The organism is Pseudomonas oryzihabitans (assembly GCF_014522265.1).
Taxonomy (GTDB): domain Bacteria; phylum Pseudomonadota; class Gammaproteobacteria; order Pseudomonadales; family Pseudomonadaceae; genus Chryseomonas; species Chryseomonas aestiva.
Map to the genome: position 1 here is coordinate 3430668 of NZ_CP017024.1, position 54852 is coordinate 3485519.

Below are 54852 nucleotides of genomic sequence, written 5' to 3' on the forward strand. Positions count from 1 at the left end.
CAACGCGGCCTTGCCTTCGGCGGCGCTCCACACCTGATAACCCAGGGCTTCCAAGGCTTCCTGATTGACCAGCCGGACCGCGACGTCGTCCTCCACCAGGAGAATGGTCTCGCCGGCACCCTGGGTGAATTCCGCCGGGTCGCTCCGTTTCGGTTCGTGGCGTTGCTCGGCCGTCGGCAGATAGACGCAGACCTGAGTCCCGCTGCTGTCGCTGGCGAGAGTGAGACGGCCATTGCTCTGCCGGGCGAAGCCATAGACCATCGACAGCCCCAGGCCGGTGCCCTGGCCCTGCGGCTTGGTGGTGAAGAAGGGTTCGAGCACCTTGTCCAGCAGCCGCTCCGGGATACCGGTACCGCTGTCCCGCACTTCGATGCAGACATAGTCGCCCGGGGCCAGGGCCTCGTCGTCCGTCCCCGGCTCGGTGACCGTCAGCAGCGAAGTCGCCAGGGTCACGACACCGCCATCCGGCATGGCATCGCGGGCGTTGATCACCAGGTTGAGCAGCGCATTCTCCAGCTGGTTGGCATCGGCCAGGATCCAGGGCAGGTCCTCGCCCAGCGCCAGCTCCACCGAGATCTGTTCGCTCACGGTGCGCTGCAACAACTCCTGCAGCGCCAGGATCAGCTCGTTGGCGGACATCGGCCGGGATTCCAGCGACTGCCGGCGGGAAAAGGCCAGCAACCGCTGGGTAAGGGCGGCCGCCCGGTGCGCCGAATGCTGCGCGGCCTCCATGTACCGCTCCAGGCCGGCGAGCTGTCCCTTGTTCTTGATTTTCATCAAATCCAGGGCGCCCAGCACCCCGGTGAGCATGTTGTTGAAGTCATGGGCGATGCCGCCGGTGAGCTGGCCGACCGCTTCCATCTTCAGCGACTGGCGCAACTGCTCTTCGGCGCGATTGCGCTCGGCGGTTTCCCGCTGCAATTCGCTGAGGGTAAGCGCCAGGGTGCGGGTGCGCTCCGCGACCTGGAGTTCCAGTTCTTCATTGAAGCGACGCAGCGCCAGTTCGGCGCGCTTCTCGTCGCTGACATCGGCGATCACCGTGGTCGCCCCGATGATCTGCCGGCCGGCGTCGTGCAGCGGCACCGCGCTCACCCGCAGCCAGGATTCCTCGCCGGTTGCACTGGTGTGATAGAAATCCTGGCCCTTGACCCGCTCGCCAGCCAGCGCCCGAGCACCCGGAAAGCGCTCGGGTGGCAACAGTCGGCCACTGTCGTCGAGCGCGGTCCAGCGCGACACCTCCCCAGGCTGCCGGGAAGGAATGTGCTGACCCGGCACATACTGCTCATAGAAGGGATTGCTGACCAGGGTCCGACCCTCGGCATCCATGAAGCACACCCCGACCGGCAGATTCTCCAGCAGCGTCTGCAGGCGCTCGCGTTCCTGGGCGAGTTCGGCGAGGCGGTCGCGCATCTCGAACTGACGCAGGCGCGACCGCCAGGCCGCCGCGACGCTGCTCAGCAGCGAGGCGCCACTCAGCGGCCGTTCGAGGATGACCAGGTTGGTGGTCGCCGCCGGCAGCTGTCGGCGCAGGAGATCGTTGCCACGCCCCGAGCGTTTGGCATCGGAAGCCAGCAGTACCAGCGGGATATCCGACCAGGTGGGCTGCCGCTCCAGAGCCTCTGCCAGGGCGCTCAGGTCCTGGCGCAGGGCTTCCTCGGTAAAGACGATGATGCCGGTGTCGTCGCCCAGGGCCGCCGCGACCTCGTCGAGGCTGGCAACGTAGCGGGTGAGATAGCCCTGGGTGAAAAGCCGCTGCAGGTTGGCCGCGTCACCGCGAAGCGGGGCACAGATGATCAGTTCGCAGGCGGGCGTCTTGGACTCGGTCAATCGCGCTCTTCCATCAGGGGCTGCCTGGCACCGAAATACTCCGGGGTGCCGGTCAGCACGCCACGGAAGTCCACCAGCGGCTGACCCACCCGGATGCCCTGGGTATCGATGCGCAACTCCCGTATCGCATCCTCATGCCCGCCGCCGCGATGCTTGAGGATGGAAATGGCCTTGCGCAGACGGCCGTGCGCTTCGAAGAAGCGCACCAGCACGACGGTATCGGCGATATAGGAGATGTCCAGATTGGAGGTCATGGAGCCGACCAGGCCATGCTGGGGATTGATAAGGAAGGTCACCACCCCGGACTGGCTCAGGTAGGAGAGCAGTTCGTGCAACTGCAGAATCAGCTGCTGCTCCTGCGGCATGGCGGCCAGGTAGCCATTGAGGCTGTCCAGCACCAGCATCCGGCAGTTGTTTTCCTCGACGTCCTGCCGCACGCGCCAGGCGAATTCGCCGGGCGACAACTCGGCGGGATGAATCTGGTGAACCACCAGCAGACCTTCGTCGATATAGCGCAGCAGCGGCATCCCCATGCTTTCCGCACGCTTGAGCAGGGTGCCGATACGTTCGTCGAATTCGTATACGGCGCATCTTTCCCCGCGCGCGCAGGCCGCCATCACGAACTGCAGGGCGAGCGTCGTCTTGCCGGCCCCCGCCGGACCGGTGATCAGGGTGCTGGTACCGCGCAAGGGCCCGCCGTGCAGCAGCGCGTCCAGGTCCTGGATGTTGCTGGGGACGACGGCGCCAAGGAATTCTTCGTAGTGCCCCGCAGCGATGATCCGCGGATAGATCTCCAGCCCGCCCCGGCGGATGGTGAAGTCGTGATAGCCGGCGACGAAATCTCGGCCACGCAGCTTCTGGATCTGCAGGCGGCGGCGGGCAGCGCCGAAGTCCAGGGTCAGGCGCTCCAGGGTCAGCACCCCGTGGCAGAGGCTGTGCAGGTGGTTGTCCCGCCCGCCTGGACTGGTGGTCAGGTCGTCCACCAGCAGCACGGTGATGCCGCGCCCGGCGAAGAACTGTTTGAGCGCCAGCACCTGGCGCCGATAGCGCAGGGGATCCTGGGCCAGCAGACGCATCTCCGACAGGCTGTCGAACACCAGCCGACTCGGCTTGAGTTCATCCACCCGCGCCTGAATCAGCTCGATGGTATCGCCCAGTTCGGATTCCCAGGGGTGCAGGATGGTCTGCTCCTGAGCACCGCCCAGTACCGCATCGGCGGCGGATAGCTCGAACAGCTCCACGCCCTCCAGGCTCCAGCCATGGGACTCGGCCACGCTCTGCAACTCTTCGCTGGTTTCCGATAGCGTGATGTAGAGCACCGACTCGCCCCGGCGTACCCCTTCAAAGAGAAACTGCAGCCCCAGGGTGGTCTTGCCCGACCCCGGTGTACCCTCCAGCAGATAGAGTCGATCGCGGGGTAGGCCGCCGCGCAACACCTGGTCCAGACCGGTATTGCCTGTCGCGATAATTGACGGGCTAGGGGAATTCATGGGTGACCGGACCTCAAGGTGGCGGAAGCGAAGGGGACAGCATGGCCGCGGCCCAGCCTGAGCTCCGGGCAAGCCCGAGAATCCGGCGGCAAGGTGCGGGCAGTGATGATGTCACGCCGGGAGTCGACGGCGGAGACCAGAGCCGCACTGAATTATAGGAAGTCTAATACCCTGGCCCGCCGCCGGCCACTCCGACACAGTGCAGCCTCGCCAAGCCGTTGCGATCAGGCGATCCCGTTCGGCCCATCCAGCACCCGGCGAATCTTGCGCGCCAGATCGTTGGGGATATAGGGCTTGGAGATCACCTCGAACTCCGAGCCGCCGATATCGGTGCGCTCCAGCGAGTTTTCGGCGTAGCCGGTGGTGAGCAGGATCTTCATCCCCGGGTGCAGGCGTTTCACCTCCCGCGCCAGCATCACGCCATTCATGCCGCCCGGCATGATCAGGTCGGTGAACAGGAGGTCGAACGGCTGCTCGCTTTCGCGCAGCACCCTGAGCGCCTCGCTGGCATTGAAGGTGATCTGCGCGGTGTAGCCATAGTCTTCCATTACCAGCTTGGCCAGTTCGGCGACATCCGGGCGGTCTTCCACCACCAGGATGCGCTCCGTACCACTGCGGCGGTCCGAACGCTGCTCCGCCTGCTGATGGGTGACGAGGCTGTCATCCACCGGGAAATACAGGCGCAGCGTGGTACCGACGTCTTCTTCCGAATAAATGCGTACCGTACCGCCGGATTGCTTGGCGAAGCCATAGACCATCGACAGACCCAGCCCCGAGCCCTTGCCTTCTTCCTTGGTGGTGAAGAAGGGGTCCATCACCCGATCGCGGATGCTGGCGGGCATGCCATGACCGTTGTCGGTGATCGCCAGGCTGACATAGCGACCGGGCATCAGGCCGTCGTAGGACATGTTCGCCAGTTCGCGCACCTCGACGTTGCGCGTCTCGATGCCCACGCTGGGTTGCGGGCGATCGGCCAGGGCATCCCGGGCATTGATCAGGATATTGAGCAGCGCCACTTCGGCCTGGGTCGGATCAATGCGGCAATTCCACAGTTCGGGTTCCAGCCGGGTGCGGATTTCCACGTCGCCCAGGGTCCGCTCCGCCAACTCGTGGGAGGTGCGGATCAGGTTGTTCAGATTGAGCACCCGGCCTTCGAGCTTCTGCTTGCGCGAAAAGGCCAGCAGCTGCTGGGTGAGGGTACTGGCGCGTTCCGCCGCCGACTTGGCATGGGTGGCGCTGCGGACGATGCGCTCCTGGTCGAAGCTGGGCTTTTCCGCTGTGCGCTGGATGATGTCGATATAGCCCATCATCACCTGCAGCAGGTTGTTGAAGTCGTGGGCGATACCGCCGGTGAGCTGGCCGAGCGCCTCCATCTTCTGCGCCTGGCGCAGGGCATCCTCGGCGTCGCGCCGGCGGCTGACATCCAGCTGGGACGCGAAGTAATAGGTCAGCTCGCCCGCATCGTTGTACACCGGCGAGACGAACAGCGCGTTCCAGAAGGTCGAGCCGTCCTTGCGATAGTTGATGATCTCCACCGAGATCTCGCGTTCCTGCTCCACCGCCTCGCGGATCTGGGCGACCACCGAGCGATCGGTCTCCGGCCCCTGCAGGAAACGGCAGTTGCGTCCCAGCAGTTCGTCCACCCCGTAACCGGTCATATCGGTAAAGGCATTGTTGGCGAACAGGATCGGGTTGTCCGGCTGATTGGGGTCGGTGATCAGCATCGGCATCCGCGTAGTTTCCACGGCGGCGAAGAAGATGTTCTTGCCCTCGTGCGAAACATCGCTCGTCGCGGAATTGTCGACCCGCGCCTTGCGGGGTGGGTGCTTCTGGCTCACGGAGGCGGAATCCTTGGCAGGCAAAATTGGGCGTCTTGGCCCTCAGACAGCCAAGCGGCGAGAAAACTTCATCCGCACCCCTCACGAGGCGGTCTGGCATCGCCCTTTTAGGAGCTGAAAGCCAAGCGTGGCGCGGCTTTGGCGGCCATTTGCCAGTGTACCGCTCACCTGCCTCAGGTGACCGTTAGGTAGGTTTCGGGAGAACCTCTTCAGCCTTCGCTGTCTGACCTGCCATGAAGCCGAGAAGCCTTGAAATACAAAGACAAATTCTTGTTCTGGAAGATGATGCGGGCCAGCGCGAGCTGCTGACCGAAATTCTCACCGAACAGGGCTTGGATGTCGTGGCGGTCGCTTCCAGTGACGAGGCCTTGGCTCACATGGACACCCGCGGCAGCGATACCAAGATGGTCATCGCCGATGTCAACGTACCGGGCATGCTGGATGGCCTGGCCTTCGCCCAGCTTGCCGCTGTGAGCTGGCCGACGATCCCCTTCATCATCATCTCCGGCTACATCGACCAGGATCTCGCCATCCTGCCGCGCCGGGCGGCCTTCCTGCCCAAGCCCTGGAGCGTGGCCGACCTCAGCCAACTGGTCGAGAGCCTGCTGCCGCGTCGCTAGGGGCCTGCTTCATGGGTGGCGCAACCTGCCCGAGCCGGCCTGCCGCCCTGATCTGGTCACGCCTCCTTTCGTCCCCGAATAGACGCGCTCGTCGGCAGTACCCCGTTTCGACTGGCCAAATGATATGACGTCCGTCGGCATGCCCGGTTTGCAGGGAACCAAAAGCCTTGAACGCTATCAATGTGCCATCTATTCCCGACTGGCAAGGAGCGCTTCATGGACGCAGTCATCACCCAGATTTCTCAGATCACCGATTGGGAATTTCTCATTGCGCTGGAGCGCAGCCTGGAAAGCCGCGGTCGCCTCGACCTGGCCGCGCGCGAAGCCCTCGAACGCCAGGGCAGGCTGCTCTCGCGCCGCTACCTGATGCAGAAGGGCAAGCTCGGCAACGGCCCCTTCACCCCGGTGGAAAACGAGATCCTCGACGTCCTGGCCACGGCCACGGCCGCCCTGCGCCGCAGTCGGCGCCTGCCCCATAACATCGTCAAGACCCTGCGTGCCGGTGGCCTGATCGAGGCGGTCGAGCGCAACGTCTGCCACGCCGGCGCCCTGCAGTGCCGCACCGACTTCGAAGCCGACGGCATCCCTCGCGGGACCCTGGAGCGCATCGTCGATCGCAATCCCCAGGCCTTCGGACTGGAAGCCCGCCGCGCCGCCGCGCGCTACATCGCCGAGCAGGAACCGGCCTTCCGCGCTGCCGGCTGAGCCTCGCCATGGCCGCCTGCGGGCGGCCATGGCAATTCAAGAGCAGGCTGATCGCCGTCCTGACCCCGTGCTACCGTTTCCAAGCTCCCAGCCGAAACGAGCCCTGTCATGGCCCTCGCCGATAACCTGCTGGCCTTCACCCTGGCCGCGTCCCTGCTCACCGTCACACCAGGCCTCGATACCGCGCTGATCCTGCGCACCGCCGCCGTCGAAGGACGCGCCCAGGCCTGGCGTGCGGCCCTGGGGATCAACGCGGGCTGCCTGCTCTGGGGCGCCGCCGTAGCCTTCGGCCTGGGCGCGCTGCTGGCGGTCTCGGAACTGGCCTATACGCTGCTGAAGTATTGTGGGGCCGCCTACCTCTGCTGGCTCGGCCTCAACCTGCTGCTGCGCCCTCGTACGGCCCTCATTCCAACGGCAGGCGAGGGTGGCACAGCCTCCAACTGGTTCGTGAAAGGCATGTTGGGCAATATCCTCAATCCCAAGGTCGGTATCTTCTACGTGTCCTTCCTGCCCCAATTCATTCCCCAGGGCCAACCCCTGATCGCTTGGACCTTCGGCCTGGTCGCCATCCATGTGGCGCTGGGGCTGCTCTGGTCCCTGATCCTGATCGGCGCTACCCGCACCCTGGGCGAGGCCCTGCGCAAGGCCGCGGTGATCCGCTGGCTGGATCGGATGACGTGCGTGGTCTTCCTGCTGTTCGCCGCAAAGCTGGCGCTGAGTCGCAGGTAAAGAGGGGGAGGGGCGCTTCCGAGAGGACGCCAAAGCCAAACGCCAGAAACAACAAAGCCCGCATTTAGCGGGCCTTGGGGTGCAAGCGCGCAGGTGGATGCCCCTTTTAGCCAAGGCAGCGCCCACCTCCAGGCATCGGCGTACCAGCCAACGACTCGATGATCCTGCATTCCGCTATGGTCCCGCCGTGGCAGCACGCCAACAGCCGCTGCAATTCGCTCTCCAGGGCTTGCAGATCGGCAAGCCGCTGCCGCACCTGCCGCAGGTGTTCTGCCACGAGGCTATCCACGGCAGCGCAAGGCGCCTGCTGCCGATCCGCCAGGCCGAGTAGCTCCCGGACTTCATCCAGGCTGAAGCCCAGCATGCGGGCACGTCTGACGAAGAGCAGCCGATCCCGTTCGGTCGGGCCGTACAGCCGGTAGCCGGACGCAGAGCGCGTCGAGGACGGCAGCAAGCCTTCCTTTTCGTAGTAGCGGATGGTGACGGTCTTGGTATCCGTGGCCTTGGCCAGCTGACCGATGGTGTACGTAGGAGCGTTCATGGCCTTGACCTTATAGCGACTATAACCTTCAGCCTAGGGCAAATCCTGAGTGTTGCCGAGAGGGTGCCGTGGATAGTTGCTGCGAAGACAAGGCCGGCGAGCTGGCTCAGCTGCGAGGTCGCCAGAGTCGCGTGCTCTACAGTGTGCTGGCGATCAATGCGGTGATGTTTCTGGTGGAGTTCGCCGCCGGTTGGCTGGCCGGCTCGACGGCGCTGCTCGGGGATTCCCTGGACATGTTCGGCGATGCCTCGGTCTATGCGCTGACGCTGTTCGTGCTGCATCGAAGTGATAGAGCCCGCGCTGGTGCTGCCCTGGTGAAAGGCGGATTCATGCTGCTGTTCGGCGTGCTGGTGATCGCGGACGCGGTGCGCAAGATGATCCTGCAGGAGGTGCCCCAGGCCGACTGGATGGGCACGATCGGACTCGTCGCACTGCTCGCCAATACCTACTGCTTCTACCTGCTGTACAGCCATCGCGGGGACGATCTGAACATGAGGTCCACCTGGATCTGTTCACGGAACGATCTGGTCGCCAATACCAGCGTGGTGCTGGCTGCCATCCTGGTGGCTGTCACTGGCAGCCTCTGGCCAGACGTCCTGGTCGGTCTGGCCATCGCCGCGCTGTTCCTGCACTCGGCCTGGCAGGTCAGTCGTGAAGCCTACCGCGCGTGGCGTATTGCTTCGGAAGGACAGGGAGTGCCAGTGCAGGAGCTGCAAGCCGCTCCGATGCAAGCGCCGCCGGTGCCTTCCTGCTGCGGCGGTAAGACGCCAGCGGTCATCGTTGAGCCTGGCCAGCGCGCTCCGGCTGCTTCGTGCTGCGCCTCTGACAGCAAGGGGGCTCTTGAATCCGTGGAAAAGCCAGGCCGCCCGTAGGCGGTCTGTCGCTGTGCAGACAGGGTCGGGCGAGGCGATCTCGTCGCCCCTTGGGGCGCGGACAATCCACCGCCGAGACACCGCTTCTCGGTTTGGCATGCCGGAGACCAAGACGAGCGCCTGTGGGAACGGTCGTACAGGAGAGAAAAGGGGGGCGCCGCGAAGGCAGACTGCCAAACGCCGGAAACGACAAAGCCCGCACTGGGCGGGCTTTGGGGTGATCCTTGCGGATCAGATTGGTCGGAGCGACTGGATTCGAACCAGCGACCTTCTCGTCCCGAACGAGACGCGCTACCAAGCTGCGCTACGCTCCGTAATGGATGGCGCGCATTCTACCTAAAACTCATGCAAGCACAAGGGGTTAGGTAAAAAAATCGCGCCGGGCAGGAATCAGAGCTCCTTGATGGTGCGAACCTGGTCCTTGTTGATGCGGGTCGGCTTGCCGTCGAGCTGCTTGAACGTATAGAAACCCGAGTCGTCATCGTACTTCGGCGTGTCGGTGGCCTGGATCTCGCGGCCATCGTTGAGGGTGATGACGCTGGGGGTGGAGCAGCCGGCGAGCAGGGCGCTGGCGACGACCAGCAGGGCGGCGGGGAGCAGGTGCTTGTTCATGTGACGGTCTCCTTTCTTGGCAACCAAGCGGGCTTAGGACCGCGGGTGCGGAGCCGAGTTCGTCCCGGAACCGCTGGGTCACGCCCTCTGGCCTGGTGGATCGCCGGGTTCAGATCGCGCTTTCCAGCGCCGCGGGATCGTTGAAGTTGGCCAGGCGGTCATCGTCTTCGGCGAAGTCCACGGCGGTCAGGCCCAGTGGCAGCAGGGCGCCTCGCGGACTGCGTTCGCCGTCCGCCCAGGCCTGGCGCAAGGCCGGCAACAGGCGCCGGGGCAGGGCGCTGAACAGCGGTTGCCAGTAGCCACCCTGACGCGCCATCACCGGGCCCGCGCTCGCCTGGGCCGCAGCGAGCAGCTGCAGGGCGAGGGCGGCATCTATTCGCGGTGCATCGCAGGGCAGCAGCAGCACCCAGTCATGCCGCGCCACGGCGAGTCCGGCGAGGATGCCGGCCAGGGGACCGGGAAAGTCCGGTTGCTCATCGGCCACCAGCTGGTCGGCCCACAGGGCATAACGCGGCGCATTGCGGTTGCAGGAGATCACCAGATCATCGGTCAGTGCCCGCACCGCAGCCTGCACCTGGGCCACCAGCGGCTGGCCCTGCCATTCCACCAGGCCCTTGTCGCGCCCACCCATGCGCTGACCGCGACCGCCGGCCAGAATGAGGATGGAGGAGGGGAGCAGTGGCATGCAGGAGGCCTCGGGCTTGCGGACGCGGGAAACGGGTGGCCATCCTAGCCCGGTTTCACCGCTGGCGGCTGACCAGAGCGGGCTTTATCCGGGCGGGACGGCTGGGCTAGACTCGAGCGCGTCCCGTGCAAAGGGGCGTGCTAGACACCTTTGATCCCTGCCGCGCGGTGGCGGGGAGTCCCTGCCCAGAAGGAGTTTGCAAACGATGAAGACGATGCTGCTTTCCGCTTTGGCCCTGGCTGCCTTGCCCGCCTTTGGCACCGGCGGTGGTGAACCCCCTGCGATCAAGGTCACCTTTGGCCAGCCGACCGTCCGGCAGAAGCTGTTCTACGAGAAGCTCTACGAGAAGAAGCCCTATCCCGACGCCACCCTCTATTACTACAGCAATGGCGTCTACAAGATCATCTCGCCCGGCGAAGAGCACTATGGCGTCTACGTGGTGCACGGCAAGCTGACCGACGACAAGTACCAGGTGGATTTCATCTCCCTGCCTTCCGCGGACTGGGGCGGCAAGACGGCCCGGCATTTCCTCACGTTCGATCGCAAGGCCGGCACCTTCACCCAGCAGGCGACCTGGGAGGAGGACCCGAACATCGCTCCGCAATACGGTCGCTTCAGTCAGGATGCCAACGACATCGCCGACCCGCGTCCCATCAAGTGGGAGACTCACGCCGAAGGCGAGCAACGCCAGCGCTAGGTCACGCCAGCGGCGCCCTCTCGGTTGAAGGGGCGTCGGCTTTTCCTCTAGGCTGTGACGATGCAGCCTTCGCGGACCTTCACCTCGACCAAGGTCGACAGCGACCCTCACTGTCGGAGCGGCCACCTTCCGGTCGCTGCCAGTCCCATGCTCACTCCATTCGGGAAACCCGCTGCCCGTCCAGCGGTCTTCCGCTGCACCCTTTCCTTCGCACTCTTCGGAAGTCCAACCAGATGAGCCACAAAGCCGAGGCGGTTTTCGTACCGCTGAACATCGCTGTCCTGACGGTCAGTGACACCCGCACCTTCGAGACCGATACCTCGGGTCAGCTGTTCGTCGACCGCCTGGAGGCCGCCGGTCACTTCCTCGCCGACCGCGTGCTGCTCAAGGATGACCTCTACAAGATCCGCGCCCAGGTCGCCCACTGGATCGCCGAAGACCAGGTGCAGGTGGTGCTGATCACCGGGGGCACCGGCTTCACCGGTCGCGATAGCACCCCGGAGGCCGTCGCCTGCCTGCTGGACAAGCAGGTGGATGGTTTCGGCGAACTGTTCCGCCAGATCTCCGTGGCCGACATCGGCACCTCCACCGTGCAGTCCCGGGCGCTGGCCGGCCTCGCCAATGGCACCCTGGTCTGCTGCCTGCCGGGTTCGACCAACGCCTGCCGTACCGCCTGGGACGGCATCCTCGCCGAGCAGCTGGACAATCGTCATCGCCCCTGCAACTTTGTGCCGCATCTCAAGCAGGCCGAGCCCTGCGGGCCGCGCGGATGAGCCTGCTGGCGCTGGAAGAGGCCCTGGCCCGGCTGCTCGCCCTGGCGGCCGAAGACGGTCCCTTGCCCCATGAGCAGGTGGCCTTGGAAAACGCCGACGGGCGCATCCTGGCCGCGCCCCTGGTAGCCGACCTGGATCTCCCGCCGTGGGACAACAGTGCCATGGACGGCTATGCCCTGCGCCTGGACGACTGGCAGGGCGAGCCGCTGCGGGTCTCCCAGCGCATCTTCGCCGGCCAGGCACCGGCGCCCCTGGAGCCGGGCACCTGTGCGCGCATCTTCACCGGCGCGCCCGTTCCGGCGGGTGCCGACTGCGTGGAGATGCAGGAGAACACCGAGGTGCTGGATGACGGTCGGGTGCGCTTCGTCGAGCAGCTGCGACCGGGGCGCAACATCCGTCGCCGCGGCAACGAAGTCCGGGTGGGTGACGAGGTGCTGTCGGCCGGCACTGCCCTGGGTCCGGCGGAGCTGGGGGTCGCCGCGTCCCTCGGGCGTGCCCGGCTGAACGTCTTTCGCCGCCTCAAGGTCGCGGTGCTGTCCACCGGCGATGAACTCGTGGCGCCCGGACAGCCGCTCGGTCCGGGGCAGATCTACAACAGCAATCGCGCCCTGCTCATCAGCTGGCTGCGGCGGCTGGGTTGCGAGGTGTCGGACCAGGGCATCCTGCCGGATGATCTCGCCGAGACGCGCAGGCGGCTGGGCGCGCTGCAGGCCGATCTGATCCTCTCTACGGGCGGTGTCTCCGTGGGTGAGGCCGACTATCTGGGCCAGGCCCTGCGCGAAGAAGGCGAGCTGACCCTGTGGAAGCTGGCGCTCAAGCCAGGCAAGCCGTTCACCTGCGGACGCTTTCGTGGCATTCCGCTGATCGGCCTGCCGGGCAATCCGGCGTCCACCCTGGTGACCTTCGGCCTGCTGGCACGGCCCTATCTGCTGCGCCGGGCCGGCAAGATCGACGTGGCACCGCTGAGCGTCGAGGTGCCGGCGGGGTTCGACTGGCCGCGTGCCGGTGCGCGCCGCGAATACCAGCGGGCGCGGCTGGAAGATGGCCGGGCGGTACCCCATCGCAACCAGGGCTCCAATGTGCTGCAGACGGCGGCCTGGGCCCATGGCCTGGTGGAGATCCGTGAGGATCGTACCTTCGCCGTCGATGATCCGGTGCGCTTCATCCCGTTGGCCGAATTGCTCAAGGCCTAGCCAACCGGCAGTCAGGACTGAACGTGGCCGTTGGGCCACAGTCCTAGTCTCCAGATTCGCTCGCCGGGCGCTGCCCGGTACCTGGCGCGGCATCTCGCCGCGCAGAGCCAACCTTGGACGACAGACATGACGACGACAGGCACCCTGGCTGACGCAGCCCTGGTCATTCTCAATGGCAAGGAAACCGGTAACGAGGACGTGCGGGAGGCCATTCTTGAACGGCGTGCCGCCGGTCATCGCATCGATGTACGGGTGACCTGGGAAGAAGACGATGCCGCGCGCTTCGTCGAGCAGGCGACCCGCGAAGGCTACGGCACCCTGGTGGCCGCTGGTGGCGACGGCACCCTGCGCGCCGTGGCCGAAGCCATGGCGCAGAATCACAGCCAGGCCCGCCTCGGCCTGCTGCCCTTGGGCACCGCCAACGACTTCGCCCGGGCGGCGGGTGTGCCGGTGGAGCCTGCGGCGGCCCTGGCGCTGCTGGATGGGCCGACCAGTGCCATCGACCTGATCGAGGCGGAAGGCCAGCTGTTCCTCAATATGGCCACCGGCGGCTTCGGCTCCCAGGTGACCGCCAACACCCCTGGCGAACTCAAGCGCCTGCTGGGTGGTGCGGCCTACTTCCTCACCGGCCTGACCCGTTTCGCCGAGGTGCATTCGGCCCATGGTCGCTTCCGCGGTCCCGGTTTCGAGTGGGAAGGCGAATTCCTCGCCCTGGGCATCGGCAACGGTCGTCAGGCCGGCGGTGGCCACGTGCTCTGTCCCACTGCCGTGGTCAACGATGGCCTGCTCGACGTGGGCATCCTGCCAGCGTCCCAGGATGTGCTCGGTACCCTGGGCGAATTCCTTAGCAAGGGCTTCAGCACCGAAGAGATGTTCATCCGCGCGCGCCTGCCCTGGGTGGAGCTGGAAGCCGCCGAAGGTCTGGACATGAACCTCGACGGTGAACCGGTCAAGCGAGACCGGGTGAGATTCGAGGTACGTCCGGGTATCCTGCAGGTCTGTCTACCGGTGGATTCGCCCCTGCTGGGCGCGACCGCCGGCTCCCTGGCCGAACCGGCGGCGACGTCCTAAGAAGGTGTTCACGATCTCGCGAGCTAGAGTCAAACAAGGCGAAAAGGCCTGAGGAAGCGGAGTTTACGAGTTGTAAATGAGCATTCCGATGGGGCTGGCCCTCCAGGGCCTTTTCAACGCAGTTTGGCCGACGCGCAGCAGATCGTGAGCAGCTTCTGATCAGGTGGCTGCGGAGGTTACGTTGGAAATACTGATCAATGCGGGAATCGTGCTGGCCACCGTGGCGGGCATGGAAGCCTTCGCCTGGTGGTCGCACAAGTACATCATGCACGGCTGGGGATGGGGCTGGCATGAGTCTCACCACCGCGCCCGGACGGGCTGGTTCGAGAAGAACGATCTCTATGCGGTCGTCTTCGCCGGCCTGGCCATCCTGCTGATCGCCCTGGGCAATGCCGGCTACTGGCGCCTGCAGTGGATAGGAGCCGGCATGACCCTCTACGGCCTGCTGTACTTCATCGCCCACGATGGCCTGGTGCATCAGCGCTGGCCCTTCCGCTACATCCCGCGCACCGGCTATCTGAAACGGCTCTATCAGGCGCATCGCATGCACCATGCGGTGGACGGCAAGGACGGCTGCGTGTCCTTCGGTTTCCTGTTGGCACCGACCACCCAGCAGCTCAAGCAGCAGTTGCGCGAGATACACGGCGGCGCCCTGGATTCCTCACGCGAACGCAAGGCCCGGGATCAGGCACCGGAAGAAGTGGACTAGGCGGGAGCGGAAGCGCCTCCAAGGAGGCGCTAGACGGGATCAGGCGATAGCGGGAGTGTCGTCGTAGGCAGCGAACAGTGAATGAGCGTACTGGCTGCGCTCGCTCTCGTTGCGCAGCAGATCGATGAACTCCTTGGCCGGCGGGTTCAGGGTGCCCGCTTCGGCGGCGGTGACCACCTGGGCCTGTTCACCAGCCGCCAGTTCGGCGAAACCGGCACCCAGCCGCTCGGTGCAGTAGCTGTTCACCACGGCCAGGCCGTCACGCAGCAGATCGCGCAGATTGGCACCCTGCTGGACCTGGGCCTGCTCGTCGAAGGGATCGACGATGTTGGAACGGTCGCCGTGGGCGTAGGGAGTCAGCATGTGGCGATCGATGAATTCGGGCAGGCGGGTATCGGCCTGTTCGCTATCGGCCTGCAGGTGCGCGCAAAGGGCGACCAGGGTACGCCACTGGATGGCGTTGAAGAATTCGGGCTTGTAACCGGACTGCGCGTTAGCGGAAAGGCCAAGGGCAAGTAGTGACGAGGAGGCAGCGAAGCGATCGTGTGAAACAGCCGTTTCCGTTTTGTGCATGTGCAAATCCCATACTCGTAGGCTGACTACCGGATGCAGCGCTCTGGCTCAGACATCCATCCATCCGCGGCCCGCGAGGGGTCGCTTTAATCCGACCCGTTTATCGCATAAAAGTTTGCTGTTGGGCATCCCCGAGATGCACGCAAATGTGACCGGGGCGCGATCACTGGCGTCAGCGCCGCGGTCGGGTCCAGAGCTCGGTCGGGCGTGGCTCGTCGCGCTGGTGACGGGAGAGCATGGCGCGCGCGGCGCCGCGGCAGACCAGGCGCAGCTTGTCGGCAGTGCTGGTGCTGACGCGCTTGTCCCAGGCATGGCTGCCCAGTTGCAGCACCTGGACGCCGATCTCGCGGTAGACGCCACGGGCGGTGGCGATGGCCCAGGCCGAGCGCAGGGGCAGGGCGGCGATGCCCTGGCGTGCCGAGTCATAGTAGGGCTCGGCCAGGCGCACCAGCCGCTCGGCCAGTTGGGCGACCGCTTCGCGATGGCGCGGCTCCGCCAGTTCACCCGCCGGCACGCCGACTTCGTCGAGCCACAGGCGTGGCAGGTAGATGCGCCCGATACGGGCGTCCTCGACGATGTCGCGGGCGATGTTGGTGAGCTGGAAGGCCATGCCCAGGTCGCAGGCGCGATCCAGGGTTTCCTCGTCTTCGGCGCCCATGATGCGCGCCATCATCACCCCGACCACCCCGGCGACGTGGTAGCAGTACTCCAGGGTGTCTTCGAGTTCCACATAGATGCGTTCCTCGACATCCATGCGAAAGCCGGCGAGGTGATCCAGCGGCAGCGCCAGGGGAATGCCATGGCGCCTGACCACCCGCTGGAAGGCGGCGAAGGCCGGATCCTGCAGCGGCTCATCGCCGTAGGCGGCGCGGGTCAGGCGTTCCAGTTCGGCCAGGCGTTCGCGCCCGGCGCGGCGATCGCCGTCGACCTGGCCATGGCCCAGTTCCTGGCCATCGATGACGTCGTCGCAATGGCGGCACCAGGCATAGAGCAGCACGGCGCTCTCGCGGGTCTCGGGAGCGAACAGCTTGGCGGCTGCGGCAAAGCTCTTGGAACCGACGGCGATGCTCTGCTCGGCGTGGTCGACGACATCATGGGTGGCTGGCATGGCTAACCGTGCTCCTCGAGGATGACGCTGGCCGTGGCCTTGGCCGAGCCGACCACGCCCGGGACGCCGGCCCCGGGATGGGTGCCCGCGCCGACCAGGTAGAGGTTGGGGATGACACTATCGCGATTGTGCGGCCGGAACCAGGCGCTCTGGGTGAGGATGGGCTCCAGGGAGAAGGCCGAGCCAAGGTGGGCATTGAGCTCCTGGCGGAAATCGGCCGGGGTGAAGATGCGCGAGGTGACCAGATGCTCGCGCAGGCCGGGCATGTAGCGCTCTTCCAGGTAGGCGAGGATCTTGTCGCGCAGGCGCGGACCTTCCACGCTCCAGTCGACGTCGGCATTGCCCAGGTGCGGCACCGGCGCCAGCACGTAGTGAGAACTGTGCCCGGGCGGTGCCAGCGACGGATCGGTGACGCAGGGCGAGTGCAGGTAGAGCGAGAAGTCGTCCGGTACGCCCGGGCCCTTGAACAGTTCGTCGATCAGGCCGCGATAGCGCTGGCCGAAGCAGACCATGTGGTGTTCGAGCCCCACCGGCGGCTGGCTCAGGCCGAAGTGGATGACGAACAGCGACATGCTGTGTCGCTTGCGCTTGAGGCGGTTGCTCTCGACCACGCCATGGGTGTGGTGACCGAGCAGCTTGCGATAGGTATGCACCACGTCGGCGTTGGAGGCCACCAGGTCCGCCTCGAGCTGACTGCCATCGGCCAGGCAGACGCCGGTGGCCCTATTGCCTTCGGTGAGGATGCGCTCCACCGGCGTGTTCAGGCGCACTTCGCCGCCGAGGTCGGTAAAGAGCTTCAGCAGGCCCAGGACCAGCTGATGGGTGCCACCCTTGGCGAACCAGACGCCCCACTTGCGCTCCAGCGCATGGATCAGCGCATAGATCGAGGAGGTGGCGAAGGGATTGCCGCCCACCAGCAGGGTGTGGAAGGACAGCGTCTGGCGCAGCTTCTCGCTCTTCACGAAGCGCGACACCTGGGTGTAGACGCTGCGCCAGGCCGTAAGCTTGGCCAGCTTGGGACCCGCGGCGAGCATGTCGCCGACCTTGAGGAAGGGCTTGGCGCCGAGACGGATGTAGCCTTCTTCGAACACCGCCTGGGAATAGGCCAGGAAGCGCTGGTAGCCGGCCACGTCGTCCGGCTCCAGGGCGCGGATCTGCTCGTCCAGCCGGGCCTGGTCGTTGACGTAGTCGAAGCGGGTGCCGTCTTCCCAGCACAGCTGGTAGAAGGGGCTGACCGGCAAGAGCTCCACATAGTCGCTCATCTGCCGGCCGCTCAGGGCGAACAGCTCTTCCATCGCCGAGGGATCGGTGAGGACGGTGGGGCCGGCGTCGAAGGTGAAGCCCGCCTCCTCATAGACGTAGGCACGGCCGCCGGGCTTGTCGCGGCCCTCGATGAGGGTGGTGGCGATGCCGGCCGACTGCAGGCGGATCGCCAGGGCGATACCGCCGAAGCCGGCGCCGATGACGATGGCCCGCTTGGGCCCGTTACCTTGGGTCATGGTGCTTCCTTGGACTGAGGGGGACGAGCCAGCGCGGCATCCAGGGCTGGTTTCAGCGGCACCGGCGGTTTGCCGGAGAGGATGCGCAGCCGATCGAAGGCGGTGAGGCGGCCGGCGTAGAAACGCTGGATCAGCGGTTCGCCGAGGCCGTAGAACCTTTGCATGACGCGCACCCGGTGCTCGGGACGGCCAGCGAGAAACAGCATGCGATTGAGCAGGCGGAAAAAGCCCTGTTGCTGCCAGCGCCCCTGGGCGTACTGCCGCAGGGAGTCGCGCAGCCTGGCGCTGGAGGTCAAGGGTTGCGCGGCCAGATGCTCCGCCAGGCGCACCGCCTCCGGCAGCGAGTAACCGGTGGTGGGGTGGAACAGCCCCGCGGCCAGGCCGATGGGCGCGCCGGCGCTGACGTTGTCCCAATAGCGGTCGAGATCGCCGCCCAGGGTGATGGGCAGCACGCCCTGTTCTTCGCGCAGTACCTCGGCGATTTCCCAGCCCTGCTGCCGGGCATAGTCGGTCAGGTGCTGGCGCAGGCGTTCCGCGGGGAGGCTTTGGCCGTCCGCATAGTAGGTGTCTTCGATCAGCAGCCGGTCGGGTGTCAGTGGCAGGCTGTAGACGAAGCGATAGCCGTCCAGCTGATCGACGGTGGCGTCCATCACGATGGGTTCGGCCAGGCCATGGGGGCGAACCAGGCGCACCTCCTGGCCGAGGAATTTCTGATAGCCGAGCCAGAGCGCCGGATCGGGTCGCGGGCCGCGGGCGTCGATCACGGCGCCGGCGGCCAGGGTGTAGCCGTCGGCGAACACCACGCCATCGTCCTGCAGGCGCAGCACCTCGCGGCCCAGCAGCAGGCGCTCGGCCGGCAGCCGAGCGCTCAATACCTCATGGAAGCGTTCGGCGCTGATGCTGGCATAGCCGCTGCCGAGGTGCCGCTGGCGCGTGGGGAAGCGCACCTCGTAGCCCGGCCAGCGATGGGCGACCAGGGGCTCGATCCAGGCATGCTGCGGCGCGGTGAGGTCCGGCTCGTGGAAGGACCAGGTGTGGTTGCCGCCCAGCCGCGGACCGGCTTCCACCAGGCGCCAGTCCAGCTCCGGACGGGTTTCCGCCAGGCGCAGGGCGAGCAGGCCGCCGGCCAGGCCGCCGCCGACGATCAGCAGGTCAGGACGCACGTTCGAGTCCTCGCCGGGCCAGGCCATCCACCAGGCGGGCGGCAGCCGCGACACCGCCGGCCGCATGGGTAATGGGCACGAAGCGTTCGGCCGCCCGGCGATAGGCCGGGTCGGCCAGCACGGCGCCCAGGGCCTGGGTCAGGCGGGCCTTGCTGGCCAGGCGCGGTGCCAGGCAGATGCCGGCGCCGACCCGTTCCAGGCGGCGGGCGATGCCGGGTTGGTCGAACACCATGGGCAGGGCGAGCATGGGTTTGCCAGCCGCCAGGGCGTCCAGCACGGTATTGAAGCCACCATGGGTGATGACTGCATCGGCGCGGGCGATGGCCGCCTCCTGGGGCGCGAAGTCGGTGACCCAGGTGGCGCCGTCGTCCAGCAGAAGGCGTTCGGCACTGGCCTCCAGACGTCCGCAGTGGGCGATCAGCACCTGGACGCCGAGTTGGCGACAGGCCTGGGCGATGCGGCGGAACAGCGGTAGCCGGCCACCCTGCAGGGTGCCGAAGGAGGCGAAGACGAAGGGCTGGCGCGGATCGATCTCCAGTTCCAGCCGTTGCTCACGCACCGCCGGCGAACGCAGCGGCCCGACCTCGTGAAAGTGCGGCGGCGGGGCATGACGCGGAAAGTCAAAGCCCGGCAGGCACTGGCTCAGCTGCAGATACGGCGAGAAGCAGTCGTCGAGGGTCCGTCGCTCGCCGAGGCCGAAGGCCTGGGCCTGGCGCTGGATGACCTTGCCCTGGCCGCGCATCATCAGGTCGAACACCTGGGTGGCGCCCTGGACAATCTGCCGCTCCCGCTCGGTGCCAGGATAGGCGAAGGGCAGGGTGGGCAGCGGCAGGTGGGGCTCGCGATTCATCGGCACGGCGCAGGCCAGTGATGCATAGGGCAGGCCCAGGTGGTCGCCGAGCAGTCCGCCGGCCGGTTCCATCTGGTCGGCGATCAGGCAGTCGACCCTGAGGTCACGCAAGGCGGCCGGGCCTTCGCGGCAGAACAGTTCGGTATTGCGCGCCATGTCGGCGATCACGCCAAATACCGACCAGGGCTTGTTGCTGGCGGTCCGCGCCAGCAGGGGCGCCAGGCTGCCACGTGGATGGCTGGTCGCGCCCAGGGCCTGGAACTGGATGCCTGCTGGCAGCGCCCGATCGCCCACTTCCACCTGGTGCAGCAGGGTGACCCGGTGGCCGAGCGCGACCAGCGCCTCGCCCAGCACCAGATGGGTGGACAGGTGGCTCGGCAGCGGCGGCGAGATCAGGGCGACATGCATGGCGGCGTCCGGTCGGGTGTCGGCCACTATGGGCACCGCCGCGGCGCGGCGTCCAGCAGCTCGGCCTGGCGCAAGCCGGCCAGATCCGCCGAGCCGGTACAGAAGCAGGCGATGCGCAGCTGTTCGATCACCACCCGGAAATGCGCGATCACCGCCTCGGTGGATTCAGTGGCGCCAGGCAGGGCCGCAGCGGCCTGGCCGGCCAGGTCCGCACCAAGGCGGATGGCCTTGGCCACGTCGATACCGTCGCGGATGCCGCCCGAGGCGATCACCGTCGCCCGGGGGCAGGCGGCGCGCACCTGGCGCAGGCTCTCGGCGGTGGGGATGCCCCAGTCGGTGAAGGCGCGGGCGATGGCGCGCTGCTGCTCGTCACGGGCGCGTTCGGCTTCCACCGCCGCCCAACTGGTGCCACCGGTTCCGGCGACATCCAGCACCGCCACGCCAGCCTCCAGCAGTTGCGTGGCGACCCGGCCCGACAGGCCGGCGCCGACTTCCTTGACGACCACTGGCACGGACAGTTGTGTAACCAGATTTTCCAGGGCTGCCAGAATGCCGCGCCAGCGGCGATCGCCACCGGCCTGCACGGCTTCCTGCAAGGGATTGAGATGCACGATCAGGGCGTCTGCCTCGATCATCTCCACCGCGCGCCGGGCCTCGTCGAGGCCGTAGCCGGCCACCAGCTGCGCGGCGCCGAAATTGGCCAGCAGCGGCACGTCCGGCGCCAGGCGGCGCAATTCGCCGGTCAGGCCCTGATCGCCACCCTGCTGCAGAGCGATGCGCTGGGAGCCGACTGCCAGGGCGATGCCCAGGGTCTGGGCCGCCTCGGCGAGGTGGCGATTGATCAGCGCGGCCCGCTCTGGCCCGCCGGTCATGGAGCTGATCAGCAGCGGCGCGGCCAGGGGACGACCGAACAGGCGGGTGCCCAGGTCGACCTCGTCGAGATTGAGCTCGGGCAGGGCGCAATGCGTGAAGCGATAGGCGTCGAAGCCCGTGGTGACGGCGCTACGGGCCTTGTGGGGATCCAGCACGATGTCCAGATGATCGTTCTTGCGGCTTGCCAGTTCCCAATCCACCATGTCTTCTAGAGTCCGCCCTGAATGACCTTTCGTCGGTCGTTGTGGTCTGGTAGGGGACGACGGGTTCGCTTTGCGAAGACCTAATCCACCGAGGTGCGACCGTTCGTCGGTTCCACATATGGAGTATCTCGACTCATGGCGACCGTATTAGTGCCGAACGCGACAGACAATTTTGCCGCTTCGCTGCAATGGCAGCGTACCCGTATCGACGAGCGTCTGGCAGAGCTATTGCCGGCCGGGACCGATCCGGTCGCCGCCGCCATCCGCAGTGGGGTCATGGCCCCGGGCAAGCGACTGCGTCCGCTGCTGATGGTGCTGGCCGCCGAGGATCTGGGTCAGTCCGACGAAGCCGTCCTCGATCTGGGTTGCGCCGTGGAAATGGTCCATGCCGCCTCGTTGTTCCTCGATGACATGCCCTGCATGGACGATGCTCGTCTGCGTCGCGGTCGGCCAACGCTGCACGTCGAATTCGGCGAAGACGTCGCCATGCTGGCCGCGGTGGCCCTGCTCAGCCATGCCCTGCGCCTGGTCGCTGGCCTCTCCGGCGTACCGGCGGAAACCCGTACCCAGATGGTCTGCCAACTGGCCGATGCGGTCGGCACCGCCGGTCTGGTCTGCGGCCAGTACCATGACCTGCACGGCGGTCGCCAGACGCGTCCGGCCGATGCCATCGCCCTGACCAACCAGCTCAAGACCGGTGCGCTGTTTTCCGCGGCCATGGGCATGGCCAGTGTCACCCTGGTTACCACCGCCACGCAGCGCGAAGCCTTCCAGGTGTTCGCCTGCCAGCTCGGCCTGGCCTTTCAGTTGCTCGACGATCTCGACGACGGCAAGGGCCTGGGCAAGGACGCCGGCAAGGATGGCGATAAGTCCACGCTGGTCAGCCTGCTCGGCCGCGACCATGCTCAACGCCAGTTACAAAGTCACCTCAGGCAGGCCCGCGAGGCTCTGGCCCAGGCCGATTGCGCCGAGGGCGCCCTCGCCGCCCTGCTGGATATCGTCTTTCGTCCGCGTTAGGGCGAATTACTGGGCGTCCGACCCTCTAATCTCTCGATAACCCTGTTTCCGTGTGAGGAGTCCTGAGATGTCGAAGTGGAAAATTGCTTACAGTAACGTTGACGGCAATACCTCGGTGGTGACCACCGACGCTGACCAAAAGCCGGATATGGAGCGGGTCGCCCAGATCGTCCGTGACGATGCCCTGGAAGAGTACGACGACAGTGAGGTGCCACGGGACTACGACGAACCCACGGTGGCCCTGCTGGAGCGCCATGGCATCACCATCACCGGGATCACCGAAGAAGGCTGATCTCCTGGGTATCTGGCTCTAGGACTTGTTTGATGGGTAGCCGAGCGACGGTCAGACAAGACAAAAATCAACGAGGAAGCGGAGTTTACGAGTGGTAAATGAGCATTCCGAGTTGATTTTTAACGCAGTATGACTGAGCGCAGGCCCCTTTCAGACAAGGCCTAGCGCAGGGGCCAGATGCCGCCATCTCCCACCACGAAGATCCGCCGCGCCGGATCGGGTGCCAGCAGGTGCCCGCCGGTGAAATCGCCAAAGGCCGGCAGGATCAGCACCTCGTCGTTTTCCAGGCAGAAGCAGGGCAGGCGAAGCGCCTGGCGCCCACGGCCCTGCAGCCGAAAGGCCGGATGGATATGCCCGGCCAACACTGGCAGTCGCGGGTGCGGATCGGGTTCGTGCTGCAACGACAGGCCATCCAGCTCCAGCGGTTCGCCCACCACGTCGATGCCCAGGGCGGCGGGCGGATCTCCCGCGCGGCGATCGTGGTTGCCGCGAATCAACAGCAGCCGCAGATGGGCCTGGTGTTCCCGCCAGCGCTCCAGGGTGTCCAGGGTCAGGGGCGCGCGGGACTCCGGGGCGTGCAGGAAGTCACCGAGAAAGATGATCTCCTGGCAGTCGTAACGCGCCAGCAGGCTGTCCAGCCGGGCGATGTTGCCCGCAGTGGTGCCGTGGGGTACCGGTTGGCCCAGGGCCCGGAAGGCCGCCGCCTTGCCGAAATGGATGTCCGCCACCAGTAACGCCCGGCGTGCCGGCCAGTAGATGGCCTTTTCCGCGAGTAGCCAGAGTTCGACATCGGCGAGGATGAGGGGGTGATAGGCAGGCATGGGGTCTCCGGAAAGCGCTTCCTGCTCTGATGGCGGCCAGGTGTCAGGGTTCAGGCCTGTTGCAGGGTAGGCCTGTTGGCTAGCGCCCGCTCCCTGGGTGAGAAGGGCGACCCTGACCCGAATTCTTCAGTGGAAAAGGCCAGGCCGTTTTCTACGCTACGGGATACGCACCCGCGTAGGTTGGGTTGAGCGCAGCGAAGCCCAACAGCCCAATCCGGCATCGCCAACTCTGGGCTTCGAGCCAAACACAACCTATGGCCACCATTGAGTCAGGCCAGGTGCGCCGTCGCCGGCAGCCCGGTAAACTGGCGGATCACTAGAGTCCGGAGCGACCCATGTCGACATCCTTCGCCCAGATGCTGGAAAACATCACCCCCGATATCTACGAGGGCCTGAAGCTGGCCGTGGAGATCGGCAAGTGGCCGGACGGCCGCAAGCTCAGTCGCGACCAGGTCGAGCTCTGTCTTCAGGCAGTGATCGCCTACGAGGCCAAGCACCTGCCCGAAGATCAGCGGACCGGCTACATGGGGCCCCAGGAGTGCGCCTCCAAGTCGGTACCCATCGAGAACATCCTGTTCAAGTCCGACGCCATCCACTGACTGTCCGCGCCTTACCCCGACGAGGTGCCCTTCGGCGACGAAGAGGCACCTCGCGTCTTTTAGAAATCGAGAAATTTCTACCGTGATGACCGAACTGGGCCGTGGCGCCCTGCGCAAGATGGCCGTGACCCTGGCCGACCCCGTCAACTATGCCTTTCGCCTCGATGAGCGCGAGGTGCCGGTCAATCCGCTGATCGGCCGTCGCGTGCGGCTCGAGTACCTGGGTGCCATCCATTGCACCCATTGCGGACGCAAGACCCGCAAGAGCTTCAGCCAGGGCTACTGCTATCCCTGCTTCACCGCCCTGGCCCAGTGCGACAGCTGCATCGTCAGCCCAGAGAAGTGCCACTACGAGCACGGCACCTGCCGCCAGCCGGAGTGGGGCGAGGCCCATTGCATGGTGCCCCACATCGTCTACCTGGCCAATTCCTCGGGCCTCAAGGTCGGCATCACCCGCGCCACCCAGCTGCCCACCCGCTGGATCGACCAGGGCGCCTACCAGGCGCTGCCGATCCTGAGGGTGGCCACCCGCCAGCAATCCGGTCTGGTGGAAGATGTGCTGCGCAGCCAGGTAGGCGATCGCACCAACTGGCGGGCCATGCTCAAGGGCGTGGCCGCGCCGGAAGACTTGGTCGCGGTGCGCGAGCGGATCTTCGATGCCTGCGCCCAGGGCCTGGACGATCTCCAGGGTCGCTTCGGCCTGCAGGCGATCCAGCCGGTGGTCGACATGGCGCCCATCGAGATCCATTATCCGGTCACGGTCTATCCCACCAAGGTGGTCAGCCACGACCTGGAAAAGACCCCCGTGGTGGAAGGCACGCTGCTGGGCATCAAGGGTCAATACCTGATGTTCGACACCGGCGTGATCAACATTCGCAAGTACACGGCCTATCAGCTGGCCGTGTCCGCCTCCGCAGCAGAGATGTAAGGACGTAAGCCATGCGCACCGACCAGCCCCAGACCATCTACCTGAAGGACTACCAGGCGCCCGAGTACCTCATCGAGGAAACCCGCCTCCGCTTCGAGCTGCATGACGACCAGACCCTGGTGCATGCCGAGCTGCGCCTGCAGCGCAACCCGACGCGTGGCGCGGGCTTGCCGCCGCTGGTGTTGCACGGGGAGGAACTGGAACTGCTGGCGGTGGCGCTGGACGACCAGACCCTGGCGGCTGGCGACTACCAGGTCGAGGCGGGCAGCCTGACCCTGCAGCCGCAGGGCGAGGCCTTCGCGCTCAAGACCTCGGTACGCATCCATCCGGAAAGCAATACCGCCCTCGAAGGACTGTACGTCTCCGGCACCATGTTCTGCACCCAGTGCGAGGCCGAGGGCTTCCGCAAGATCACCTACTACCTGGACCGGCCGGACGTGATGAGCGTCTTCACCACCACGGTGGAGGCCGACAGGGGCAAGTACCCGATCCTGCTCTCCAACGGCAATCCCGTGGCCAGTGGCGATGCCGAGGGCGGACGTCACTGGGCCACCTGGGAAGATCCTTTCCCCAAGCCGGCCTATCTGTTCGCCCTGGTGGCCGGTGACCTCCGGTCCGTGGAAGACAGCTATCGCACCGGCAGCGGTCGCGACGTGACCCTGCGCATCTACGTCGAACCGGAAAACATCGGCAAGCTGCAGCACGCCATGGACAGCCTGAAGAAGTCCATGCGCTGGGACGAGGAGGTCTACGGCCGCGAATACGATCTGGACATCTTCATGATCGTGGCGGTGAACGACTTCAATATGGGCGCCATGGAGAACAAGGGGCTCAACATCTTCAACTCCAGCGCCGTGCTGGCCAGTCCGCGCACCGCCACCGACGCCGCTCACCAGCGCGTCGAGGCCATCGTCGCCCACGAGTACTTCCACAACTGGTCGGGCAACCGCGTGACCTGCCGCGACTGGTTCCAGCTGTCGCTCAAGGAAGGCTTCACCGTGTTCCGCGACGCCGGCTTCAGCTCCGACATGAATTCGCCCACGGTCAAGCGCATCGAGGACGTAGCCTTCCTGCGCACCAACCAGTTCGCCGAGGACGCCGGCCCCATGGCCCACCCGGTGCGCCCGGATCACTTCATCGAGATCTCCAACTTCTACACCCTGACGGTGTACGAGAAGGGCGCCGAGGTGGTGCGGATGCTGCACACCCTGCTGGGGCCGGAGGGCTTCCGCAAGGGCACCGATCTCTACTTCGAGCGCCACGATGGCCAGGCCGTGACTTGCGACGACTTCATCAGGGCCCTGGAAGACGCCAACGGCGCCGATTTCAGCCAGTTCAAGCGCTGGTACAGCCAGTCCGGCACGCCACGCCTGGCGGTCAGCGAGCAGTACGATGCGGCGGCCAGGACCTATCGGCTGACCTTCCGCCAGAGCTGCCCGCCCACCCCGGGTCAGCCGACCAAGGAACCCTTCGTCATCCCGGTCCAGCTGGGGCTGCTGGACGGCCAGGGCCGCGACCTGCCGCTGCGCCTGGAAGGCGAGAGCGCGGCCCAGGGCAGCGACCGGGTGCTGTCGGTCACCCAGGCCGAGCAGACCTTCACCTTCGTCGACGTACCCGAGCAACCGCTGCCTTCGCTGCTGCGGGGCTTCTCCGCCCCGGTCAAGCTCAGCTTCCCCTACAGTCGCGAGCAGCTGACCTTCCTCATGCAGCACGACAGCGACGGCTTCAACCGCTGGGACGCCGGCCAGCAGCTGGCCGTGCAGGTGCTGCAGGGCATGATCGCTGGCGAGCCGCTGGACACCCGACTTGTGGAGGCCCTGCGTAGCGTGGCCGCGGATGATTCCCTCGATCCGGCCATGGTCGCCGAGATGCTGTCGCTGCCGTCCGAGGCCTATCTGGTGGAGCTGGCCGAGCAGGCCGATCCGGGTGCCATCCATGGTGCTCGTCGCCAGGCGCGCCGGGCCATCGCCGAGTCCCTGCGCGACGTGCTCTGGCAGCGTTACCGCAGTGCCCGTGAAGCCTCGCGCGCCACGCCCTACCAGGCCAGCGCCGACCATATCGCCCGCCGCAGCCTGCAGAACGCCGCCCTCGGCTACCTGATGCTGCTGGAAGAGCCGGAGGCGCGCGATGCCGCCCTGGAGCAATTCGAGCACGCCGACAACATGACCGAGCGCCTGGCCGCACTGAGCGCCCTGGTCAATTCCGGCTTCGAGCAGGAAAAGGCCGAGGTGCTGGCGCGCTTCTTCGAGGAATTCAAGGCCGATCCGCTGGTGATGGACACCTGGCTCAGCGTCCAGGCCTCCAGTCCCTTGCCGGGCGGCCTGGCGCGCGTCCAGGCACTCATGCAGAACCCGGTCTTCATCCTGAAGAACCCCAACAAGGTGCGGGCGCTGATCGGTGCCTTCGCCAACGCCAACCTGGTCAACTTCCACGCCGAGGACGGCAGCGGCTATCGCTTCCTGGCCGACCAGATCATCACCCTCAACCGCCTCAATCCGCAGATCGCCTCGCGCCTGCTCACGCCCCTGACCCGCTGGAAGAAGTACGGTCCCGCGCGCCAGGCCCTCATGCGTGCCGAGCTGGAGCGGATTCTGGCCAGCGGCGAGCTGTCCAGCGACGTCTACGAGGTGGTGAGCAAGAGCCTGGCGTAGGGCCATCCACAGGTTGGGTTGAGCTCCGCGAAGCCCGACCTCGCCCGCCTCTGCAAAGCCTGACGCCCAGCGTCAGGCTTTTTTTCGCCCAGCTTTTCTCCGCAGCCAAGGCTTCTGGCTCAGCCCGCGGACCGGCAGCGCATGCCCGTGCCCGGCAACTCGTCTCCGCTCTGGCGCCGCTGGGCTGATAGAAATGCTTTAGGCTGGCAGCTGTATTCAAATCAGCTGCAGAACGAGGCACCGCCGCCGACAGGGTGGGCAGGGTGTTTCGAACGGCACCCAGGCCCTAATCACCGGAAGAGAGCGGAGCGGCAGATGAGTCATGCACAGCTGATGGATTGGGGATTCGTCCTGATAACCCTGTGCAACATCCTGCTGATCGCCCTGGTGGTGTTTCTCCTGTGGCAGCGCTATGTCGCCAGCGACGCGTCGGCCAAGGCCGAGGGTGCCAGCGAGGAGCAGCCGTTGCCGGTTCCCGAAGTGCTCGAGAGCCCGCCTGCCGATACCCCGCCGCCGCCGCTCCCCGCCAGCAGCGGCCCGGCGGTGAACCGTAACGTCGATCTCTTCGACGAGGGCCCGGAAGAGGTGTACGACGCCAACTATCCCGAGTGGAAGAAGAGCGACGACCCCTACGTCGAGGAATTGCTGTCGCACCGCGAAGCCCTGGAGCTCAAGGTGGACAACATGGTCATGCGGCTGACCCGGGCGCACAAGGTGGTGACCGGCCTGCGCGCGCAGAATCGCGAACTGCGCGCTTCGGAGGCCCACGCCCAGCGCCTGCAGGAAGAGCTGACTCGCACCCAGACCAGCCTTGCCCAGCTGCGCCAGGAGCGTGACGCCCTGCTGGCCGAGCTACAGCCCGGTCGCAAGGCGGACTCGGCGTCCCGGCATCCGACCGACACGGGCGCGCCTTCCTCGTCCTGAACGGTGGTGTGCGGCGCCTGATTCGCCAGCCATCCCCTCAACCGTCGCATCCGTCGCGCTGCGCAACCGTTGGCGTGGCGTGCCCCTAGACTGGGGCTTCTCAGCACCTTCAAGGACGATTCTATGAAACTGCTGCTCCTGCTGGCTGCCCTGGTCGCCCTCGGCCTGTTCGCGATCAGCCTCTACAACGCCCTGATCACGGCGCGCAACGCCTATCGCAACGCCTTCGCCCAGATCGATGTTCAGCTCAATCGCCGATACGACCTCATCCCCAATCTGGTGGAAGCGGTGAAGGGCTATCTGCAGCACGAGCGCGAGACACTGCAGGCGGTGATGGCGGCGCGGCAGCAGGCGCAATCCGGTCTGCACCAGGCCAAGACCCGACCGGAGGATCCCGTCGCGCGGGCCGCCTTGGAGCAGGGCGAGCAGCGCCTCGGCAGCGCCCTCGGACGGCTGTTCGCCGTCAGCGAAGCCTATCCTGAGCTCAAGGCCAACGAGACAGTCCTGCAGCTGATGGAAGAGCTGAGCTCCACGGAGAATCGCCTGGCCTATGCGCGCCAGGCCCATAACGACGCGGTGATGGACTACAACAATCGCTGCGAGACCTTTCCCGGCTCGCTGGTCGCCAGGCGCTTCGGCTTCCGCCTGGCGCAGCCGCTGGCCCTGCCGGACGCAGACGCGCGTCAGGCACCGCGGATCAGCCTGAGCTGAGCGCGTGCGTTTCCTCGAGGACCAGGCCGCGGCGCGCCGGCGCACCCGGCTTTGTCTCGTCTTGCTGGCCCTGGTGGTGCTGGTCATGGCGCTGGCCAGCGCCGGCCTGGCCCTGGTGTTCCTGCCGCGGAAGGTGATCGACTATCTGGGCGGGCGCGAGGCGACGCTGGTGAAGACCGGCCTGACGTTCACCGGCGTCATCGCCGCGGCCTCCTGCTGGAAGGTCCGGCAACTCGCCCGCCTGGGTGGACAGGCCGTGGTCAGGCGGCTGGGCGCGCTGCCCCTGGACGATCAGGCCGACCCCACGACGCGCCAGTTGCACAACGTGGTGGCAGAGATGGCCCTGGCCGCCGGCATCCCGGTGCCGCGCCTCTACCTGCTGCCGGACGAACCGGCCATCAATGCCTTCATCAGCGGCTACGGACCGGCCGATGCGACCCTGTGCCTGACTCGCGGCGCCCTTCACCAGCTGACCCGCGATGAATTGCAGGGGGTGGTCGCCCACGAATTCAGTCATCTGCTCAATGGCGACATGCGCCTGAATCTGCGTCTGCTGGGCTGGCTGCATGGCATCAGCCTGATCGCCGACCTGGGGCGGGAACTGTTCTTCGATCGCAGCTCGACCACCGGCCGGGGCAGTGGCAGCCCCTGCTGGGCGGGTTGCTGGGCACCCTGCTGCTGGTGATCGGCGGCTGCGGACTGTTCTTCGCCAATCTGATCCAGGCCGCGGCGGCGCGCTCGCGCGAGCGCCTGGCGGATGCCTCCGCCGTGCAGTTCACCCGCCAGCCCCAGGGACTGGCCAATGCCCTGAAGAAGATCGCCGCCCATCCGCTGCAGGGGCGGCTCTATCACCGCCGGGCACGTAGCGTCGCCCACATGGTGCTGGGCGATTCGGGCGCCTCTTGGTTCGCCACCCATCCCCCGGTGCTGGAGCGTATCCAGCAGCTGGAACCGGACTTTGACGAGTGGCAGCTCGAGCGACTCCGGGCCGAGGCCCTGCTGCCCATGGGCGTTGCCCATGTCGCGGGCAATCCGGCATTCGCTGCGCCGCCGCCGGTGTCCGCCGCGCCCCCGCTCGCGGCGGTAGCTACCCCCGCGCCCTGGCGGGACATTCCCGAGACCCTGCAGGCTTTCGTGCGGCAACCCCGGCAGGCGGCGGAGCTGCTGCTGGCGCTGGCCGCCAGCCCGTCGGTAGCCGACGGCGGGGCAGGGCAGCGCTGGGCCGACAGCCTGCATCCGTCGCTGCGCCTGCCGGTTGCCCAGCTGACCTTTCCGGCCATCCGCCAACTGCCGCGGCCGGTCCTACGCCAGCTGCTCGTCGACCTCAAGACAGGCTTCGCCGCTACGCCTGAGCTGGATCTCTCACGCTACTGTCTGGCGCGCATCATCCAGCGCCAGCTGATCGGTAGTCTGGCGCCCGGGCGTCAGCGACTGTCGGGGCGGAGAACGCTGGCCCAGGCCCGGGTCGCGGTGCTCACCCTCTATGCGGTGGCCGCCGAACAGAATCACCGGGACGTCCAGGCCGCTCGGCGGGCCTTTCTGCTGGCCGTCGCCAGCACCTTTCCCGGCCTGCATTGTGCCTATGAGCCCCCGCACCCCTGGCGTCCGGCGCTGGACGGCGCCCTGGCGCGACTTGGCCTGCTGAGCATGGCGGCGCGCACCCTGGTGCTGGAGGGCCTGCTGTGCCTGGTCAAGGCGGACGAGCGCGTCCAAACCTCCGAGCTAGAGCTGCTAAGGTTATATTGTACGGTCCTCGAATTGCCGTATCCTGCGTTGGACGAATACCTTTCAGTTACCGATGACAAACTGTCGCAAAAAGGTCGCCGTTCAGCTGATACTGGCCATGTGATATCTGATGTGTGATCCATACTGGCGCCCGAGGCGAGTCATCGCCGAGGGATAACGCGGCGTTCATAATTCAGGGATGGAACATGAAGTTCCTCGTGGTAGACGACAGTCGAGCGGTCCAGACCATCATCAAGCGGATTCTGGCGAATACCGGCTACAGGGATATCGAATTGCGCGTGGCGTCCACCGGCGAGGAAGCCGTGGCGCTGCTGGAGAGCTGGACCCCCAACCTGGTGCTCACCGACTGGCACATGCCCGGGATGACCGGTCTGGAATTGCTCCAGGCGATCCGCCAGCGGGTGGGCGCCGATATCCATGTGGGCTTTGTCACCACCGAGTCCTCGGCGCGCAACATCGAGGCGGCCTACCGCAACGGCGCGGCCTTCGTCGTGACCAAGCCCTTCGTCCAGGAGACCCTGCAGCAGGCGGTGCTCACCGTGCTGCAGGACGGCGCCAGTGCCGAACAGGCCATCGAATCCTCCGGTCGCGAGAGCCTGCCGATCCCGACCCGCTTCAATCCCGATCCACAGCGTATTCGCCAGTTGCTCGGTCTGTCCTCCATCGTCTGCCAGATCGAGCCCATGGCGCCGATCCCGGTCGATCGTCTGGCCTTGCCCTATGTCATCGGCATCTATGGCCATCCGCAGAGCAAGGCGCTGGAGGCCGTCTGCCTGCTGGACCTCAATGCGGCCTGCATTCTCGGTGGCGCTCTGGCCGGGCTCTCGCCCGCCGCCATCCATGCGGCCATCGCCAGTGCGACCCTGAGCCGCGAGATCTACGAGAACGCCACCGCCTTCCTCGCCGACCTCAGCGGCATGATCTCCACCGGCAAGGGCGGGGCGCCGCTGGTGCTGAGCACCAGTCACCTGGTGCAGAAGCCCTTCGAAAAGCTCTACAGCCTCTGGCGGCAGAACAATGGGCGCGCCGACTTCAGCCTGTCCTTTCCCGGGCTCGGCGACGGTTTCATCGCCTTCCTGTTGAGCTAGGGAATGAACGACTCGCGCTTCGTCGAATGGGGTTTCCTGCTGGTCACCCTGTCCAACGTGCTGCTCATCGCCCTGGTCCTGACGCTGCTCTGGCAGCGGCTCTTTCCGCGCCCTGAAGCGGCTGGCGAGAAAAGCGAGACTCCCGAGCCCGGTGAGCCGCAGTCGCTCACCAGCCAGGCCGAGACCGCGGCCGGCCTGATCGACGCGGCGCGGCAGGCGGATGTCGAGCCCCTGGGTCAGGCCATGAGCGACAGCCTGGACCTGGTGGGCCGTCTCGACGGGGTCGAGGGCGACGACTATCCGGACTGGAAAAAGACCAACCAGCCCTATATCGACGACCTGCTGGCCCACCGCGAGAATCTCGAATTCAAGCTGGACGATCTCAAGTCCAAACTGGACCGGGCGCACAAGTTAATCACCAATCTGCACGTGCAGAATCGCGAGATGCGCGGCGCCGAGGCGAAGCTGCAGCGCCTGAGTCTCGAGCATGACCGGGTCCAGGGCACCCTGCTGGAAATGCGTCGCGAGCGCGATCAGCTCAAGGCGACGGTCCAGCGACTCGGCGAAGACCTGCTGCGGCTGCGACAGCAGCCGACGACCCCGGCCGTTGCGGCCTCGCCGGAACTGGATGGGCACCTGCAGGAGGAGCTGGAGACCCTGCGCGAAAGCCTCGAAGCAGAACGGGCGAAGCTGTCGCGGACCCTGGTGGAAAAGGAATTCATCGAGCAGGTGTTCATCGATACCGATGCCGTGACCGACAGCTACCAGGCCCTGCAGCACGAGCATGCCGCGCTGCAGGAGCAGTTGCAGGCGCTCCAGGCCCGCCTGGAGTCCGCTCAGTCGCGGTAGAGGGCGGCGAGGATGGCCTCCGGGAAGGGCCCGCTCATGCCGGCGATCGCGGTATTGGTCAGGATCACCACGCTGAGCTCCCGCGCTGGATCGATGAACCAGGCATTGCCGTAGACGCCGCCCCACTGCAGGGTGCCGGGCGCCTGCGGGGTCCTGGCCAGCCGGGCATCGCGCAGTACCGCCGCGCCCAGGCTGAAACCCCAGCCCGGCGCATCGTCGCGTTGCAGCCCCGGGATCTGGTCTTCCATGATCAGGCGCTGGCTGGCCGGCGTGAGCAGCCTGCCCTGGCGGAGTGCCTCCAGAAAGGCGAGATAGTCGCCCGCGCTGCCCTGCATGCCACCGCCGCCCGAGGCGAAGGCCTGCGCCGAAAGGGCGCGCGCCGGCGAATAGAGGATGCCGCCCTTGGGCATCGGCAGCAGATAGGGCTCGCTCATGGGTTCGGGGCGCGGATAGCCGTCGCGATAGGCGGTGGCCAGGCGCTCGGCGTCGCTGACGTGGAAGCTCAGGTCGTGCAGGCCCAGCGGTGCGGCCACCTGCTGCTGGACGACCTCGGGCAGGGGCTGCCCGGTCGCGGCCGCCAGCACGCCGCCCATCACGTCCAGCCCGAGGGAGTAGCGCCACTGGGTGCCCGGTTTGAAGTCCAGCGGCACACCCGCCAGGCGCCGCAGATTCTCTTCCAGGGTCAGCGGAGCCCCATCCAGGCCGTCGGATACCCCGGCGCGATGATAGGGTCCGTTCGAATCTTCGCCGAAGCCGTAGTGCAGGCCGGCGGTATGACTGAGAAGCTGCGCCAGGGTGGGTACGGCCAGGGTGCCGTCGGCCAGCTGCGGGGTGAAGTAGGGCAGGTAGCGACTGACCGGGGCCTGCAGATCCAGGCGACCCTGGTCCGCCAGACGCAAGGCCGCCACGGCTACCAGCGGCTTGGTCAGGGAGGCGAAGCGAAACAGCTGATCTTCGCGCATCGGCCGCTGGACTTCGCGATCGGCGAAACCGGCCGCGCGCTGGTACACAACCCGGCCTTGGCGGGCGACCATGACCACCGTGCCAACGATGCGCTGCTGGGCGACGGCGCGTTCCAGGATCGGATCCAGGCGGGCGGCGAGGGTGGCGTCCTCGGCCTGGGCGAGGTTTGTACTCAGGCCGAGGCCGAGTGCGCTGGCGAGCAGTAGGGAAGACATCTGGTTTAAGCTCCTGGCGAAACGCCGGCGGCTGGACCGGCCAAAGGGAGGAATCCTCGCATGATTCGTGACATTTTGAAGATGGGCGATCCGCGCCTGCTGCGGGTGGCGCCGCCGGTAGCGGCAGAGCGCTTCGGCTCGGCCGAGCTGCACGGCCTTATCCAGGATATGTTCGACACCATGGCCACCGCCGGTGGCGTGGGCCTCGCGGCGCCCCAGATCGGCGAAGATCTGCAGCTGATGGTCTTTGGCTTCGAGCGCAATGCCCGCTATCCCGAGGCGGCGCCGGTGCCGCTGCAGGTGCTGATCAATCCGCGGATCGAGGTGCTGGACGCCCGCGAAGAACTCGGCTGGGAAGGCTGTCTGTCGATCCCCGGACTGCGCGGCGAGGTGCCGCGGCCACGGCGGATCCGCTACCGCGGCGTGGATGGCGATGGCCGCGCCGTCGACCAGGAAGCCGAGGGTTTTCACGCACGGGTGGTCCTGCACGAATACGATCACCTCATCGGCCGCCTCTATCCTTCGCGGATCCAGGATTTCGCCCGTTTCGGCTTTACCGAGGTGCTGTTCCCCGAGCTGACGCCGGACGCCCAGCGCTAGGCACCGGCCGTCTCCAGCTGCGCCCTGACGGCCGCCGCCAACTGGGCGAAGGGCACCGCGCCATCCAGTGCCCGAGCCGCTTCGACGGGCGCCCCGGCGGAGCGCAGCAGCAGCGTCGGCACGGCGGTGATGCCCAGGGCTTCGGCGCGATCCTCGGCATGCAGCACCAGATCGGTGTGATCGCCACGGGCGAGACTGGCTTTCAGCGCCTCGCTGTCCAGACCCGTGCGCCGCGCCAGCTCCAGCAGCACGTCCAGCTCACCGATATCCCGACCCTCTTCGAAGAAGGCCTGGAAAACCGCCAGATGGAAGGCGTCGAAGCGATCGTGCTCGCGGGCGAATTCCGCCGCCTCTAGCGCCAGGCGACTGCGCGGTTGTACCGGCGGTAGGCGCAGCACCATGCCGTACTCCGCCGCCATGGGATAGACGGCGCGATCCCAGGTCCGGCGCAGGTAATCGCCGGCAGGATCGAGGGTAGGGGTGGGCTCGGGACGCAATTCGAAGGCATGCCACTCGATGGCCAGCTGGTCGCCGAATTCCTCCTGCAGACGCGCCAGCTGGGGCAGCTCCAGATAGCAGAAGGGGCAGACGTAATCGCTCCAGACATCCAGACGAACGCGCGGGGTGGCGGTCATGGCAGTGCTCCGGAAGGGCATGGTGTCCGTCGGACCGCACCTGGGCGCAGATGTTCGGTAAAGCTGCCGATATCCCTGGGCAATCTGGTACCCGGTCAGCTCCTGTGGTCGCGAAGAGCCGCAGCCTGCGACCGGACAGCTCTTCATATCTGGAAATGGAATTGCCACCGGTCAATTGCGTGAAGTGGGCGGCGATCCGCGCTCCAGACGCTTGCCTTGAACCTGTTTCCGACCCCAGGTTCCTATGGCGGCACCCCTTCTTTCACGCGCTAAGGACTATCACCGTGGGCTATTTCCACCGCATCCTGACATTCCTTCGGCAAACCTTCACCTACGTCGGCTGGTCGGTTTTCTGGCTGCTGCTGTGGGACATCGCCGTTACCGCTGACTATATGCTGCTGGTGGAGAAACGGGCGGAGCTGCCCAATATCCCCCTGACGCTGATCGGCTCGGCGCTGATCGTGCTGACCAGTTTCCGCAATACCAGCGCCTACCAGCGCTGGTGGGAGGCGCGCACCCTCTGGGGTGGCATGGTCAACAGCTCGCGCAGCTTCACTCGCCAGGTGCTGACGCTCATCGACGACGGTGACGAGCATTTCAATGCGATCAAGACGGTGCTCATCGAGCGCCATCTCGCCTATGTGCGCTGCCTGGCCTGCCAGCTCAGCGGCGATCCCCTACCCAAGGAGGTGCGTACCTACCTGGGCAAGGAGGAGTGGTCGATGCGCAAGGAGACCAACAACTTCGCCAATGCCATCCTCAGTGGCTCCTCCAGCCTGATCGCCCTGGAATACCGCGCCGGCCGCCTGGACAGCATCCGCCTGGAGCGACTCGAAGCCACCTTCGTCGACATGTCCAACTGGCAGGGTGGCATGGAGCGCATCGCCAATACGCCCTTGCCCTATCCCTACGTGAACTTCCCGCGGCTGTTCATCTTCCTGTTCTGCGTGCTCATGCCCATCGGTCTGGTGGAAAGCCTGCAGTGGTACACACCGCTGGCCTCCACCGTGGTGGGCTTCATCTTCCTGGCGATGGAGAAGGTCGGTACCGATCTCCAGAATCCCTTCCAGCGCAGTCGGCACCAGATCACCATGGGCACCATCTGCAACACCATCGAAGGCAATCTGCGGACCATGTTGCGCGATGCGCGCGGGGGCTACGCCTCGGTCAGCGACATCGTCCGGGATTCGCGACTGACTTCACCGGAGCGGGATTCCGTCTGAGCAGGGCCCGGTGTCTGGCGGTCGCCAGCGCCGGGCACGCGCTTCATTTGAAATCCCACTGCATCTGCGCCGGGATGCTGATGTCCCGCGAGGAATGCACGCAGACATCCAGGTAGTCGGTGAAGCGCGGCGGAGCGGCGATGCCTTCGTCGAGCAGACGCTGGTTGTCGAACAGGTAGTTCAGATCGGCGAAGCCGCCGTACAGCTTGAGCGCCCGCAGCACCAGGCGCGGATTGGCCGGGCCGATGCGCTCGTTGAAGTCGGCGGCCAGCTCCTTGAGGTCGGCGCTGTCCACCTGGCGATAGCGCTCGCCGACCGGGGCGTCGCCCATGGCGCCGGCATAGGCCTCGTCGATTTCGCCGAAGGTGCAGGCGCCGGCGTTGCCCGCGGAGATGTGGTACAGGCTGTAGTTCAGCTTGGGCTTGAGCGCCAGTTCCACCAGGGCTTCGGCGCAGTAGTCCACCGGGATGACATCGATCTGCTCATCGAGGCCGCAGGTGAAGCGTTCCAGGGCGAAGCCCATGCGGAACACCCAGAAGATGCTGCCCGACGCCTTGCAACCCGAACGGCGATGACCTACCACGATGGAGGGGCGCGCCACCACCAGCGGCAGCAGCGGCAACTCGTTGCGCAGCTTGAGTTCGATGGCGGCCTTGGAGGCGGTGTAGTCCACCAGTTGCTGGTCCGGTTCGGGGAAATCCCAGGTTTCGGCGACCGGCGATTGGCGCTGCGGGCCGCAGGCCATGGCGGTGCTGACGTGCAGGAAGCGCTTCAGGCGCCGCGACTGGGCGCACGCCTCGGCCAGGGCGAAGGTGCCTTCGACGTTGACCGGCCAGATTTTCGGATTGCGCGAGAAGGAGGCCACCGCCGCGCAGTTGATGACCTCGTCCAGGGTCTGCAGGAGCGGCTTGGCGGCGTCGATCCAGTGGGTGTCGAGCAGGTCGCCACAGAGAATCTGTTCGGGCTTGAGCAGGGCTGCCAGGCGCTCGTCGATGTCATGGACGCGCAGATTCTGCAGCAGGCGCTCCAGGCCTTCCGCCGGGGTGGCGGCACGGACCAGGAAGCTCAGCCCTTCGACATGGCCCAGCTCCAGCAGACGCAGGGTGACGGCACCGCCGAGAAAGCCGGTGGCACCGGTAACGAGGATGCGGCGCGGCGCGGCGGTGAATTGAATGGAAGAGACGGGAAGCGACATGGCAGAGGCCCTGGTTGGCGGAACGTGGGCGTACCTTAAGGCTCGTCGCTGAAGGATTTATTAAGGCAGGGGAACCCCTCAAGGCTGGCGTCTTTCTAGATACCTGAGCGTAACGACCGATAACCGCCTGGAGACCCCCATGGAACTTCCCGTTCACGATCTGACGACCCTCTTCGAGCAACTGGGCCTGGACTCCGATCCGGCTGCCATCGATGACTTCATCGCCAGCCACTCCCCGCTGCCCGACGCGGTCAAGGTATCCGAAGCCGACTTCTGGTCGCCGGCGCAGAAGGCCTTCCTCAAGGACGAGATCATGGGCGACGCCGACTGGGCACCGATCGTCGACGAGCTGAACGTCCGTCTGCACAGTCATGACTAAAGCTACAGGGCTGGAAGCATTCAGCCCTGCAGACCCTTCCCTGTCCGGAGACTTACCATGAATGCCGTCCATGCCCAACAGCAGCCCAACGATCCGCCCGTCGCCGACGATGAAGACGAGGTGAGCGAGGAACAGCTCGACGAATCCGTCGAGGAAACCTTCCCCGCAAGTGATCCCATTTCGCCCTGATGGTTTCCTGGCGCCGCTTCGGCGGCGCTGACCCTACCCCTGATCCGCCTTTCTTGCACACTCGTCGTGCCGTTTTCCGCCGTTGACCAGCCTTTCCCGCCGCGACTGCTAAGGTAATGGCGTCGCGCACGCACCGCGACCGGGGTCGCACGGGCGATCCGATGGATCGTTCAACGCAGGGAATCCCATGATCAAGACCTTCTTCGCCACCGTGGCCGGCTCACTCTTTGCCTTGGCCATGCCCCTTGCCGTGGCCGAGCCCATCGTCATCAAGTTCGCCCATGTGGTGACGGACGATACGCCCAAGGGCCGCGGAGCCCTGCAGGTGCAGAAGTTGGTGCAGGAGCGGCTGGCCGGCAAGGTCCGGATCGAGGTCTATCCCAACTCCAGCCTGGTAGGCGATGCCGACGAGCTGGAGGCCCTGCGCAGCAATCGGGTCCAGCTGCTGGCGCCCTCGGTGTCCAAGCTCAACGCCCTGGCCAAGCCGCTCAGGGTCTACGATCTGCCCTTTCTGTTCGACAACATCGAGGCGGTCAAGCGTTTCCAGCGCCGCGACAAGAGCCGCGAACTGCTGGGCAGCCTGGTCCCCCACGGCATCACCGGGCTGGCCTACTGGAACAACGGTGGCAGGCAGCTCTCGGCCACGCGGGAAATCCACATCCCCGCCGACCTCAAGGGCCTGACCTTCCGCGTCGAATCCTCCGATGTGCTGGCGGCCTACTACCAGCAACTGGGCGCCCAGGCGGTCAAGCTGCCCTTCGCCCAGGTCTACGACGCCCTGCGCACCGGCAAGGTGCAGGGCGCGGAGAATCCCTGGTCGAATCTCCTGGGGCAGAAGATCAATACCGTGCAGCCCTATATCGTCGAGGACAACCACAGCTTCCTCACCTATATGCTCATCACCAACACCACGTTCTGGAACGGCCTGCCCTTCGAGATCCGCAGCGAGCTGGAGGCCATCCTCGAAGAGGTGTCCCAAGGGGTGAATCGCGATGCCGAAGCCATCAACGCCAAGGCGCGCGAGCGGGTGGTGGCGGCCAATACCAGCAAGATCCTGGTGCCGACGGCTGCCGAGCGCGATGCCTGGCGCGCGGCGGTGGCGCCCCTGATCAAGCGGTATGAAAGCGAAGTGGGCAGCGACGTTCTGCGCGCCGCCGAGGCCGCCAATCGGCGCTGAGATTGCACGGGCGTCCACCCCGGATTTGCGGCAAACTGGCACGGCGTCATCCTGACAACAAGAGGAATAGCCGTGCAGCACGCGGTCATCAGCGGTAGTGGGCTCTATACGCCGCCCGAAAGCATTTCCAACGACGAGCTGGTTGCGTCCTTCAATCAGTGGGCTGGCCAGTGGAATGCCGAGCATGCCGACGCCATCGCCCAGGGCAGCCTGGCGCCCCAGCCGGAATCCAGCGCCGCCTTCATCGAGAAGGCCTCCGGCATCCGCAGCCGCCATGTGGTCGACAAGGCCGGTATCCTCGATCCGGCGCGCATGGTGCCGCGCATTCCCGAGCGTTCCAACGACGAGCCGTCGATCCTCTGCGAGATGGGGGTCGCCGCGGCGCGCGAGGCCCTGGAACGGGCCGGGCGGACGGCCGCCGACATCGACGGCGTCATCGTGGCCTGTTCCAACCTGCAGCGCCCCTATCCGGCGGTAGCCATCGAGATCCAGGCCGCACTGGGTATCCAGGGCTACGGGTTCGACATGAACGTCGCCTGCTCCTCGGCGACCTTCGGTCTGCAGACCGCGGCCAACGCCGTGCAACTGGGCCAGGCGCGGGCGGTACTGGTGATAGATCCGGAGATCTGCACCGGCCATTTGAATTTCCGCGACCGCGACAGCCATTTCATCTTTGGCGATGCGGCCACTGCCCTGGTGGTGGAACGCGCCGACCAGGCGACCTCGGGGCATCGCTTCGAGATCCTCGGGACCCGGCTGTTCACCCAGTTCTCCAATAACATCCGCAACAACTTCGGCTTTCTCAACCGCGCGGCGGAGGAGGGCATGACCCACCCGGACAAGCTGTTCGTCCAGGAAGGGCGCAAGGTGTTCAAGGAGGTCTGCCCGCTGGTGGCCGAGCTGATCGCCAATCACCTCGCCGAGCTGGATATTCCTGTCGAGCGGGTCTCGCGCTTCTGGCTGCACCAGGCCAACCTGGCGATGAACCACCTCATCGTCAAGCGCCTGTTAGGGCGCGAACCCGAGCCTGGCGAGGCGCCGGTCATCCTCGATACCTACGGCAACACCAGCTCGGCCGGCTCGGTCATTGCCCTGCATCTGCACCACGAGGATCTGGCCAGTGGCAGCCTGGGCGTGCTCAGCTCCTTCGGCGCCGGTTACTCCATCGGCAGCGTGGTGCTGCGCAAGGTCTGATCGACGGCAGGAGTCTTCCCGGGAGGACCGTTGTCGGACCTGGGAAGACCTCTCGAGAAAGGAAGACCCCGTGTCGCCAGGAAGCCTGCTCCGGGTGCAATTGCGCCAGCTGTGCCCCACCCAGCCCGCGATCGGCCATGACCAGGTGCTGTACAAGCTTGGCAAGTACGCCTGCGACCGGCGCAAGCTGTTCGACGACTACTGCGAAGCCAACGGCCAGCACCTGAGTGGCGGCGTCCAGCCGAGCACAAGTCTCCGCTCGGCCGGCGACGCCTTGGGCGTCAAGCCGCCCGGCACCTATCCAGACGAAATGAAGACCGTGGTCATCGGCCCGGGACAGCAGCTCTACCTCACCGATGGTCACCACACCTTTTCCGCCTTCTGGGAGCACCCCGGCGGTGGCCCCGAGACCTCGGTGTGGGTCAGGGTCACCGATGACTTCAGTGGCGCGGCGAGCATGGCCGAGTTCTGGATTCGCCTGCTCGACGAGCGCAAGGCCTGGCTCAAGGACCCCCAGGGCCGCCCAATCCTCCCCGAGCAGCTCCCGGAAACGCTGGGCCTCACCGCCATGGCCGACGATCCCTACCGCGCGCTGGTGTATTTCACCCGCCAGATCGGCTACGACAAGCCGCGTACCCCGGACGGTCGGGTGCTGCCGTCGGAATTCCTCGAGTTCTACTGGGCCGAGTGGCTGCGCATGCTGCTACCCCTGCAGGGCTACGATCTCGATGATCGCAAGAGCTACGCCAAGGCTGTGGAGCAAGCCGCCCGTCTGATGGTGGCCAATCCCGGCATGCTGATCGGCAGCTCGGGGCGTACGGCGCTGGAGATGGGTGGCTATCGCGCTTTGGACAAGAAGGTCCTGCGCAAGCTCTCTGCCAGCGACGGCAAGTTCACCTACCTGCTGGCGGCCCGCGCCCAGCGTGCTGCCCTGGCGCGGGCGATCTAGCCGTTTTCCGGCTTAAGTGTCTGTTACTAGCAGGTTTTTTTCTTATTGGTGTTGACAGGGGAGGCCGGGCCTCTTAACATGCGCCCCGTCCTGACCGACGGGGCTATAGCTCAGCTGGGAGAGCGCTTGCATGGCATGCAAGAGGTCGACGGTTCGATCCCGTCTAGCTCCACCAAATTTCGGTTTCGCCCTTGGGGGAAATCGGTAGAAGGTTTCGTCCCCTTCGTCTAGTGGCCTAGGACACCGCCCTTTCACGGCGGTAACAGGGGTTCGAGTCCCCTAGGGGACGCCATATCAGTCACGTATCCCAGACGTGGCGAATGTTGTACACGGGGCTATAGCTCAGCTGGGAGAGCGCTTGCATGGCATGCAAGAGGTCGACGGTTCGATCCCGTCTAGCTCCACCAAATTTGTGATCCGCAAGGGTTGCACCAGGGTAACGTCCCCTTCGTCTAGTGGCCTAGGACACCGCCCTTTCACGGCGGTAACAGGGGTTCGAGTCCCCTAGGGGACGCCATATCGGTCACGCAGCCCAGGCGTGGCAAGATGCTGTACTTGGGGCTATAGCTCAGCTGGGAGAGCGCTTGCATGGCATGCAAGAGGTCGACGGTTCGATCCCGTCTAGCTCCACCAAATTCGTGATCCGCGAGGGTCACACCAGGGTAACGTCCCCTTCGTCTAGTGGCCTAGGACACCGCCCTTTCACGGCGGTAACAGGGGTTCGAGTCCCCTAGGGGACGCCACACTCGAAAGAAACCGCCTCACGGCGGTTTTTTTTCGTCCGCACGAAAGCCCGCCGTCAGAGTCTTTCACAGGTGCCCGTCCGGGTACTCATCTGTGTTAGACCTGTAGGCCGAATGCAAGCAAGGGGAGTGGGATGATCGTCGAGTATCTCTACAGCCTGGCCCAGGTGCCTGCTGCCGCGTGGAACGCGCTGCTGGCGGACGACCAGCCCTTCCTGCGGCATGAATTCCTTGCCACCCTGGAAGACAGTGGCAGCCTGGGGCAGGGGACCGGCTGGCAGCCGGCGCACCAGATCCTCAAGGATGACCAGGGGCACCTGCGAGCCGCGATGCCGGCCTATCTGAAGATGCACTCCTATGGGGAATACGTCTTCGACTGGGCCTGGGCCGATGCCTGCCGCCGTGCCGGGATCGACTACTATCCCAAGCTGCTGGCCGCCGTGCCCTTTTCACCGGTGCAGGGCGCGCGCCTGCTGGGCGATCCGGCTGCCTGCGCGACCCTGCTCGACGCCACCACGAGCAGCCTGGCCGAGCTGGAGCTCTCCAGCCTGCATGTGAACTTCACCGATCCCAAGGCCGATGCCCTGCTCCAGGATCGCGACGGCTGGCTGGCGCGGCTTGGCTGCCAGTTCCACTGGCATAACCGCGGCTATCGCGACTATGGCGAATTCCTCGCCGCCCTGACCTCGCGCAAGCGCAAGCAATTGCGCAAGGAACGTGACCAGGTCGCCGGCCTGGGGGTGAGTTTCGAGTGGCGTAAGGGCGATGAGCTGAGCGAGGCGGAGTGGGACTTCGTCTATGCCTGCTACGCCAACACCTACGAGGTGCGTGGCCAGGATCCCTATCTGACCCGCGCCTTCTTCAGTCTGCTGGCCGAACGGCTGCCCGAGGCGATTCGGGTGGTGCTGGTCCGCCAGGGCAGTCGGCCGGTGGCCATGGCCTTCTATCTCAAGGACGGTGACACCCTCTATGGCCGTTACTGGGGCTGCCTGCAGGAATTCGACCAGCTGCATTTCGAGACCTGTTTCTACCAGGGCATCGAATACGCCATCGCCGAAGGGCTGCAACGCTTCGATGCCGGCGCCCAGGGCGAACACAAGCTGATTCGCGGCTTTGAACCGACCCTGACCCGTTCCTGGCACTATCTGGTGCATCCAGGCCTGAGAGCGGCCGTGGCGGAGTTTCTCGACCAGGAGCGCGACGGCGTCCAGGCCTATGCGCAGCGGGCCGCCGAGGCCTTGCCCTATCGCCAGGAAGACGGCGCGGCGCCATGCTGAACTATCTCTGGTTCTTCTTGGCGGCGCTATTCGAGATCGCCGGCTGCTATGCCTTCTGGCTCTGGCTACGGCTGGATCGCAGTCCCTGGTGGATAGCGCCCGGGCTTGCCAGCCTCGTGCTCTTCGCCCTGTTGCTGACCCGTATCGAGTCGGCCTACGCCGGGCGCGCCTATGCGGCCTATGGCGGCATCTATGTGGTGGCCTCGCTGGGCTGGCTGGCGCTGGTCGAGCGCACCCGGCCGACCTGGACGGATCTGGCGGGCGGTCTGCTGTGCGTGGCCGGGGCGCTGGTGATCCTGCTGGCGCCGCGCGGCAGTGCCTGACAGGCGCGAGACGCGCTAGTCGTTTAGCAGTTCGGGCGGCACATCGCGGCGCAGTACCAGCTGGCACAGCGCGCTGTCCGGATCGAAGAGAATGACGGCCTCGCCGGTTTCCAGGGCGCGGCGAGCGCGCTGGGTACGGGTCGCCAGGGGTGTTTCGTCGCCGTTGTCGGTGCCGTCGCGGGTGACGAAGTCTTCCAGCAGATTGTCGAGGGTGGCGGCAGCGAGCTGGTCGTGGGGGATGATCATCGAGAGGTGCCTGAAAAAAGGCGCCCAGGATACCCCAGGCGCTTGGTTCGAACGCTATTTGCTGCCGTCGCCGACGACCTCCTCCAGCGGCGGCAGGTGCGTCTGGTTGTCCATCTGGGTGTCTTCCGGCAGCAACTGGTGACCGAAGCGATCCAGCGAACTGTCGGCCGGTTGCGCATCGCTGTCGAACACCGGCGGGCTGAGCATGTACCCGGTCAGCAGCTGGCTGAGCGCCGCCAGGCTGACGATATGGGTGCGCTCGTAGCCATGGGTGGCGTCGCAGCCGAAGGCCAGCAGGGCGACCCGCACGTCCTGGCCGGAACTGATCGCCGAGTGGGCGTCGCTGTAGTAGTAGCGGAACAGGTCGCGGCGCACCGGGATGTCGTTGCGCTGCGCCAGGCGCAGCAGGTGCCGTGACAGGTGATAGTCGTAGGGACCGGCGGAGTCCTGCATGGCCACGCTGACGCGGTGCTCGTCGGAGCGCTGTCCGGGCGCCACGGGGGCGATGTCGATGCCGACGAATTCGCTGACGTCCCAGGGCAGGGCACCGGCGGCGCCCGAGCCCACCTCCTCGGTGATGGTGAACAGCGGATGGCAATCGATCGGCGGGGTCTGGCCGGTTTCCTTGAGCATCTTCAAGGCGGTGAGCAGGGCGGCGACGCCAGCCTTGTCGTCCAGATGGCGCGAACTGATGTAACCGCTGTCGGTGAACTCCGGCAGCGGATCGAAGGCGACGAAGTCGCCGACCTGCACACCCAGCTGCTCGGTCTCGTGGCGACTCTTGGTCACGGCGTCCAGGCGCAATTCGATGTGGTCCCAGGTCACCGGCATCTTGTCGATTTCGGTGTTGAAGGCGTGGCCGGAGGCCAGCAGCGGCAGCACGCTGCCCCTCAGGGTACCGTCATCGGTGAACAGGCTGACGCGGCTGCCTTCGGCGAAGCGGCTCGACCAGTGGCCCACGGCGGCCAGGCCCAGACGGCCGTTGTCCTTGATCTCGCGGACGATGGCGCCAATGGTGTCCAGATGCGCGGAGACGGCGCGATCCGGACTCTCCTTGTGGCCCTTGATGGTGGCGCGGATGGTGCCGCGGCGGGTCAGTTCGAACGGAATATCGAGTTCGTTGAGCCGTTCGGCGACGTACATGACGATGGTATCGGTGAAACCCGTGGGGCTGGGGATGGCCAGCATGTCCAGCAGGACCTTGCGCAGGTAATCCAGATCGGGCTCGGGCAAGCGATTCATAGCGGAACCTCCCGGGACAGCGGGAACAGCAGGTCGATGAAGCGTTCGGCGGTGGGACGCGGCTCGTGGTTGGCCAGGCCCGGTCGCTCGTTGGCTTCGATGATGACGTAGTCGGGCGAATCGGCGGCTGGGACCAGCAGGTCCATGCCGGTGACGGGGATGTCCAGAGCGCGCGCTGCCTGGATGGCCGCGTCGGCGAGCACCGGATGCAGACTGTCGGTGACGTCCTCCAGGATGCCGCCGGTGTGCAGGTTGGCCGTCTTGCGCACGGCCAGATGGGTGCCGGCGGGCAGCACGCTGTCCCAGTCGTGACCGGCGCCGCGGATGGCACGTTCGGTTTCCTCGTCCATCGGGATGCGCGACTCGCCGCCGGTAGCGGCCTGACGGCGGCGGCTTTGGGCTTCGATCAGGTCCCGGACGCTGTGCTGGCCATCGCCGACGATTTCCGCCGGCCGGCGAATGGCCGCGGCCACCACCTCGTGACCAATGACCACCACCCGCAGATCTAGGCCCTGGTGAAAGCTTTCCAGCAGCACGCGATCGTCATGGCGCCGCGCCGCCTGGATGGCGGTGGCAAGGTGCTCGGCGTCGCGGATGTCCACGGCCACGCCCTTGCCCTGTTCGCCATTGACCGGCTTGACCACCAGGGCGCCATGCTTCTCCAGAAAGGCGGTGTTGTCTTCGTCGCTGCCCGCCAGTTGCTGCTCGGGGACCTTCAGCCCGGCACGGGCCAAGGTACGGCTGGTCAGCACCTTGTCGGCGCAGAGGGTCATGGTGACTGCCGAGGTGAGGTCGGTGAGGGACTCGCGGCAGCGGATGCGCCGGTTGCCCTGGATCAGGGTGAAGAGGCCGCCCTCGGCATCATCCACCTGCACCTCGATACCACGCCGCAGGGCTTCGTCGACGATGATCCGTGCATAGGGATTCAGCTCGGCGGCAGGGCCGGGGCCGAGGAACAGCGTCTGATTGATGCCGTTCTTGCACTTGATGGCGAAGGTCTGCAGCGGGCGAAAACCCAGCTTGTCGTAGAGTCGCTTGGCCTGCAGGTTGTCATGCAGCACCGACAGATCCAGGAAGGCGAGGCCGCGACTGGCATAGTGCTCGATCAGGTGGCGCACCAGCGCTTCGCCGACGCCGGGCCGGCTGCACTCGGGCGAGACCGCCAGGCACCACAGTGAAGAGCCGCCATCCGGATCCCGGAAGGCCTTGACGTGATTGAGGCCCATCACCGAGCCGATGATGGCGCCGCTGTCATCGTCTTCCGCCAGCCAGTAGACCGGACCACCCTTGTGCCGCGGCGTCAGCCGCTCGGTGTCGACGGGCAGCATATGGCGCTGCTGATAGAGCCGGTTGATCTCGCTCCAGTCTTGCGCGGAGCAGGCGCGGCGGATACGAAAGCCGCGATAAATCCGCCGGGCTGGGCGATAGTCACTGAACCAGATCCGCAGGGTGTCGCTGGGATCGAGAAACAGCTGTTGTGGCGCCTGGGCCAGCACCTGATGGGGCGCCGCGACATAGAGGGCGATGTCGCGTTCTCCGGGCGTTTCGGTGAGCAGTTCCTTGGCCAGGCTGGCGGGGTCGGGATAGGTATGGCCGATAAGCAACCGCCCCCAGCCACACTGCAGGGAGAGCGGCTGGCAGGTTGGCTGGTCGCCTTCCGCCAGGCGTGCCTGCAGCCGTTCGTAGGAGGGCGTCTGGGCACGCTGGAGGCGCTGGTTGTAGCTGGTCGCTTTCATGCGTCTTGCACCCTCACAGTCCGTGTTCGCTCATCCAGAGGTTGAGCGCGGCGAGTTGCCAGAGCTTGGAACCGCGCAGGGGCGTGATGCGATCGGCCGGATTGGTCAGCAGCCGATCGATCTCGGCGGTGTCGAACAGGCCGCGATCCTGGCTGGGGTCCAGCAGCAGTTCGCGGACCCAGGTCAGGGTGTTGCCTTCCAGGTGCTTGAGGCCCGGCACCGGGAAATAGCCCTTGGGTCGGTCGATCACCTCTTGAGGAATGACCTTGCGCGCGGCGGCCTTGAGTACCTGCTTGCCACCATCGCCCAATTTGAACTCGGCGGGAATGCGCGCCGAGAGTTCGGCCAGGCGATAGTCGAGGAAGGGCACCCGGGCTTCCAGGCCCCAGGCCATGGTCATGTTGTCGACCCGCTTGACCGGGTCATCCACCAGCATCACGGTGCTGTCCAGGCGCAGGGCCTTGTCTACGCCGGCGCTGGCACCGGGCTTGGCGAAGTGCTGACGGACGAAGGCTTCGGCGGCGTCTTCCTGCAGACGTACACCCGCCTGCACGGTGGCGGCGTACTGGGCGTAGTCGCGATCGAAGAAGGCGGCGCGGTAGGCGGCGAAGGGATCGGCGGCGCCATGCACCTGGGGATACCAGTGATAGCCGGCGAAGAGTTCGTCCGCACCCTGGCCGCTCTGCACCACCTTGCAGTGCTTGGAGACCTCGCGCGACAGCAGGTAGAAGGCGATGCAGTCGTGACTGACCATCGGCTCGCTCATGGCCGAGAAGGCCCGCGGCAGCTGCTGGATGATCTCGTCTTCGGCGATGCGCAATTGATGGTGGCGAGTGCCGTAGTGATTGGCGATCAGATCGGAATACTGGAATTCGTCGCCGCGCTCGCCGCCGGCATCCTCGAAGCCGATGGAGAAGGTCAGCAGGTCCTTGACCCCGAGTCGTGCAGCAGGCCCACCAGCAGGCTGGAGTCCACCCCGCCGGACAGCAGTACCCCGACCTCGCGCGCCGCGCGCTGGCGGATCGCCACGGCGTCCTTGAGACCATGCAGGACCCGCTCGGCCCAGTCGTCCAGGGTGTAGCGGCGCTCATCGTCACGGGGACCGTAGTCCAGGTTCCACCAGGTCTCCTGGTGCTGCTGGCCGGACGCATCCACGGTCATCCAGGTCGCCGGCGGCAGCTTCTGCACGCCTTGCAGGATGGTACGCGGCGCCGGCACCACGGCATGGAAGTTCAGATAGTGATTGAGGGCGACCGGATCGATACGGGTGTCGATGTCACCGGCTTCCAGCAGGGCGGGCAGGCTGGAGGCGAATCTCAGACGCTTGTCGGTGAAGGACAGGTACAGCGGCTTGATGCCCAGGCGATCACGGGCAATGAACAGCCGGCCACTGTCGCGCTCCCAGATGGCGAAGGCGAACATGCCATTGAGCTTGGGCAGCATATCCTTGCCCCAGGCGTGATAGGCCTTGAGCAGGATCTCGGTGTCACCCCCGGAATAAAAGCTGTAACCCTTGGCTTCGAGCTCAGTGCGCAATTCCGGATAGTTGTAGATGGCGCCGTTGAACACCATCGACAGTCCCAGTTCCGGCTCGATCATGGGTTGGCCCGAGGCTTCCGCCAGATCCATGATCTTCAGCCGCCGATGGCCCAGGGCGACCGGGCCCTGACTGTGGAAGCCCCAGGCATCGGGTCCGCGCTGTTCGAGACGGTGGGTGATGCGCTCCACCACGCTGATGGCAGCGGGTTGTTGATCGAAACGAAGCTCTCCGGCGATGCCGCACATGGTGCTGTGCCTCTTGAATCCTTGGGATGCGGCGCGGTGAGTTCAGTCCCGAACTCGGCGTGCGCATCCAATGCGTGTGGACTTCTCGCGATCCTTGAGAAGCCAATGCGGGGGCGCTGTGCGCGCGGGAGACGTGGGGCGGACAGGTCGTCTGTCTGGCGCTCCAGGTCTGAACGCACGCAGCGACCGACAGCAGGTCTCAGAGAGGGTAGGATGCCGCCGGTCAGGGCCTCAGGTTACGAGCCCCAGGCGCGGCGGATGGTTCCATCGAAAAGCCCGTGGCTGCCGCCACCGTCACAGGTGCGGCTGTCAAACTGGCTTGTTTATGTTATAATGTATCTTTATTGGGCCCAGCGATGACCTGTCGTCGTCGACGCCCCAGACCAGGAGACGCCTCATGAGACCCGGTATCCATCCCAACTACCGTCCCGTGCTGTTCCACGACACCACCTCGGACACCTACTTCCTGATTCGCTCCACCGCCGAGAGCGATCGGACTCAGGAATACGAAGGGGAGACCTATCCCTACATCAGTCTGGACGTATCCAGCGCCTCCCACCCGATCTACACCGGCGAGCAGCGCCAGATGAAGGTCGAGGGTCGTGTCTCGAGCTTCAACAAGAAGTTCGCCGGCTTCCCGGGTGGCAACAGCAAGTAAGCCCCTCGCGAGCAGCGCGCCGACTCAGCGCGCGCTGCTGACCCCTTCCAGGGTGGCGAAGGAGGTGTCCTTGGCGGTCAGCAGGAAATCCTGCATGAAGGGCGCCTCCAGCATGTCTTCGCGGATCGCCGCATAGAGCGTCGCATACAGGCCTTTCTCGCCGAGTCGGCGCGCGGTGACATAGCCGCGTGAGCTGTATTCGTGGATCGCCCAGTTGGGCAGGCAGCAGACGCCACGGCCCGACGCCACCAGTTGCAGCATCATGACCGTCATCTCCGCCGTGCGTATCGACAACGGCTCGACGTCGGCCGGATCGAGAAAGCGGGTGAAGATGTCCAGTCGATCGCGTTCCACCGGATAGGTGATCTGGGTCTCCTGAGCGAGATCCTCGGGCACGATGAAGGGACGATGCGCCAGCGGATGCTGGTTGGCCACCGCCAGCAGGGCCTCGTAGGTGAACAGTGGCACGTAGGTGACGCCCGAAAGGTCCACCGGATCGGCCGTCACCACCAGATCCAGATCGCCTCGGGCCAGGGCCGGCAGGGGCGCGAAGGAGAACCCGGAGGCCAGGTCCAGCTCCACTTCCGGCCAGGAATCACGGAATTGGTCGATGGTGGGCATCAGCCACTGGAAGCAGCTGTGGCATTCGATGGCCATGTGCAGCCGCCCCGCGGTCCCGCCCACCAGCCGCGCCAGGTCCCGCTCGGCACTGCGCAGATGCGGCAACACCGCGTCCGCGGTCTGCAGCAGCCGCAGGCCGGCACTGGTGAAGCGGATGGGCTTGGTCTTGCGGATGAACAGCGGGGTACCCAGGCGCTCTTCCAGTTCCTTGAACTGATGGGAGAGGGCGGATTGGGTCAGGTGCAGGCGCTCCGCCGCTTCCACCAGGCTGGAGGATTCGCGGAGAGCATGCAGGGTTTTCAGGTGACGGAGTTCGAACATGGCGCTGGCGCTGGAGATAAAGCCGCATCATGAACGCTTTTCATGGTGCTGGCCATCTTCCGCCACGCCGGCTGTTGCGAAATCCAGTGCGCTTGATGAATCGAGTGCCCCGAGCAGGTCGTCCGCTCGGGGGCAAATCAGCATCACGCTCAGGCCGCGTTGCTGTCCTTACTGGGTTGGACCGCTTCCGAATGCGCCAGGAAGTCTTCCAGCGCAGCCCGTTCGGCGTCGCTGAATACCAGGCCCAGCTTGGTCCGCCGCCAGAGCACGTCCTCCGCACTGGTGACCCACTCGTATCGCTGCAGGTATTCGACTTCCCGTGCGTACAGGTCGGCACCTATCACCTTGCCCAGCGTCTCCACCGAGCGTCCGTCACCCAGCAGGGTCCAGACCTGGCTGCCATAGGTGGTTGCCCAGCGCTGCGCGAGGGCTGGCGTCAGGCCACTGACCTTGTCCAGCAACTCGCGGGTCAGCGCCTGGGGCGTGGTCATGTTCTCACCACCGGGCAGCGGTGCCGATGCGGTCCAGCTGTTGCCCAGCTGCGGGAAGAAGGGCTGCAACTGCGCCATCGCCGACTCGGCGAGCTTGCGGTAGGTGGTCAGCTTGCCCCCGAACACCGACAGCAGCGGGGCACCCTGCTCCTCGGCCAGCGACAGGGTGTAGTCGCGGGTGATGGCGGAAGGGTTGTCCGATTCGTCGTCGCACAGCGGGCGTACGCCGGAGAAGGTATGCAGAACGTCGTCGCGGCTGAGCTGCTTGCGGAAGTGGGCATTGGCCACGCCCAGGACATAGTCGATTTCCTGGTCGGTGATGGTCACCTTGGCCGGATCGCCCTGGTACTCGCGATCCGTGGTACCGACCATGGTGTACTGGCCGAGATAGGGAATGGCGAAGACGATGCGGCGGTCTTCGTTCTGCATGATGTAGGCCTGCTCGCCTTCGTACAGCTTGGGCACGATGACGTGACTGCCCTGGATCAGGCGGATCCCGTAGGGCGACTTCTGCTGCAGGTCCTGGCGAATGAAGCTGGCGACCCAGGGGCCGGCGGCATTGACCAGGCCCTTGGCACGGATCTGCTGGCGACCCTGAGGACCTTCGACCTCGAACTCCCAGTGACCTTCGACGCGACGAGCGCTGACGCAGCGGGTGCGAGTCACGATGTCGGCACCCTTGTCACGCGCCTGCATGGCGTTGAGCACCACCAGGCGGGCATCGTCCACCCAGCAGTCGGAATATTCGAAGCCGCGCTTGATCTCGGCCTTGAGCGGCCCCTGGGCATCGAACTTCAGGCCACGGGAACCCGGCAGCTTCTCGCGCTTGCCGAGGTGGTCATAAAGGAAGAGACCGGCTCGGATCATCCACGCCGGACGCAGGTGCGGGCGGTGGGGCAGGACGAAGCGCATCGGCTTGACGATGTGGGGCGCCTTGGCCAGCAGCACCTCACGCTCGGCGAGGGCTTCGCGCACCAGGCGGAATTCGTGATGTTCCAGGTAGCGCAAGCCGCCGTGGATCAGCTTGCTGCTGGCGGACGAGGTATGGCTCGCCAGGTCGTCGCGTTCACAGAGAAACACCGACAGACCCCGACCGGCGGCATCGGCCGCGATGCCTACGCCGTTGATGCCACCGCCAATGACGGCGAGATCGTAAGTCCGGGGAGTTGCAGTGGGTGCCTGGGCCATGGTGCCTCCTGTGAAACGAACATAATTATTCGGTTTCGAACATAATAGCCCAGCAAAAACTCAGGTTCTAGCCAGGTCTGTGTCTTCAGACCGCTAAAACGAAAAAAAACGAATATAGAGAGAAGCCAGGCGACGAATGGTCGTCGCCTCGGAGGGTCAGCGCGGGCGCGCCACTTCCACCTTGACCTGCCATTCCTGCAGGCAGCGGGCGAAGGCGGTTGACGGCTCGCGCTCGGTGAAGAGCTGGTCGATCTGTTCCAGGCTGCCCAGGCGGATCATGGCATTGCGGCCGAACTTGCTGGAGTCGGCGGCGAGAAACACCTGGCGGGCGTTATGGATGATGGCCTGGGACACGCAGACCTCCTGGTAGTCGAAGTCCAGCAGGGTGCCGTCCTCGTCGATACCACTGATGCCGACCAGGGCATAGTCGACCTTGAACTGCTTGATGAAGTCGGCGGTCGCCTGGCCCACCACGCCGCCGTCGCTGCGCACCTTGCCGCTGGCGATCAGGACGTCGAAGTCGTCCTTGGCACTGAGGATGTTGGCCACGTGCAGGTTGTTGGTGATGACCTTGAGGCTGCGATGCCCGAGCAGGGCATGGGCGATGGCCTCGGTGGTGGTGCCGATGTTGATGAACAGCGAGGCATGGTCGGGTACGGCGGCGGCCACGGCTTCGGCGATCAGGCGCTTTTCCTCGCGCATCTGGCCGGCCCTCATGCTGTATTCGGTGTTTTCCACGCTGGAGTCGTGGGCAGCGCCGCCATGGTAGCGCCGCAGCAGGCCGGCCTCGGCGAGCTGGTTGATATCGCGGCGGATCGTCTGCGGGGTTACGGAGAAATGCTGGGCCAGCTCTTCGATGCTGACGTAGCCGCGCTCACGGACCAGTTCGAGAATCTGCTGTTGGCGAGGCGCCAGGCTCATTGCGGCTTCCTTGAGGTGATCGAGTAAATTCACAGAGGATGCCGTAGGTCTTTCCGGGTGGAAAGCGCTTGTCGCGCAAAGCAAGACCCGCGTCGGAAGACGCCGTTCTCATGGGGAGCCGTCCGGAAGGCCGCCGGGCAACCGCCGGCAGCCTCCGGAACGGAGTCACTCAGTCCAGGGCCCAGCCGCGGGTGCGCTCGACGGCCTTTTTCCAGCCCTTGTACAGGGTGTCTCTCTTGGTCGGGTCGCATGCCGGCTCGAAGACCCGCTCGATGGTGCTCTTGCTGCGCAACTCGTCCAGGCTGCTCCAGAAACCGGTGGCGAGACCGGCCAGGTAGGCCGCGCCAAGGGCGGTGGTCTCCTTCATTACCGGCCGCTCGACCCGGGTGCCGAGCACGTCCGACTGGAACTGCATGAGGAAGTTGTTGGCGGTGGCGCCGCCGTCCACCCGCAGGGACTTCAGGGCTTCGCCGGCGTCCTGCTGCATGGCATCCAGCACATCGCGGGTCTGGAAGGCGATGGATTCCAGGGTGGCGCGGATGATGTGGTCCACCTTGACGCCACGGGTCAGGCCGAACAGCGCACCGCGGGCATAGGGATCCCAGTAGGGCGCGCCCAGGCCGGTGAAGGCCGGGACCAGGTAGACGCCGTTGCTGTCGGTCACCTTGGTGGCGAAGTACTCGGAGTCCAGGGAGTCGTTGATCACCTTGAGTTCGTCGCGCAGCCACTGGACGGTGGAGCCACCGTTGAAGATGGCGCCTTCCAGGGCGTAGTTGACCTCGCCGCGGGGGCCGCAGGCGATGGTGGTCAGCAGGCCGTGCTGGGACTGTACCGCCTTCTCGCCGGTGTTCATCAGCAGGAAGCAACCGGTGCCATAGGTGTTCTTGGCCTGGCCGGGTTCCACGCACATCTGGCCGAACAGCGCCGCCTGCTGGTCGCCGGCGATACCGGCGATGGGGATGCCGGTGGTCTGGCCGCTGCCCAGGTGCGCGTGCCCATAGACCTCGGAGGAGGACTTCACTTCCGGCAGCATCTCGCGCGGGATGTCCAGCACCTCGAGCATGGTGGCGTCCCACTCGCGCTTGTGGATATCGAACAGCAGGGTGCGCGAGGCGTTGGTGTAGTCGGTCACGTGGGCCTGACCCTGGGTCATCTTCCAGATCAGCCAGGTATCGACGGTGCCGAACAGCAGCTCGCCGCGGCGGGCGCGTTCACGGCTGCCTTCGACATGATCGAGGATCCACTTGATCTTGGTGCCCGAGAAATAGGGGTCGATCACCAGGCCGGTGGTCTTGCGGATATGGTCTTCCATGCCGTCGCGCTTGAGCTGGTCGCAGATCGCGGTGCTCTGGCGGCTCTGCCAGACGATGGCGTTGTAGATGGGACGACCGGTGGTCTTGTCCCAGACGATGGCGGTTTCGCGCTGGTTGGTGATGCCGATGGCGGCGATCTGCTCGTTGCTGATGCTGGCCTGGGCCAGCGCCTCGACGAACACCGCGCTCTGGGTGGCCCAGATCTCCATGGGGTCGTGCTCGACCCAGCCGGCCTGCGGGTAGATCTGCGCGAATTCGCGCTGGGCGATGGTCACCACGTTGGCGTTGCGGTCCAGCACGATGGCGCGCGAGCTGGTGGTGCCCTGGTCGAGCGCGACGATGTACTGCTTGTTCTGGTCGGTCATGGTCTTGTTCCTTATTGTGATTCGCGGCGATCAGGACGCTTTGGAGGCGGAGGTCACTTCGGTGCGGGCACTGTCCTCGGCCTTGGCCGGGACGTCGCAGGCACCCGAAGCCAGGCCGGGCAGATGGCGGCAGATCAGCGCCTTGTAACCGGCGGCGCCCAGGCAGGCACCGACGATGGGGCCGAAGATGGGCACCAGGAAGTAGGGGATGTCGCGGCCACCGGTGAAGGCGATCTCG

Annotated in this window: 55 protein-coding genes, 7 tRNA genes and 1 pseudogene (2 of these 63 running past the window's edge); 36 read left to right on the top strand and 27 right to left on the bottom strand. The window is 65.8% G+C overall.

The window, feature by feature from the left end:
- The 4 genes from BGI51_RS15825 to BGI51_RS23565 all read right to left on the bottom strand — a co-directional run.
- Positions 1–1827, bottom strand: partial view of a response regulator gene (locus tag BGI51_RS15825; protein WP_187978934.1) — the 5' portion only. 276 nt of this gene lie to the left of the window's left edge; only the first 1827 of its 2103 coding nucleotides appear in the window; its start codon is at positions 1825–1827; the stop codon falls past the left edge of the window.
- Positions 1824–3317 carry an ATPase domain-containing protein gene (locus BGI51_RS15830; RefSeq protein ID WP_187978935.1) on the bottom strand — a complete coding sequence of 498 codons (1494 nt, stop codon included), beginning with the start codon at positions 3315–3317 and terminating at the stop codon, positions 1824–1826. The genes BGI51_RS15825 and BGI51_RS15830 overlap by 4 nt, the downstream gene beginning before the upstream one ends.
- 224 nt (positions 3318–3541) lie before the next feature.
- The gene (locus BGI51_RS15835; RefSeq protein WP_187978936.1) at positions 3542–5155 is read right to left on the bottom strand and encodes a histidine kinase famiy protein; all 1614 of its coding nucleotides are present in this window, start codon (positions 5153–5155) and stop codon (positions 3542–3544) included.
- Positions 5156–5364: 209 nt separating this feature from the next.
- The gene (locus BGI51_RS23565) at positions 5365–5532 is read right to left on the bottom strand and encodes a hypothetical protein (protein WP_252977327.1); all 168 of its coding nucleotides are present in this window, start codon (positions 5530–5532) and stop codon (positions 5365–5367) included.
- Between BGI51_RS23565 and BGI51_RS15840 the strand changes: the two genes are divergently transcribed.
- The 3 genes from BGI51_RS15840 to BGI51_RS15850 all read left to right on the top strand — a co-directional run bounded on the left by BGI51_RS15840 (position 5470) and on the right by BGI51_RS15850 (position 7209).
- A complete protein-coding gene (locus BGI51_RS15840; protein WP_252977303.1) occupies positions 5470–5775 on the top strand; it encodes a response regulator in 306 nt (101 codons plus the stop codon). The genes BGI51_RS23565 and BGI51_RS15840 overlap by 63 nt on opposite strands.
- 216 nt (positions 5776–5991) lie before the next feature.
- On the top strand, positions 5992–6480 hold the full coding sequence (locus BGI51_RS15845; protein ID WP_133859468.1) for a hypothetical protein: 489 nt from the start codon (positions 5992–5994) through the stop codon (positions 6478–6480).
- A 108-nt stretch (positions 6481–6588) separates the two neighbouring features.
- Positions 6589–7209, top strand: a complete 621-nt coding sequence (locus BGI51_RS15850; RefSeq protein ID WP_187978938.1) for a LysE family translocator — start codon at positions 6589–6591, stop codon at positions 7207–7209.
- Positions 7210–7315: 106 nt separating this feature from the next.
- Here the strand turns inward: BGI51_RS15850 and BGI51_RS15855 are convergent, their stop codons facing one another.
- Positions 7316–7750 (bottom strand): MerR family transcriptional regulator, encoded by a 435-nt coding sequence (locus tag BGI51_RS15855; protein ID WP_187978939.1) that lies wholly within the window; start codon positions 7748–7750, stop codon positions 7316–7318.
- Positions 7751–7881: 131 nt separating this feature from the next.
- On the opposite strand from BGI51_RS15855, the gene BGI51_RS15860 reads away from it, so the two are divergent.
- Positions 7882–8622, top strand: coding sequence for a cation transporter (locus tag BGI51_RS15860; protein ID WP_437179408.1), 741 nt, complete (start codon positions 7882–7884; stop codon positions 8620–8622).
- Between the two features lie 237 nt (positions 8623–8859).
- On the opposite strand, the gene BGI51_RS15865 is transcribed toward BGI51_RS15860, so the two are convergent.
- The 3 genes from BGI51_RS15865 to mobA all read right to left on the bottom strand — a co-directional run bounded on the left by BGI51_RS15865 (position 8860) and on the right by mobA (position 9919).
- Positions 8860–8936 (bottom strand) — tRNA-Pro (locus tag BGI51_RS15865).
- A 76-nt stretch (positions 8937–9012) separates the two neighbouring features.
- Positions 9013–9234 (bottom strand): YgdI/YgdR family lipoprotein, encoded by a 222-nt coding sequence (locus tag BGI51_RS15870; protein ID WP_059314378.1) that lies wholly within the window; start codon positions 9232–9234, stop codon positions 9013–9015.
- Between the two features lie 109 nt (positions 9235–9343).
- Positions 9344–9919, bottom strand: coding sequence for a molybdenum cofactor guanylyltransferase MobA (gene mobA / locus BGI51_RS15875; RefSeq protein WP_187978941.1), 576 nt, complete (start codon positions 9917–9919; stop codon positions 9344–9346).
- A gap of 205 nt (positions 9920–10124) precedes the next feature.
- Between mobA and BGI51_RS15880 the strand changes: the two genes are divergently transcribed.
- From BGI51_RS15880 to BGI51_RS15900, 5 genes are all read left to right on the top strand, one after another.
- Positions 10125–10616 (top strand): hypothetical protein, encoded by a 492-nt coding sequence (locus BGI51_RS15880; RefSeq protein WP_187978942.1) that lies wholly within the window; start codon positions 10125–10127, stop codon positions 10614–10616.
- A gap of 233 nt (positions 10617–10849) precedes the next feature.
- On the top strand, positions 10850–11389 hold the full coding sequence (gene moaB / locus BGI51_RS15885; protein WP_133859462.1) for a molybdenum cofactor biosynthesis protein B: 540 nt from the start codon (positions 10850–10852) through the stop codon (positions 11387–11389).
- A complete protein-coding gene (locus BGI51_RS15890) occupies positions 11386–12582 on the top strand; it encodes a molybdopterin molybdotransferase MoeA (RefSeq protein WP_187978943.1) in 1197 nt (398 codons plus the stop codon). The genes moaB and BGI51_RS15890 overlap by 4 nt, the downstream gene beginning before the upstream one ends.
- Before the next feature lie 126 nt (positions 12583–12708).
- A complete protein-coding gene (yegS, locus tag BGI51_RS15895; protein WP_187978944.1) occupies positions 12709–13653 on the top strand; it encodes a lipid kinase YegS in 945 nt (314 codons plus the stop codon).
- A 181-nt stretch (positions 13654–13834) separates the two neighbouring features.
- The gene (locus tag BGI51_RS15900; protein WP_187978945.1) at positions 13835–14362 is read left to right on the top strand and encodes a sterol desaturase family protein; all 528 of its coding nucleotides are present in this window, start codon (positions 13835–13837) and stop codon (positions 14360–14362) included.
- 39 nt (positions 14363–14401) lie between these two features.
- On the opposite strand, the gene BGI51_RS15905 is transcribed toward BGI51_RS15900, so the two are convergent.
- The 6 genes from BGI51_RS15905 to fni form a co-directional block, all read right to left on the bottom strand.
- The gene (locus BGI51_RS15905; RefSeq protein WP_187978946.1) at positions 14402–14935 is read right to left on the bottom strand and encodes a gluconate 2-dehydrogenase subunit 3 family protein; all 534 of its coding nucleotides are present in this window, start codon (positions 14933–14935) and stop codon (positions 14402–14404) included.
- Between the two features lie 172 nt (positions 14936–15107).
- On the bottom strand, positions 15108–16043 hold the full coding sequence (locus BGI51_RS15910; RefSeq protein WP_187978947.1) for a phytoene/squalene synthase family protein: 936 nt from the start codon (positions 16041–16043) through the stop codon (positions 15108–15110).
- 2 nt (positions 16044–16045) lie between these two features.
- On the bottom strand, positions 16046–17542 hold the full coding sequence (locus tag BGI51_RS15915) for a phytoene desaturase (protein WP_187978948.1): 1497 nt from the start codon (positions 17540–17542) through the stop codon (positions 16046–16048).
- Positions 17539–18732 (bottom strand): lycopene beta-cyclase CrtY, encoded by a 1194-nt coding sequence (gene crtY / locus BGI51_RS15920; RefSeq protein WP_187978949.1) that lies wholly within the window; start codon positions 18730–18732, stop codon positions 17539–17541. Before crtY ends, BGI51_RS15915 begins: the two co-directional genes overlap by 4 nt.
- Positions 18695–19990, bottom strand: a complete 1296-nt coding sequence (locus tag BGI51_RS15925) for a nucleotide disphospho-sugar-binding domain-containing protein (protein WP_187978950.1) — start codon at positions 19988–19990, stop codon at positions 18695–18697. The genes crtY and BGI51_RS15925 overlap by 38 nt, the downstream gene beginning before the upstream one ends.
- Positions 19990–21039, bottom strand: a complete 1050-nt coding sequence (gene fni / locus BGI51_RS15930; RefSeq protein ID WP_187978951.1) for a type 2 isopentenyl-diphosphate Delta-isomerase — start codon at positions 21037–21039, stop codon at positions 19990–19992. The genes BGI51_RS15925 and fni overlap by 1 nt, the downstream gene beginning before the upstream one ends.
- 135 nt (positions 21040–21174) lie before the next feature.
- Here fni and BGI51_RS15935 point away from each other — a divergent pair, with 135 nt between their 5' ends.
- A complete protein-coding gene (locus BGI51_RS15935) occupies positions 21175–22056 on the top strand; it encodes a polyprenyl synthetase family protein (protein WP_187978952.1) in 882 nt (293 codons plus the stop codon).
- A 67-nt stretch (positions 22057–22123) separates the two neighbouring features.
- Positions 22124–22348 (top strand): hypothetical protein, encoded by a 225-nt coding sequence (locus tag BGI51_RS15940; protein WP_027602825.1) that lies wholly within the window; start codon positions 22124–22126, stop codon positions 22346–22348.
- Between the two features lie 161 nt (positions 22349–22509).
- On the opposite strand, the gene pdeM is transcribed toward BGI51_RS15940, so the two are convergent.
- Positions 22510–23169, bottom strand: a complete 660-nt coding sequence (gene pdeM / locus BGI51_RS15945) for a ligase-associated DNA damage response endonuclease PdeM (RefSeq protein ID WP_187978953.1) — start codon at positions 23167–23169, stop codon at positions 22510–22512.
- A gap of 335 nt (positions 23170–23504) precedes the next feature.
- On the opposite strand from pdeM, the gene BGI51_RS15950 reads away from it, so the two are divergent.
- The 9 genes from BGI51_RS15950 to BGI51_RS15990 all read left to right on the top strand — a co-directional run bounded on the left by BGI51_RS15950 (position 23505) and on the right by BGI51_RS15990 (position 32665).
- Positions 23505–23768 (top strand): YeaC family protein, encoded by a 264-nt coding sequence (locus BGI51_RS15950; protein ID WP_007162881.1) that lies wholly within the window; start codon positions 23505–23507, stop codon positions 23766–23768.
- A gap of 85 nt (positions 23769–23853) precedes the next feature.
- A complete protein-coding gene (locus BGI51_RS15955) occupies positions 23854–24696 on the top strand; it encodes a DUF2797 domain-containing protein (RefSeq protein ID WP_133859983.1) in 843 nt (280 codons plus the stop codon).
- Positions 24697–24707: 11 nt separating this feature from the next.
- The gene (pepN, locus tag BGI51_RS15960; RefSeq protein WP_187978954.1) at positions 24708–27347 is read left to right on the top strand and encodes an aminopeptidase N; all 2640 of its coding nucleotides are present in this window, start codon (positions 24708–24710) and stop codon (positions 27345–27347) included.
- 315 nt (positions 27348–27662) lie between these two features.
- A complete protein-coding gene (locus BGI51_RS15965) occupies positions 27663–28271 on the top strand; it encodes a hypothetical protein (RefSeq protein ID WP_187978955.1) in 609 nt (202 codons plus the stop codon).
- Positions 28272–28394: 123 nt separating this feature from the next.
- Entirely contained in the window at positions 28395–28982 is a 588-nt protein-coding gene (locus BGI51_RS15970) for a LemA family protein (RefSeq protein ID WP_133859448.1), read from the top strand.
- A 4-nt stretch (positions 28983–28986) separates the two neighbouring features.
- Positions 28987–29667: a M48 family metalloprotease gene (locus BGI51_RS15975; protein ID WP_187978956.1), complete on the top strand. Its 681-nt coding sequence runs from the start codon at positions 28987–28989 to the stop codon at positions 29665–29667.
- Positions 29643–30845 (top strand): M48 family metalloprotease, encoded by a 1203-nt coding sequence (locus BGI51_RS15980; protein ID WP_187978957.1) that lies wholly within the window; start codon positions 29643–29645, stop codon positions 30843–30845. Before BGI51_RS15975 ends, BGI51_RS15980 begins: the two co-directional genes overlap by 25 nt.
- Before the next feature lie 68 nt (positions 30846–30913).
- Positions 30914–31816: a response regulator gene (locus tag BGI51_RS15985; protein WP_187978958.1), complete on the top strand. Its 903-nt coding sequence runs from the start codon at positions 30914–30916 to the stop codon at positions 31814–31816.
- A 3-nt stretch (positions 31817–31819) separates the two neighbouring features.
- Entirely contained in the window at positions 31820–32665 is an 846-nt protein-coding gene (locus BGI51_RS15990; RefSeq protein WP_187978959.1) for a hypothetical protein, read from the top strand.
- Here the strand turns inward: BGI51_RS15990 and BGI51_RS15995 are convergent.
- Entirely contained in the window at positions 32653–33843 is a 1191-nt protein-coding gene (locus tag BGI51_RS15995; RefSeq protein ID WP_187978960.1) for a serine hydrolase domain-containing protein, read from the bottom strand. The genes BGI51_RS15990 and BGI51_RS15995 overlap by 13 nt on opposite strands.
- 60 nt (positions 33844–33903) lie before the next feature.
- On the opposite strand from BGI51_RS15995, the gene def reads away from it, so the two are divergent.
- Positions 33904–34443, top strand: coding sequence for a peptide deformylase (gene def / locus BGI51_RS16000; protein WP_133859443.1), 540 nt, complete (start codon positions 33904–33906; stop codon positions 34441–34443).
- Here def and BGI51_RS16005 read toward each other — a convergent pair.
- Positions 34440–35078, bottom strand: coding sequence for a DsbA family oxidoreductase (locus BGI51_RS16005; RefSeq protein WP_187978961.1), 639 nt, complete (start codon positions 35076–35078; stop codon positions 34440–34442). The genes def and BGI51_RS16005 overlap by 4 nt on opposite strands.
- A gap of 284 nt (positions 35079–35362) precedes the next feature.
- On the opposite strand from BGI51_RS16005, the gene BGI51_RS16010 reads away from it, so the two are divergent.
- The gene (locus BGI51_RS16010; protein ID WP_252977103.1) at positions 35363–36301 is read left to right on the top strand and encodes a bestrophin family protein; all 939 of its coding nucleotides are present in this window, start codon (positions 35363–35365) and stop codon (positions 36299–36301) included.
- Between the two features lie 43 nt (positions 36302–36344).
- Here BGI51_RS16010 and cprA read toward each other — a convergent pair whose 3' ends face one another.
- On the bottom strand, positions 36345–37496 hold the full coding sequence (gene cprA, locus BGI51_RS16015) for a cationic peptide resistance protein CprA (protein ID WP_133859440.1): 1152 nt from the start codon (positions 37494–37496) through the stop codon (positions 36345–36347).
- A gap of 139 nt (positions 37497–37635) precedes the next feature.
- Between cprA and BGI51_RS16020 the strand changes: the two genes are divergently transcribed.
- The 13 genes from BGI51_RS16020 to BGI51_RS16075 all read left to right on the top strand — a co-directional run bounded on the left by BGI51_RS16020 (position 37636) and on the right by BGI51_RS16075 (position 43727).
- Entirely contained in the window at positions 37636–37875 is a 240-nt protein-coding gene (locus BGI51_RS16020) for a DUF2789 domain-containing protein (protein WP_133859439.1), read from the top strand.
- 57 nt (positions 37876–37932) lie between these two features.
- Entirely contained in the window at positions 37933–38064 is a 132-nt protein-coding gene (locus BGI51_RS23780) for a hypothetical protein (protein WP_007162893.1), read from the top strand.
- 187 nt (positions 38065–38251) lie between these two features.
- Entirely contained in the window at positions 38252–39241 is a 990-nt protein-coding gene (locus BGI51_RS16025; RefSeq protein ID WP_187978962.1) for a DctP family TRAP transporter solute-binding subunit, read from the top strand.
- 72 nt (positions 39242–39313) lie between these two features.
- Positions 39314–40435 (top strand): beta-ketoacyl-ACP synthase III, encoded by a 1122-nt coding sequence (locus BGI51_RS16030; RefSeq protein ID WP_187978963.1) that lies wholly within the window; start codon positions 39314–39316, stop codon positions 40433–40435.
- Between the two features lie 70 nt (positions 40436–40505).
- Positions 40506–41384, top strand: a complete 879-nt coding sequence (locus tag BGI51_RS16035; protein WP_187978964.1) for a ParB/Srx family N-terminal domain-containing protein — start codon at positions 40506–40508, stop codon at positions 41382–41384.
- Positions 41385–41483: 99 nt separating this feature from the next.
- Positions 41484–41559, top strand: a tRNA-Ala gene (locus BGI51_RS16040).
- A 41-nt stretch (positions 41560–41600) separates the two neighbouring features.
- Positions 41601–41676, top strand: a tRNA-Glu gene (locus tag BGI51_RS16045).
- A 39-nt stretch (positions 41677–41715) separates the two neighbouring features.
- Positions 41716–41791: transfer RNA gene (locus BGI51_RS16050), tRNA-Ala, on the top strand.
- Positions 41792–41825: 34 nt separating this feature from the next.
- A tRNA-Glu gene (locus BGI51_RS16055) sits at positions 41826–41901 on the top strand.
- A gap of 40 nt (positions 41902–41941) precedes the next feature.
- Positions 41942–42017, top strand: a tRNA-Ala gene (locus tag BGI51_RS16060).
- Positions 42018–42051: 34 nt separating this feature from the next.
- Positions 42052–42127, top strand: a tRNA-Glu gene (locus BGI51_RS16065).
- Between the two features lie 134 nt (positions 42128–42261).
- Positions 42262–43404: a GNAT family N-acetyltransferase gene (locus BGI51_RS16070; RefSeq protein ID WP_187978965.1), complete on the top strand. Its 1143-nt coding sequence runs from the start codon at positions 42262–42264 to the stop codon at positions 43402–43404.
- The gene (locus BGI51_RS16075; RefSeq protein ID WP_187978966.1) at positions 43398–43727 is read left to right on the top strand and encodes a YnfA family protein; all 330 of its coding nucleotides are present in this window, start codon (positions 43398–43400) and stop codon (positions 43725–43727) included. The genes BGI51_RS16070 and BGI51_RS16075 overlap by 7 nt, the downstream gene beginning before the upstream one ends.
- A gap of 15 nt (positions 43728–43742) precedes the next feature.
- On the opposite strand, the gene BGI51_RS16080 is transcribed toward BGI51_RS16075, so the two are convergent.
- From BGI51_RS16080 to BGI51_RS16095, 4 genes and pseudogenes are all read right to left on the bottom strand, one after another.
- Complete coding sequence (locus tag BGI51_RS16080; protein ID WP_158896618.1) at positions 43743–43973, bottom strand: YheU family protein; 231 nt, start codon at positions 43971–43973, stop codon at positions 43743–43745.
- Between the two features lie 54 nt (positions 43974–44027).
- Entirely contained in the window at positions 44028–45215 is a 1188-nt protein-coding gene (locus tag BGI51_RS16085) for an osmoprotectant NAGGN system M42 family peptidase (protein ID WP_017640298.1), read from the bottom strand.
- Complete coding sequence (gene ngg, locus BGI51_RS16090; protein WP_187978967.1) at positions 45212–46951, bottom strand: N-acetylglutaminylglutamine synthetase; 1740 nt, start codon at positions 46949–46951, stop codon at positions 45212–45214. The genes BGI51_RS16085 and ngg overlap by 4 nt, the downstream gene beginning before the upstream one ends.
- 13 nt (positions 46952–46964) lie before the next feature.
- Positions 46965–48736, bottom strand: a pseudogene (locus tag BGI51_RS16095) (N-acetylglutaminylglutamine amidotransferase).
- Between the two features lie 397 nt (positions 48737–49133).
- Between BGI51_RS16095 and BGI51_RS16100 the strand changes: the two are divergent.
- Positions 49134–49394 (top strand): type B 50S ribosomal protein L31, encoded by a 261-nt coding sequence (locus BGI51_RS16100; RefSeq protein ID WP_133859431.1) that lies wholly within the window; start codon positions 49134–49136, stop codon positions 49392–49394.
- Positions 49395–49418: 24 nt separating this feature from the next.
- On the opposite strand, the gene metR is transcribed toward BGI51_RS16100, so the two are convergent.
- The 5 genes from metR to BGI51_RS16125 form a co-directional block, all read right to left on the bottom strand.
- Positions 49419–50336 (bottom strand): transcriptional regulator MetR, encoded by a 918-nt coding sequence (gene metR, locus BGI51_RS16105; RefSeq protein ID WP_187978968.1) that lies wholly within the window; start codon positions 50334–50336, stop codon positions 49419–49421.
- A gap of 149 nt (positions 50337–50485) precedes the next feature.
- Positions 50486–52015: a glycerol-3-phosphate dehydrogenase gene (gene glpD / locus BGI51_RS16110; RefSeq protein ID WP_187978969.1), complete on the bottom strand. Its 1530-nt coding sequence runs from the start codon at positions 52013–52015 to the stop codon at positions 50486–50488.
- Positions 52016–52171: 156 nt separating this feature from the next.
- The gene (locus BGI51_RS16115; protein ID WP_187978970.1) at positions 52172–52936 is read right to left on the bottom strand and encodes a DeoR/GlpR family DNA-binding transcription regulator; all 765 of its coding nucleotides are present in this window, start codon (positions 52934–52936) and stop codon (positions 52172–52174) included.
- Between the two features lie 169 nt (positions 52937–53105).
- A complete protein-coding gene (gene glpK, locus BGI51_RS16120; protein WP_187978971.1) occupies positions 53106–54614 on the bottom strand; it encodes a glycerol kinase GlpK in 1509 nt (502 codons plus the stop codon).
- Positions 54615–54644: 30 nt separating this feature from the next.
- Positions 54645–54852, bottom strand: the final stretch of a protein-coding gene (locus BGI51_RS16125; protein WP_133859426.1) for an MIP/aquaporin family protein. Its footprint extends 665 nt past the window's final position; the window shows 208 of its 873 coding nt (coding positions 666–873); its start codon lies off the right edge, out of view; its stop codon occupies positions 54645–54647.

What these genes read in the sequence shown, in the direction of transcription:
- BGI51_RS15830 (WP_187978935.1), bottom strand. Translation starts at nt 3,317, where the DNA reads ATGAATTCCCCTAGCCCGTCAATTATCGCGACAGGCAATACCGGTCTG.
- BGI51_RS15845 (WP_133859468.1), top strand. Translation starts at nt 5,992, where the DNA reads ATGGACGCAGTCATCACCCAGATTTCTCAGATCACCGATTGGGAATTT.
- BGI51_RS15850 (WP_187978938.1), top strand. Translation starts at nt 6,589, where the DNA reads ATGGCCCTCGCCGATAACCTGCTGGCCTTCACCCTGGCCGCGTCCCTG.
- BGI51_RS15855 (WP_187978939.1), bottom strand. Translation starts at nt 7,750, where the DNA reads ATGAACGCTCCTACGTACACCATCGGTCAGCTGGCCAAGGCCACGGAT.
- BGI51_RS15870 (WP_059314378.1), bottom strand. Translation starts at nt 9,234, where the DNA reads ATGAACAAGCACCTGCTCCCCGCCGCCCTGCTGGTCGTCGCCAGCGCC.
- mobA (WP_187978941.1), bottom strand. Translation starts at nt 9,919, where the DNA reads ATGCCACTGCTCCCCTCCTCCATCCTCATTCTGGCCGGCGGTCGCGGT.
- BGI51_RS15880 (WP_187978942.1), top strand. Translation starts at nt 10,125, where the DNA reads ATGAAGACGATGCTGCTTTCCGCTTTGGCCCTGGCTGCCTTGCCCGCC.
- moaB (WP_133859462.1), top strand. Translation starts at nt 10,850, where the DNA reads ATGAGCCACAAAGCCGAGGCGGTTTTCGTACCGCTGAACATCGCTGTC.
- BGI51_RS15890 (WP_187978943.1), top strand. Translation starts at nt 11,386, where the DNA reads ATGAGCCTGCTGGCGCTGGAAGAGGCCCTGGCCCGGCTGCTCGCCCTG.
- yegS (WP_187978944.1), top strand. Translation starts at nt 12,709, where the DNA reads ATGACGACGACAGGCACCCTGGCTGACGCAGCCCTGGTCATTCTCAAT.
- BGI51_RS15905 (WP_187978946.1), bottom strand. Translation starts at nt 14,935, where the DNA reads ATGCACAAAACGGAAACGGCTGTTTCACACGATCGCTTCGCTGCCTCC.
- BGI51_RS15910 (WP_187978947.1), bottom strand. Translation starts at nt 16,043, where the DNA reads ATGCCAGCCACCCATGATGTCGTCGACCACGCCGAGCAGAGCATCGCC.
- BGI51_RS15915 (WP_187978948.1), bottom strand. Translation starts at nt 17,542, where the DNA reads ATGACCCAAGGTAACGGGCCCAAGCGGGCCATCGTCATCGGCGCCGGC.
- crtY (WP_187978949.1), bottom strand. Translation starts at nt 18,732, where the DNA reads ATGGCCTGGCCCGGCGAGGACTCGAACGTGCGTCCTGACCTGCTGATC.
- fni (WP_187978951.1), bottom strand. Translation starts at nt 21,039, where the DNA reads ATGGTGGATTGGGAACTGGCAAGCCGCAAGAACGATCATCTGGACATC.
- BGI51_RS15935 (WP_187978952.1), top strand. Translation starts at nt 21,175, where the DNA reads ATGGCGACCGTATTAGTGCCGAACGCGACAGACAATTTTGCCGCTTCG.
- BGI51_RS15940 (WP_027602825.1), top strand. Translation starts at nt 22,124, where the DNA reads ATGTCGAAGTGGAAAATTGCTTACAGTAACGTTGACGGCAATACCTCG.
- pdeM (WP_187978953.1), bottom strand. Translation starts at nt 23,169, where the DNA reads ATGCCTGCCTATCACCCCCTCATCCTCGCCGATGTCGAACTCTGGCTA.
- BGI51_RS15950 (WP_007162881.1), top strand. Translation starts at nt 23,505, where the DNA reads ATGTCGACATCCTTCGCCCAGATGCTGGAAAACATCACCCCCGATATC.
- BGI51_RS15955 (WP_133859983.1), top strand. Translation starts at nt 23,854, where the DNA reads ATGACCGAACTGGGCCGTGGCGCCCTGCGCAAGATGGCCGTGACCCTG.
- pepN (WP_187978954.1), top strand. Translation starts at nt 24,708, where the DNA reads ATGCGCACCGACCAGCCCCAGACCATCTACCTGAAGGACTACCAGGCG.
- BGI51_RS15965 (WP_187978955.1), top strand. Translation starts at nt 27,663, where the DNA reads ATGAGTCATGCACAGCTGATGGATTGGGGATTCGTCCTGATAACCCTG.
- BGI51_RS15970 (WP_133859448.1), top strand. Translation starts at nt 28,395, where the DNA reads ATGAAACTGCTGCTCCTGCTGGCTGCCCTGGTCGCCCTCGGCCTGTTC.
- BGI51_RS15985 (WP_187978958.1), top strand. Translation starts at nt 30,914, where the DNA reads ATGAAGTTCCTCGTGGTAGACGACAGTCGAGCGGTCCAGACCATCATC.
- BGI51_RS15990 (WP_187978959.1), top strand. Translation starts at nt 31,820, where the DNA reads ATGAACGACTCGCGCTTCGTCGAATGGGGTTTCCTGCTGGTCACCCTG.
- BGI51_RS15995 (WP_187978960.1), bottom strand. Translation starts at nt 33,843, where the DNA reads ATGTCTTCCCTACTGCTCGCCAGCGCACTCGGCCTCGGCCTGAGTACA.
- def (WP_133859443.1), top strand. Translation starts at nt 33,904, where the DNA reads ATGATTCGTGACATTTTGAAGATGGGCGATCCGCGCCTGCTGCGGGTG.
- BGI51_RS16005 (WP_187978961.1), bottom strand. Translation starts at nt 35,078, where the DNA reads ATGACCGCCACCCCGCGCGTTCGTCTGGATGTCTGGAGCGATTACGTC.
- cprA (WP_133859440.1), bottom strand. Translation starts at nt 37,496, where the DNA reads ATGTCGCTTCCCGTCTCTTCCATTCAATTCACCGCCGCGCCGCGCCGC.
- BGI51_RS16020 (WP_133859439.1), top strand. Translation starts at nt 37,636, where the DNA reads ATGGAACTTCCCGTTCACGATCTGACGACCCTCTTCGAGCAACTGGGC.
- BGI51_RS23780 (WP_007162893.1), top strand. Translation starts at nt 37,933, where the DNA reads ATGAATGCCGTCCATGCCCAACAGCAGCCCAACGATCCGCCCGTCGCC.
- BGI51_RS16025 (WP_187978962.1), top strand. Translation starts at nt 38,252, where the DNA reads ATGATCAAGACCTTCTTCGCCACCGTGGCCGGCTCACTCTTTGCCTTG.
- BGI51_RS16070 (WP_187978965.1), top strand. Translation starts at nt 42,262, where the DNA reads ATGATCGTCGAGTATCTCTACAGCCTGGCCCAGGTGCCTGCTGCCGCG.
- BGI51_RS16075 (WP_187978966.1), top strand. Translation starts at nt 43,398, where the DNA reads ATGCTGAACTATCTCTGGTTCTTCTTGGCGGCGCTATTCGAGATCGCC.
- BGI51_RS16080 (WP_158896618.1), bottom strand. Translation starts at nt 43,973, where the DNA reads ATGATCATCCCCCACGACCAGCTCGCTGCCGCCACCCTCGACAATCTG.
- BGI51_RS16085 (WP_017640298.1), bottom strand. Translation starts at nt 45,215, where the DNA reads ATGAATCGCTTGCCCGAGCCCGATCTGGATTACCTGCGCAAGGTCCTG.
- ngg (WP_187978967.1), bottom strand. Translation starts at nt 46,951, where the DNA reads ATGAAAGCGACCAGCTACAACCAGCGCCTCCAGCGTGCCCAGACGCCC.
- BGI51_RS16100 (WP_133859431.1), top strand. Translation starts at nt 49,134, where the DNA reads ATGAGACCCGGTATCCATCCCAACTACCGTCCCGTGCTGTTCCACGAC.
- metR (WP_187978968.1), bottom strand. Translation starts at nt 50,336, where the DNA reads ATGTTCGAACTCCGTCACCTGAAAACCCTGCATGCTCTCCGCGAATCC.
- glpD (WP_187978969.1), bottom strand. Translation starts at nt 52,015, where the DNA reads ATGGCCCAGGCACCCACTGCAACTCCCCGGACTTACGATCTCGCCGTC.
- BGI51_RS16115 (WP_187978970.1), bottom strand. Translation starts at nt 52,936, where the DNA reads ATGAGCCTGGCGCCTCGCCAACAGCAGATTCTCGAACTGGTCCGTGAG.
- glpK (WP_187978971.1), bottom strand. Translation starts at nt 54,614, where the DNA reads ATGACCGACCAGAACAAGCAGTACATCGTCGCGCTCGACCAGGGCACC.